The sequence below is a fragment of the Marinagarivorans cellulosilyticus genome (assembly GCF_021655555.1).
GTDB classification, from domain to species: Bacteria; Pseudomonadota; Gammaproteobacteria; order Pseudomonadales; family Cellvibrionaceae; genus Marinagarivorans; species Marinagarivorans cellulosilyticus.
The window spans coordinates 2,759,901-2,817,571 of record NZ_AP023086.1 but is presented as its reverse complement, the minus strand read 5'-3'; the positions used below and the strand labels follow the sequence as shown (position 1 = coordinate 2,817,571).

The window sequence follows — 57,671 nt, the reverse complement described above, 5'->3', positions numbered from 1 at the left end:
TGGCAGGCGGTGTAATGTGAATGTAATCCTCACCCTCTTCGACGGTTGCCCCCACTTTGCGCAACTCTGTTGCCATCGCACTTAAGCGGTCCGTTTCTTTTACACGCCAATTATAAATATTGCGAATACAGGTAGGGCCTTTAGCAAATAGCGCAGTGGTGGCTATTGTCATGGCCGCATCTGGAATATGGTTTAAATCGACATCTACACCATTTAATTCGCCAGTACCTGTGACCTCTATCCAGTAATCGCTATATTCAACTTTCGCGCCCATTTGCTCTAGCACACGAGCGAATGCGGCATCGCCTTGCACGCTGGCATTACCGGTACCGTGAACTTTAACGGGGCCTGCGCCAATGGCGGCGGCAGCTAAAAAGTAAGACGCTGAAGAGGCATCACCTTCAACCATGATTTCACCCGGCGCGGTGTAGGTTTGGTTACCCTTAACGGTAAAGCTTTGATAATTATTGTTAGCCACTTGAATGCCAAACTTGGCCATGGTGTCCAAGGTAATATCAATGTAAGGCTTAGAAACCAATTCGCCGTCTACTTGGATTTCTAAATCGCTGGTAAGTAACGGCGCTATCATCAGCAATGCCGTTAAGTACTGGCTCGAAATATTACCGCGAATAGTCACTTTACCACCCGCTAGAGCCTTGCCTTGTATGCTTAACGGCGGAAAACCTTCGTCTTTTAAATAAGTCACATCGGCGCCAAGCTGCGCCATTGCATCAATTAAGTCGCCTATTGGGCGCTCGTACATGCGGGGCTCGCCGGTAATTTCAAAGCTGCCGCCACTTAAACATAACGCAGCGGTCAGTGGCCTAACGGCTGTGCCGGCATTACCTAAAAATAAGGTGGTTGCGGCATCGACATTAAATACACCAGCCAAACCATTGACCGTACAAGCCGTGCGATCTTCACTCAGCTCGTAACTTACCCCCAGTAACGTTAACGCATTGAGCATATGGCTAACATCATCGCTGTTAAGTAGGTTGGTGATGCGCGTTTGCCCTTTCGCTAAAGCCGCCAATAAGAGTATGCGGTTAGATAAGCTTTTAGAGCCCGGCAGGGTCACTTCGCCACGTACGGTTTTTAAGGGCTTAAGAGTTAACGATTCCATAATTGATAGGCCATAGCTAAATTCGAGGCGCACATTTTAGGGATCTAACCACTAAAAAGCCATAACAAGCCCTGATTACACCACGCCTATTGGCAGTAGTTGATACAGTTTTGCAGCTCGCACGCATCGTGTTAACCGCTAAAATGGCCCTTACACGCTGGTTTGACTCGCTAAATAGCCATTACATTAAGCGCCATTTTGAGACTGTGTGTCTGCTGCTGTAATAGGCCTCTATCCGCGATAAGCCATTGGACTTAAGCCCGTTTTCTGCTTGAACACCTTCGATAGACTTAAACCACTGCTATAACCCAGCTGCGCAGCAATGCTATCTAGGCTCCAGTCGGTTTCGCGCAGCAGTAACTTAGCGCGCTGCATGCGCAAACCAATAATAATTTGCAGCGGCGTTTGCTGGTATACCTGCTGGCAGTAACGGTGCAATGTAGGCTGCGAGCAATGCAAATGCCGCGCAAGCTCGGCTGCAGTCCAAGGGGAATGTAATTGTTGGTCTACAGCAATAAATAACCGAGCTAGCCGCTCTTTTAAAGTATTCACCGGTACTGGCGAGCGCAATGCCGCCAGTATTAGGTGGTAAATTTCCCGCGTGATAGCGCTTTTAGTGACCCGCGAAATGGGTTCAGCTAATAGCAACAACAACGGCTTAATAGCCTCGGCCACCATTGGGTTGGCTGGTAAACACGGCAAATCGTGCAAGAATGCCCACGTTGGGTCGTCCTCTAAAATAAACCACAAAAAATGCCAGCTCTCAGCCGCCAATTGGTAACAAAATGGCCGCAAGCTATGTACCACCGCCAAACTCCCTGAGGACAATCTGTACTCACCTTCGGTAGTGGCTAAGTTGCCTTCACCCGCAGTGGTCATAACCAAGATGTGATAGCACTGATGCTTGCGGGCACAGCGGTAAGCATCGGTAATATCCGTTACGCCAGCAACGCGAATTGCATAGTCAGAAAAAGCCGGCGCATCGCGCTTGGTAATAATGTGCTCTTTAGAGGCCTCGCCTAATAAAAAATCATCCTGCACGCATATTGCCCCTATTTAATTTAAAGAAATGATAGCTTTGGACATAGCATAGACAAACTACACCATAGTGCATACACCGCTAAGCCGTTAAAATACACAACAGATTTTAGTACGCCGCTCGCCCCCTACACTGCTGTAAGCCTTGCCGTAAATTTCTTTGAATAAGTTTAGCGATACCCTCAATGAGCCACCCCAAAACTGTTATTGAACGCAGCCTGTTTAGCCTAACTTGGCCTATTTTTATCGATACACTTTTTGTGTTTTTGATTAATGTTGTCGATGCTTGGTTTTTAAGCCGCATTTCCGATGAAGCTGCCGCCGCTGTTGGTGCAGTTTTGCCAATAGCCGCAATGTGCTTTACCTTTTTTATTGCATTAAATACGGCAGGCTGCGCGGTAGCATCGCACCGCTTAGGCGCCAAAGATGTTGCTGGTTTGGATAAAACCTACGGTGCTTTAATGTGGCTGTGTGCAATCGCCGGCAGCCTTGTGGCTATTGCGCTTTTGGGCTTTTCGGCCACTTTTGCTTCGGCGATGGGGCTAGAAGGCCAAGCCGCCAATTATGGCACCACTTACCTGCACACACTGGGCTTTGGCGTCCTGTTATTAGCACTGCGCTTTGCCGCTAGCGCGGTTTTACAATCACAAGGTAAAACACAGTGGAATATGATCGCCACCGGCGCAATGACCATTGTTAACGTGATTTTTAATACCCTATTAGCGGAAGGTAAAATGGGGTTTCCGGCACTGGGAGTCCAAGGTGTTGCCATTGCAACCTGCCTAGCATGGGCCACCAATTTGGCGGTCTCTATTTGGGCTATTCGCTGGCGCGCCCATATTGCCGTTAGCTACGTTATTTCGCTATCCGAGCTTAAACAGTGGCTGCGCCCGATATTAAAAATTGCTATCCCCTCGGCACTAGAGCCACTGGCTTGGCATGTTAGCCAACTGATTATTATCGCCATGGTCGTCAGCTTGGGGGATATCGCCTTAGCGGCGCGGGTATACGCCTTTAATATCGTGTTTTTGGTTTTATTGTTCAGCTCTGCACTTACCGCAGGCGTGCAACTTAAAGTGACGCATTTATACGGTGCCAAAGATTTTTCCGCTATGCACCGCGAGCTGCACCGCGGCATTTACATCGGCCTTATTCTGGTTACCGTACTCGTTGGCATACTGTATTTACTGGCCAGTGCACTGCTCGGGTTATTTACCACCAACCCCGAAATCATTGCGCTAGGCACAACAGTTATTGGCCTTGCTCTTATTTGTGAAACGGGGCGTTTGCTTAACTTCCTGGTAGGTTTTTCCATCAAAACCACCGGCAACCCACAATTTATTGCTGTGTTTGGCATTAGCACAATGTGGTTAATGTCTGTGCCGCTAACTTGGCTACTGGGTATTCACCTAGGCTACGGCTTGGTGGGCATATGGATCGCCATGGGTATTGATGAAGTCTTCCGCGGCACGGTCGCTTTGTATTACTGGAACCGCCGCCAACGCCTGCATTACCAAGCCGTAAAGACCGGTACGCGCTCGCCCATTAAAGCCGCACAAACCGTTCCGCCGTTGCAAGCCGCCTAAATAGTAACCGCCCGAGGCGTGAAGAAGCGCGCAAAAAATGGCATCTGGAAGCACATCAAAGCGCTTTGCTATAGAATAGCTCGCCCTTTTGTTTAGATACGGTTTTACATGCTTTTTAACCGCGCGCCTTATACCTTGTGCCTTATCACCGCTTTGTTTATTACTGGCTGTAACGTTCCCAACTTGCAGTCGCTAACCGGCGGAGGTAGCACACCCGATTCTGCCGAAATACCCGCCACAAAAAGTGATTTTGCCGATCTAGACCCATGCTTAATATACGACGACGAATTACAAACTTTTGAAGTCCCAGAGCCTGTAGAAATTTGGCCTCGCATTCGCGAGGGTTTTACCTTCCCCGATTACGCCGATGCCCGCATTGCAAAACGCCTAGCTTGGTATAACAAACGCCCAAGGCACATTGGCGCTGTTACCCAGCGCGGCGAGCTCTACCTACACTATATTTTAGAAAAACTGGACGAGCGCGGCCTGCCTTACGAGCTGGCCTTAATCCCGATGATTGAAAGCGGCTTCGACCCGTTTGCATATTCTTACGCTACTGCATCAGGCTTATGGCAATTTATGCCGTACACAGGTAAACACTTAGGTTTAGAGCAAAATTGGTGGTACGACGGCCGCCGTGATGTGACGGCCTCTACAGAAGCTGCTTTGACTTACCTCACCAAATTAAATAAACAATTCGATGGCGATTGGTTATTAACTTTAGCCGCCTATAACGGCGGCCAAGGCAATGTGCGCAAAGCGATACGGCGCAACAAAAAGAAAGGCAAACCGACCGATTTTTGGGCACTAGACCTACCATCGCAAACAGAGCAATACATTCCTAAAATACTGGCCCTTAAAGAAATTATATTGCGCCCAGACATGTACAACATTAGTTTGCCGGCCATTGCCAATGCCCCCTATTTTGCTTTAGCCAATGTCGGTGGTCAGCTAGATTTAGCCCAAGCGGCCAAATTAGCCGATGTGGAAATAGACGAAATTTATCAGCTCAACCCAGGCTTTAACCGCTGGGCCACATCACCTGACGGACCGCATTATTTAGTTGTACCGGCGACTAAGTACGATGGCTTTCTACAAGCACTGCAAGAACTACCCGCCAGCGAGCGAGTCACCTGGGAGCGCTACACCATTAAAAATGGCGATGCTTTAAGTACCATCGCCAAAAAATACAATACCACCACGGCATTACTGCAAGACATTAATCAACTTAAAAGCAATACCATTCGTGCGGGTAAAACCTTGCTAGTACCGCGCGCCAGCGAAGACAACCAGTTTTACGTACTCAGCAGTGCCGAGCGTTTAAAAACTCGGCAAGCACTCGGCAAAGGCACGCGCATGGAATATATTGTGCGCAGCGGCGATTCACTGTGGACCATTGCGCGGCAATACAAAACTTCAACTGGGCAGCTAGCCACATGGAACAATATGGCACCACGCGACACGTTACGCGTGGGCCAAAAAATTGTTATTTGGGATAAAACCGGTAAAAGCAGTAACGAAACACGAAAAATTCGCTACAAAGTGAGATCAGGTGATTCACTGGCCCGTATAGCCGATAAATTTGGCGTCACCATTCGCAAGCTAGAACACTGGAACGGCATTAACCGCAAAGACATTTTACGCCCAGGTAAAACATTGACTGTGCACGTGAATGTGGTTGAGACAAGCTCTTAATATTTTGCACTTTGTCATTTTTCAAGGTAAAAAAATTAACGCTAATAAGAGGCCGCCCAAGCAATACCTTCAGGTAAACGATAAGTCGAAAACTCTAAATGCAGCACCCTTCTGGCGCTAGGCGTTTTCGCTTTACTCGAGGCATGCAACACATGTGGTTTCATCAGTAGAACATCGCCTGCTTTGGCCTCGCAAATAACTGCGCTGCTTTTATCAATTGTTTGAATGTCCGCCTCTTTCATTACCCCCGCTATATGGCTACTAGGTAATATTTTTAAGCAGCCATTATTTGCGTTGGCATCGTCTATATGAATGCGCAGTGCTAATTGATGTTGCAATACAGCCAAAGGTGGCTGCACATGAATAACACTGTTTTTTACGCTCCAAGGCCCCCAACCTGGATGCTCGAACCGCTGGGTAACGCAAACTGTTTTATCTTGGTGCCAAGCGACTAACCAATTTTGCTTTGGCGTTTTATCGAATAAAATTGCTCGCACTAGCGCCGGTTCAGTTTTATACCATTGATTATCCGTCGCCCCCATATACAACTTAAGTAAGCGCCTTACGCTCATACTGTTTAAAACAACTTTCACTGATGCCAAAGCCATTTCTGCGCGCCTTAGGCCGCCACCGGTTATCGGCGCATCAAGGCTTTCGCAATCATTTTTTAAAGCTTGAATCATGGCCGGCGCAACTGCAGAGCGCAACATTGCAAAACCTTGTTGCTCCAACGCTTTAAGTTTTTTGCTGCTCACGTATTACCTGCCACATAATCATAACCTTCACGGTAAGTTGGGTAATTAAACGTAAAGCCTAAATTTATTAAACGCGCATTTAAACAGCGTTTATTCCCGCCGCGACCGGACGGTGACGGTTGCAAATACTCCGCGCTTAGTCCTAATTTTTTTGCAATAAAAGTACGTACTTGGTGTGAAGATGCGGGTTCGTTATCGCAGGCTAATAAACAGTTGGGCAAGTTTTTGTAGGTTAAATATTGGTTTACTAAAAACGCCAAACAACGGCCGGCGTCATCTTGATGAATACGATTCGTAAAATCCGGACCGCCGCCTTTACCGGCCTGAACCTGGCGTATTAAAAAATCGCGCCCTGGGCCGTAAATGCCACCAAAACGTACACTGCAATATGGCAAACCGCTGCTGGCTAATAATTGCTCGGCTTGTAGCATGCACAAGCCGCTATAACCAGTAGGTTCGGTTGGGCTGGTTTCGTCAACTTGCTCGCCTGCCGTTTGATGATACACCCCCGTGCTAGAGGCAAAAATAATCACCGGCGCAATCGCCCATTGTTTTACCTGTTCAATTAACATTTCGAGCGGCTCGATATAACCGTGTTGATACCCTTGGGCGCCTTCACCATTCGGGACTAAAGTCACAACAATCGCTTGAGGCTGTATATCTTTAACTTGCGCCCAAATGGCATCATCGGTTAAATCACCTAGCAACGACTGCGCATTAGTGATGCTTTTTTCACGCCGCGATAAGGCCACGCACGGCACATGGCTTTTGTGCTGAGTAAGGCAAGCAATGGCTCGCGAGGCTAAATCGCCAGCGCCGGCGAATACAATCTTTGATTTTGTCATTTTATTACCTTACTAATATCTATTAAGATGATGTGCGTAATAGCTTTCGTATGGGCGTGTATTGTTCGCGCCAACGGCTAACAACGATAATGACCACTACCGAGTTAACTTATGACTTTAACCGAGCTACGCTACATTGTGACCTTGGCCCAAGAACAACATTTTGGCCGCGCGGCCGACCGCTGCCATGTTGCCCAACCGACATTAAGCGTGGCCGTTAAACGCTTGGAAGAAGAGCTAAACACAGCCATTTTTGAACGCTCCAAATCCCGAGTTTACCCAACCCCGGTTGGCGAAAAAATTGTGCAACAGGCGCAGCGCGTATTAGAGCAAGCTAACGCCATAAAAGATATTGCCAGCAACAGCCAAGATCAACTGAGCGAACCATTGCGCATAGGGGCCATATTCACCATTGGGCCCTACCTTATTCCGCGCATTATTCCAGCCATTCGAAAAATGGCCCCCAAAATGCCGCTATACGTTGACGAGACCTACACCGCAACACTGCGCAAGCGCATTCGCCAAGGCGAGCTCGATGCCATTATTGTTGCCCTTCCCTTTAACGAACCCGATGTTGTTACGCAAAAGCTCTACGAAGAGCCTTTTGTCGTTCAAATGGCCAGTGATCACCCATTAGCACAGCAATCGAGCATCGAACCCAACCATTTAACCGACCAAAACGTTTTGCTGTTAGGCGAAGGTCACTGCTTTCGCGATCAGGTTTTAGAGGCTCTGCCCAACCTGCGCCAACAAGCCAGCGACCCCAGTGGTTTAATTCGCACCGCCGCCGAGGGAAGCTCACTAGAAACCCTGAAACACATGGTGGCCTCGGGCTTTGGTGTGACTATTTTGCCGCAATCGGCCACCGGTGATAGCAACCCTTTGCTCACAACCCGCCCCTTTACCGGCACGCCCCCCAAACGCTGTGTAGCATTGGCTTGGCGCGCCAGCTTTCCTCGCCATAAAGCCATTGATGTAGTGCGCGAGGCCATCTTGCAAAGCTATGCCAAAAACAGCAATGCCTAATACTCACGGCCCTGTGCCGCTCCATAATATTCCCGTTTCGGGGTTAAAGGGCGTTGGCGATAAGCTAGCCGCTACGCTAGCAAAACTTGGCCTCAATAGTGTGCAAGACTTACTCTTTCACCTACCCGCACGCTATGCCGACCGCACCCGCATCGCCGATATTGCCGAATTACAAGCTCTACAACCAGCAGTAATACAAGGCGCCATTACCAGCAGCCGGGTTGTCTTTGGTAAAAAACGCAGCTTAGTGGTTAACCTCGCCGACGATACCGGCCAAGTGGTTTTGCGCTTTTATTTTTTTACCGCCGCACAACAAAAATTACTGAGCGAGGGTAACTGTTTACGTTGCTATGGCGAGCCACGGCCAGGCGCACTGGGGCTGGAAATGTACCACCCTGAATACCAAGCGGTGCAATCGCTCGATGATATTGAAGGCTTAGAGGATACCCTCACACCGGTCTACCCGCTAACCGATGGCTTAAGCCAAAAGCGTCTGCGCACACTGATGCTGCAAGCACTGGATATGCTCGACCAAAGCCCGCCTAACGAGCTGCTTCCAGTGGAAGTTAGCGGCTATTTTGACCACTGCACGTTAAGTGAAGCCCTTCACTTGGCGCATAACCCACCGGCCGATGCCGATATCAACAGCTTGATGTCTGGCACCCACAACTGCCTACAGCGTCTTGCCTTTGAAGAACTTTTGGCACACAACCTTACTGTGCAACAAACGCGTTTACTGCACCAACAAGACCCAGCGCCTTCGCTACCTTCCGATGATGCACTTAAACAAAAGCTATTAGATCAACTGCCTTTCAAGCCCACAGGCGCGCAGCAGCGGGTACTCAAAGAAATCGAAGCGGACCTTAGCCTAAACCTGCCCATGCACAGGCTGGTGCAAGGCGACGTAGGCTCTGGTAAAACCTTGGTTGCTGCGCTTAGTGCTTTAAGTGCACTGGCTAATGGTTATCAAGCAGCATTGGTGGCCCCTACCGAAATATTAGCCGAGCAACACCGTAATAATTTTCAACAATGGCTAAGCGCTTTAGGCTTTGAAGTGGTGTGGCTAGCCGGCAAAGTCACCGCCAGCCAAAAGCGTAAAGCACTCGAAAAGCTAGCCAGCGGCGAAGCGCACATGGCGGTAGGCACGCACGCTTTGTTTGAAGATAATGTGCTGTTTAAAAAGTTGGGCCTAGTCATTATTGATGAACAACATCGCTTTGGTGTTCAGCAGCGTTTGTCGCTACGCAAAAAAGGCGGCGAACATTGCCCTCACCAGCTGGTGATGACAGCCACCCCCATTCCGCGCACACTGGCCATGACGGCCTATGCCGACCTAGAACTTTCGATTATCGACGAGCTACCGCCAGGGCGCACACCGGTAAATACCGTCATGATCAACCAAAACAAACGCCCTGATGTTATCGCTCGCGTTCGTGCCGCCTGCGCCGAAGGCCAGCAAGCTTACTGGGTTTGTACCCTGGTTGAAGACTCCGAAACCCTCGCCGCAGCCGCTGCGGAAAAAACCTGCGAGCTATTGCGCGAAGCTGCGCCAGAGCTTGCCATTGGGCTGGTTCACGGGCGCCTTAAAAGCAAAGAAAAAGACGAAGTTATGGCGGCGTTTAAAGCAGCCGACCTACACTTACTGGTGGCCACAACGGTAATTGAAGTTGGCGTAGATGTACCCAATGCCAGCTTAATGATTATCGAAAACCCCGAACGCCTTGGCTTAGCGCAACTGCATCAAATTCGTGGCCGGGTCGGCCGAGGCCAGCGCGCCAGCCACTGTGTGCTGCTTTACGGCCATCCGCTATCAAAGCAAGGCCGCTCGCGTCTAGAAGTGCTGCGCCAATCGAATGATGGCTTTGTGATTGCCGAAAAAGACTTGGAACTACGCGGCCCAGGCGAGCTACTCGGCACGCAACAAACCGGCGATATGCACTTTAGGCTAGCCAACCTGCAGCGCGATGCCGCTATGATCGAACGCATTCACGGTGTTGCCAAAACGCTACTGCAGCATCACCCCGATATTGTGAAAGCGCTTGTTAGCCGCTGGTTCAATAATCAACAGGAATACGTTAAGGCTTAAAACCTCTAGTACCCGCCAATACTGCTTAAATTGTTATAAGACGACCATTTATCTATAGCGTTTCCCGACCAATGGCCCGCCACCTGCGCTTTAAACAACTATATTTTAGGTACAGTTTGAAAGTCGTTAAGCGAGGAGTCCGTTGTGACATTAAACGCCAGTATTTTGCAAATGTTAGAAACCAACAATATTCACTATCAATTGCGAGATCACTTACCCAAACAACCTGCCAGTTCCGCTAGCACAGCGGGCTGCTTAGTGAAGTCTATTTTACTAAAAGACAGCCAAGGCAGTGTGCAGGTACTGTTGCCGTGGAATTTCATCCTAGATCTGGATGCCGTTACGACCGAGTTCAGCCGTAACCTAAAAGCAGTTGCCACTGAAGACTTGCGCGCAGCGCTCAATCACGCAGGCTTAAGCGCCGTGCCGGCGATTCCTCAGTGGCAAGACTGTACGACCCTTGTCGATAGTGCGCTGCTGGAATACAGCACACTATGGCTAGAGACCGGTGACCATGAACAAATGCTAGAAGTCACCCACGACGACTTTTGCGCGATGATAAAAGCCGCCAATATTGCCCGCATTGGCAACCAAGCGCCCGAGCTACCGCAATCTAGCGAGCGCGATAGCGCACAAATTTCTGCTTCAGTGCAACGCTTTACCCAATTGCGCATTAAACAGCGCCTTGAAGATACCCTGGAGCTACCACCACTGCCGGCCACTGCCCGCAAAATTATTCAATTGCGCGCCAACCCCGATGCCGATATTAGTGATTTAACCGATATTGTTGAATTAGACCCATCACTAGCGGCCCAAGTCGTTAGCTGGGCAGCATCACCTTATTATTCTGCGCCCGGCAAAATTAAATCGGTACACGATGCCATCGTCCGCGTATTGGGTTTTGATATGGTGCTAAACCTTGCGCTGGGCTTAGCGCTAGGCAAAACCATGACCGGCAGCGTAATGAACGAAAAACAAGTCGCCGCCTATTGGCGTCACGCCGTATGTATTGCAGCAGCTGTAGAAGGTTTAGTTACCAGTATTCCAAGAGAACACCGCCCTGCCTTTGGCATGTCTTATTTGTCCGGCTTATTGTGTAATTTTGGCCACTTGGTATTAGCGGATGTATTCCCGCCCTATTACGCCAACATTAGCCGGCACTTAGATGCTAACCCGCACATCCAAAGCAGTGCGGTAGAACAAAACATTGTTGGTGTTAGCAGCTGCCAAATAGCCAGTTGGCTGCTAGAAACATGGAGCATGCCCAACGAGGTCGTTACCGCACTGCGACAGCAGCACAATCCCAACTTTCAAGGGGAACATGCTGAGTACGCGCATTTAATTTACATTGCCGAGCAATTGCTAGCGCGCAAAGGCGTGACCAACCGCTTGCCAGCACCTATTCCTAAGAAGCTGTACGAAAGCCTGCACCTAGATCCAGAAACAGCCGAAACTACCATCGATAACGTGTTGGAAGCCAGCTCCGAATTAAACGGCATTGCCGAAAAGATGATGGGCTAACGCGATCGATAAACCGGTTCCACTAACTGGTTGCGGGTTAGCTACCTTGAAATAATAAAAACACGTATACCGAAAGGCTTGGTTTAACACCAAGCCTTTTTTATATACGGTACTTCTTTATTTACGCACTGATCATAAACATTTAAATGGCGTATTTTGGGCAAGCGCTTTTGTCTACGAAAATAAACCGCAGTGAACCATCAAAGTCTACGCCCCCGCGTTGCACGCATTTGACGCGCGATGAAAATGATTTAACAGCAATAACGTGGCTACACATTTTTACTACACGCGATACACATCAAGGGGGTACGTATCCCTTTAACTCTTTGCTGCAGTTTTTAGGGTTATTCGCAAAAAATATTTAGTGCTTAGTAATTACTAACAGAACCTCGCCGACGCGAAAGCCGAACTTAATCATTGTTGATTCATTAATTAGCGTATGTTCGTTCACTAAATACATACGATCTTCTACGGTTACATCTATCACTTTAGCGTTATAAGGCACCTGCAACACGTAATTTAAAAATACGCTATTACCGGCGACTTGTAGCTCGCCTACGCCTGTTACATCGCCAGCTGTAGCCGTGTATTTACCATCAGCTTGCGGGGTAAGGGTCCATACGCGGCGCTGCTTTTCGCCGTCGTCAAAGATAAACGCCTCGTCTAAGGTGCCCACTCCGTCTTTCCAGCTTGCTTCTATGTCTGCATTGAACATTCGAATCACTTTACCGGAACGATTTTTAACCACCCCATGTGCTTTTAAATGCCCATCAAAGAAGCTTTCTAGCTTAAGAACCGGTGTATATTGCTGATAGTCTGTTACCTTTACTTGGGAACAAGCTGTTAACATCAGCAACAAACATAATACCCAGCAACGTTTGATAAAACTGCGTGAAAACATAATCACCTCGCATGTATTTTTAGCTTTTACGTGTTAATGCAGAAACCGTATGACTGAAACGAATAAAAAAAACACTCAACAATGTACCGCTTCGCTCTCAAGCAGCATTTCACGCCGATATGCTAGGTACTTGCGCAGCGGTTTATCTCACTTACACTCAAGCGGTATTCAAAGCGGTGCCGCATTGGCCGAACGCTGGCTGGCAACTATTGGAGGCTGTTTAGCTATTTTGTGTATCGCGGCTTTTAGCATCCGCATTACCGGTACGCTAGGCGCCGCTGCGGTAGTACCCTCTATGGGCGCCTCAGCCGTTTTACTCTTTGCCGTGCCCCATGGGCCGCTATCACAGCCGTGGGCTTTGTTTATCGGTCATGCCGTATCAGCCGTTGTCGGGGTGACCTGCGCACTGCTTGTTCCGCACATGCTTCTCGCAGCTTCTCTTGCCGTTGGGCTGGCTATTGGCGCCATGCATGTTACCCGCTCTATTCACCCACCCGGCGGCGCCACAGCTCTTGCCGCTGTAATTGGGGGCTCCACTATTCACGAGCTAGGTTATTGGTATGTCGTCATGCCAACGCTAATTAACTGCGTTATTATTTTTGCTTTTGCGATGGTCTTTAATAATTTATTTCCTTGGCGGCGCTACCCAGTATCGCGCATCAAGTACCACCCTGCCGCTCCCGCCCTCTCGCCACAACTGGACAGCCAAATATTGGAAGATACGCTGCGCGAATACAATATTCACATTCCTAGTCAGCAGTTATTACCTGCAATTAATGCCGCGCTCCAAAAAGCCAAACAGCAAGCTGGGCATTTACATATTGAGCTTGGCGGCGTTTATTCCAATGATAAGCCTGGCGCAGATTGGGCCGTACGTAAAATCGTCGATGAATCCCCGCACCCCGACCCCGAAAAGCACATCGTCATTTATACCGTGCTAGAAGGCAATGGTATCAAGCGGCGCTCGGGTAGTTGTCGTCGTTACGAATTCGCCGCTTGGGCCCAAAAAAGGCTGCAAGCTGCGCCACAAAAAATAAAGCCCTAATAACTATCAAGCTAGGCTCTATACAATGAATTACAAAAAACAATGGCTCAAAAAAATAGCGCATGGTGCGCTCGCTAGCTTTTTATGTGCCGCAACGCTAAACGCGGCCTGGGCGCAAGAAGGCCCTGCCAGCAAAACGGCTGTTACTTTTGGCGCTTGTGAGCAGGCCCAGCACGGCACCACTTTTTACGGGGCCCAATGCGCAAAAGTGACCTTGCCTGCAAACGCCGGCTCGCCGAAAGCGACATTAAATTTACTCAAAGCCCGCGCCCGCAGCACCCCAACACAAGACCCTCTGATTGTTATTACCGGCGGCCCAGGGACTTCGGCCGTATCTTTAGCTTGGCAATATTTGCGCTTTTTTTACGCGGTACAAAAAAACCGAGACATCTTATTTATTGATCAACGCGGTACAGGAAAAAGCGCCCCCTTCAGTTGCGAGAGCGTAAACGACATAGATCAAACACTGCCAAGCGAGCAACTGGTAGCCGCCATGAATGCTGCGTTAGTGCAATGCGCTAGCGATTATGATTCCCCAGAGCAACGTTTAACCGCCATAACCACTCGGCAGGCGGCACTCGATATTGAAGCGCTAAGAAAGCAGCTTGGTTATGCGCAACTTAACCTTTGGGGTAGCTCTTATGGCACCCGCGTGGCCATGGAGTACCAGTATCTTTTTCCACAAACAAGCCGCACAGTCATTATTGACGGCGTTGCGCCCGGCGCCATTGCACTGCCACGCCATGCAGAATACGATGCCGCACTGGCGTTGCAACAGCTATTTAGCGCCTGCGAAATGCAGCCTGAATGCTTAAAAAGCTTTGGCGATTTACATCAAAAGTGGCAGCATATTATTGCTAATTTAACCAAGGCGCCGAGCAAAGCAAAGCTGTTTCACCCGCGCACCCAAGAGGCTTTATCCACCACAATAACAGCGCCGCTGGTAGCCAATTGGGTGCGCTTTGCGCTGTATAACCGCGAATTATCAGCACTGCTACCAATGGCCATTAACGCAGCCTTTGAAGGTAATTACAGGCCACTTTCAAACCTTGCACAAATAGCCAGTGATAGCGTGCATGAGGGTATGAGCTACGGCATGCACGCCGCCATTTTATGTGCTGAAGATAGCCAAGCCCCCTATTTGCCACGCGCCCAACAAGCACTGCCCGCCATGCCTTTTAGCGCTTTAAACGATTTAAGCCCTGCTTGCCAAGCATTACCAAAAGGCGAAGCCGCCAGTATTGAATCGCTATTTAGCCCAATGAATAGCGCAACCCCGACGCTCATTACTTCAGGCCAGTTCGATCCGGTTACGCCTCCTTTTTGGGGCGATTGGGCCAGCCAGAATATGACAAACGCCAAACACATTGTTGTGCCTGGCGGGCACCACGGGGTAACTGGTGTTGGCTGCATACCTAAGCTAATGGCGCAATTTATTGAATCAGCTCAACTCGATGCACTCGACACCTCTTGCGTCAAACATATTAAACCTGTTGATTTTTTTATTGATAATGCCGGGCCGGCTTTAAAAAGCACAGATTTGCCGTTACAAACAGATACGGCACGCAGCCCTAACGCGAAGGAATTACCCCGTGATTAACGTCGAGCACATTCAAAAAAGCTTTGGCAATACCCTAGCCGTTCGCGATGTAAGTTTTAGCGTACAGCCAGGTCAAACCCTTGGTCTGCTCGGGCCAAACGGCGCCGGCAAAACCAGCAGCTTACGCATTTTGTGTGGCTTGCTTACCCCCGATAGCGGGCGGGTACATATCGACGGTATTGACGTTATCAAACACCCGGTAGAAGCCCAAAAAAAACTCGGTGTCTTACCGGATAATTGTGGTTTATATACTCGTTTAACCGCAGCAGAGAATTTACGCTACTTTGCACAGCTGTATGGTTTATCCAAATCCCACACGCAATACCGCATTCAGGTACTAGCACAACAACTAGACATGCAAAATATTTTACACCGCAAAACATTGGGCTTTTCCCAAGGCGAGCGCATGAAAGTGGCCTTAGCTCGAGCCCTTATGCACGAGCCGCCCTACCTGATTTTAGACGAACCCACCAATGGTTTAGATGTGCTCACCACCCGCGCCGTGCGAGCGCTATTATTACAACTCAAAAACGACGGCACCTGCTTAATATTTTCCAGCCATTTAATGCATGAAGTCACACATTTATGCGACGAACTCAGCGTGATTACACAAGGCCAAGTTTCAGCTAGCGGCACCCCAGATGCCATTATTGAGCAAACCGGCTGCAGCGATTTAGAATCGGCTTTTGCGCAGCTATGTTTAAGTAATGCAACACATGCAACAGCCGATGGAAGCATAATCAATGAATAAAGTATGGGTTGTTTTTAAAAAAGAATGGCTAGACACCCGCCGAGATATTAAAGGTGTGCTCCCTATTTTGGTGATGCCTTTACTATTTGCCCTAACCAGTTACGGGGTGCTGAGCTTTGTCGTTATCATGCAAAAAGATAAACCCGAGTTTGTATTATCGGTAATTAACCCAGAACACGCCGCACCACTTATTGCCAAATTACAAGCAGAAGGAATCAACACAAAGCCATTTACTGACAATGCACAAGACGAGGTTCGCAACGGAACGGTGGCGATGGTGATGCGCATCCCCGATACCTTCATTGACAATTTTCGCGACCAACGCATGGCTAATATTGAGCTAATTTGGGATCTATCACGCAACGAACACCACGCCACAGCTAACCGAGTTAAGTCCATCACCAGCCAATGGTTTCAAACCTTAGGCGCACAACGCTTAATTTTACGTGGTGTTAGCCCGCAGGCGGCACATGTAGGCCAAATATTCGATGTCAATACAGCCCGCGAACAACAAATGGCTATGCGGATTTTGGGTTCGGTACCGTTATTTTTAGTATTAGTAGCTTTTATTGCTTGCGCAGGTGTCGCCACAGAAATGACCGCCGGCGAGCGCGAAGGACGCACACTCGAAACTTTGTTGATGGTTCCAGTCGCTAAACACTGGTTATTTTTAGGTAAGTGGCTAATGGCCTGTAGCCTATCGCTTATCGTAATGACAATGGCGCTGCTGGGGCAATTTTTAGCAATCCGCTACGCACCTACAGCGGACCTGGGCTTACGCGTAGACCTTTCGTTTACCGACTACGCTCGCGTTTTTATTTTACTGGTGCCATTAGTCGCACTGGCTAATTCATTACTATTATTTATTTCGCTGCGCGCGCGTTCCTTGAAAGACTCCCAAACATACACTCAGTTAGTCACACTATTACCGACAGCCACTGGGCTCTATGTTTTGTTGTCTGGCAAGGCAACAACCTTGAGCGTGGCAGCAATTCCACTGCTTGGAAGCCAAGCGCTAATTACCGACGCACTAAGTGGCCTAAGCTTAAATGTAGGTTTTATTGTGCTAAACGCCGCTGTGTGCTTTTTACTAGCCGCCGCCTTTGCCGCTATGGCTATTACATCATTCAAGCTGCGGTAAACAGGAATTTGCCGCCATCAATCAGCCAATCAGACCGCTTAAGTAAAACGTCTAGAAGCGGCCAAATCCAGCTTAAAACAGTCTAGGCAAACAGTAGCATCCTTAGTCTATATTCATTAGCATAGCCACTCAAAGCGTGGCGGCATGGCAATATTTACGGGCCTTCAGTCGGTACCAAGCGTGACTGGAGACCTTAATGGCGACGCACACTCTACCTATGAATTCAGATGCTCATCAGCCCAAGCCTGACAGTGACACTGATAGCGAAATTATTCCTTCGCTAAAGATTCCTCGTGGCTTTAAGTTTGATGAAAAAAGCAATAAAGTAGTCCGTAAAAACAGTGTTATTAAACCGCTCTTAATCCTTGTTTTAAGCGTTGCTTTAGTGGCAATTGCGGCTTTTATTTTTAGCTACATGAAGTCTTCCGTCAATGGCGCCGCAGTACTGGCCTTTAACGCTTCGCGCGATTATTCACAAACCCCTTTCGATATCTTAGATGCGCAACAAATTTGCCAATTTCAAACCCAAGAAGTACACGGTAAATATCTGCTTATGAGCTACCTCGATACCCACTCTAGTCGGTTCGAGCCAAAGATGGGAATTTACAAAATATTTTTAGTTGCTCACTTAGGTACTCGTGATAATTACGAAGAAGCTAACATTCATTGCTATATCAACCCGCAAAAACATCTTATCAGCCACTACAAAACCGTCTTCCCCGAAAAAAGCTCCATCATGAGCCGCGCGCTTAAATTTTTTACAGGCTAACCTTGCGATAGCAAAGCCCAGCAAGCCGCCACGCCCATACATCTCCCTGCTCCAGTCTAGGCTCGACTCCCCTTCCCCGGTTTATTCAAGGGTTAAACCTAGAAACCGCAGTTGAGAGTCAAAAAGATGCGTATTCCGTTGGTGTGCATGGCGTGTAGTAAAAATATGTAGTAACCCCCATGGATGGGGGAAATGCAGATCACGCAGGAGCGGTTATCTGTCACCTTATTGGTGATGAATCATTTTTATCACGCGTCAGGTGCACCAAAGGGATGCGTAGACTTTGATGGTTCAACTGCGGTTTTTAGGTTAAACATAGCCCTAACTCGACCACTTTTATTACACAGCCTCTTATGCCATCACTAGAGCGCGCTTAGGATAGTCAATTTCTCACAAACGCTCGCTAGAATGTCAGCTGGGAAAGAAGTACTCCCTTATCTAATATGATAACTATGTTCACTACGAGACATTACGAAAGGAAGAGTTATGCTTGTTTACGACGGCAACCAACAATTCGAAGCAAACCCTAATTCACTGCATGCAAAAGTAGATGCCCTAGACGGCCAATGGGAGCGCACACTGCCGCGCGCTAATATCCCTACCAGAAAGTTAGTTTACAACCGCCTTTGTGCGTTAGGCCTACTGGTTGGAATCAATGGCTTAACCTACTTTACAATTAATGCCATTTTATCTTCATAACTGGCACCAAGGTTCCAGTTACATCTCCATTACGTTAGGTATTAGTGCAGGGTCTCGCTCCAAGCGAATCGTAACGCGCCTGTTTTTGGCCCGCCCTGCAACAGTTGTATTGTGAACAGTTGGATAACGTTCACCATGCCAACGCACTTTAATGCGCTCTTCAGGTAGACCTTTACTCACTAGATACTTGGTAACTTCTTTCGCGCGATTCTCTGATAGCGCATAGTTATCAGCCCGCGTACCTACACTGTCGGTGTGACCATCAATGTAAAACTCCGTCACCGATGGGTCTGCTTCACAGTAACGCACGATGTTATCGAGTTTACGGCGCTGATCCGGTGGCAACGGCTCAAATAACGCCGATCCAAAGTAAATCGCGGTACGTCGAATTTGATCAAAATTGGCCGGCAGCAAATCACCTAAACACCCCAAATAGCGCCTATAGGCATCGCGAAACCCAATTGGGCTAACGTGCACACGGCTGCTTTGCTCGGCGCCGTACCACGGCATCCGCGTTAACTCCATTTCATAACCAGTATTCAGCTCTGCTAGCAAACGCTCGGCTAGATCATCACCAAGAACGACAGGCTCCTCCCCGCGCTTAACGGGTACGTAGCCTAAATCGATAGGGCGTAAATTGTGCCGCCATGCCGGGGGCTGAAGGATAAGCGATGCTTGGCCTGTTTTCAGGCGCTCCGCAAGAGGGACAAGCGTAAACTTGGCCGCTTCTCCCGCTCGGGTTTTGAACACCGCTTCGCCATAAAAAGGCACATTATGCGTTAGGCTGCACTCAAAGACCGAACCATCAAAACGCCAGCTGCTTTCCTCTATGCCATTGGTATAGCTGAAGGCATAAGCTCCTTGCGATGCCAAAGTACACGCAGACAAAAGCGTTAACACCACCACGGCCCACCGATATCGAACCTTTTCACTGACCCACTGCATAAAATCGCCTACAAGTATCTTCATGTCAGGTTATCGGCGAGTATCGCCTGTGCTTTAAAGTAGATTTGCGGTAGCATGCGCCTCTTTCCATTAATTTAAGCCCTTTATCGAGCGATACTTTAGTGTAGAGCCTCTATAACCGGCGCATCGCCTTACTTGCATTGGCGATTTGAGTAAAACGAGTTTCTCCTTTTTATGCAATCAATCACCATTACCGCACCTGATGACTGGCACATTCACTTGCGCGATGCCGAGGCGCTAGAGCGCACCGTCGGCGACGCCGCTCAGCAGTTCGCCCGCGCGATTATCATGCCCAACTTAGTGCCTCCTGTTATGAATGCACAACAGGCAATGGCTTACAAAGCACGCATACAGGCGCACGTGCCTGAAGGCAAAGCATTTGAGCCTTTAATGGTTTTATACCTAACAGATAACACCACAACCGACGATATTAAAGCCGCTAAGGCTGCCGGCGTTGTGGCCTGTAAGCTATACCCTGCCGGGGCAACGACTAACTCAGACTCCGGCGTAACCGATGTTCAAAAGCTGTACCCTGTATTAGCCGCCATGGCCGAGCAGGACGTTAAGCTGCTAGTGCACGGTGAAGTTACCGACAACCACATTGATATTTTTGATCGAGAAGCCGTTTTTATAGAACGTACCCTAGCGCCACTTCTAAAAAGCGTTAGTGGTTTGAAGGTAGTGCTAGAGCATATTACTACCGCAAATGCTGTGGACTTTGTAAAGGCGCAAGATAGCAATATTGCAGCAACGATTACCGCGCACCACCTTTTATTTAACCGTAATCATATGTTGGCCGGCGGCATTCGCCCGCATTATTACTGCCTGCCCATACTCAAGCGCGGCGACCATCAACAAGCGCTTATTCAGGCTGCAACCAGTGGCAATGCAAAGTTCTTCCTCGGCACCGATTCAGCGCCACATGCAACACACAAAAAAGAGGCCGCCTGCGGCTGCGCTGGCGCCTATACCGCCAATGCCGCTCTATCGCTATATGCGCAAGCCTTCGAAGACGCCAACGCGCTAGATAAACTAGAGGGCTTTGCTAGCTACTACGGGCCCGACTTTTACGGTTTGCCGCGCAATAGCCATACTGTAACGCTAATCAAACAGCCCTGGCAGCAACCGGAGCAGCTAAGCTTAGGCGATAGCACACTTACCCCCTTGCTTGCAGGGCAAACTCTAAACTGGGCGCTGCAAGCCTAAATTTATTGACTCATTTAAAGCTAAGGATTATCGGTGAGCGACACTGAAGCAAACGAAACTACGGTATTTGCCTCCCGCTTTCGCGGATATCTACCTGTTATTATCGATGTAGAAACTGGCGGGTTTAACGCCAAAACCGATGCGCTTCTGGAAATTGCGGCTGTAATGCTAGACATGGACGACGATGGCATTATTACCCCAGGCGCAACTATCGAGTTCAACGTAGAGCCCTTCGAAGGCGCTAACATTGAACAATCCGCCTTGGACTTTACCGGCATTAAAGTGGATTGCGAGCTGCGTGGCGCCGTACCAGAAGACCAAGCCATGAATGATGTTTTTTCGGCGATTCGCAAAAAAATCAAACAGTACGATTGCAAGCGCGCCATTATGGTGGGCCACAACGCACACTTTGACCTGGGTTTCGTACACGCTGCCGCCGAGCGCTGCGCTGTAAAGCGCAACCCATTCCATCCGTTTTCGTGCTTTGATACTGCCACCCTATCAGGCTTAGCCTTTGGCCATACCGTTTTGGCCAAAACCTGCCAAATCGCCGGCATTGATTTTTCAAACCGCGAAGCACACAGCGCCGCTTACGATGCGCAAAAAACAGCTGAGCTATTCTGCATGATTGTTAATAAATGGCAGGAGCTTGGTGGCTGGCCCATTATTCGCGAAGATTTTAACCCCTTCACGCTCGAATGATCTAAACCCAGCGCCACCTTTTTAGGCAACCTCGCTTCCCCAGCAACGGTTAATTCAGTTGCCAAGGGAAGCCTTTGATCGCGACCTACCAATGACCGAAATTACCGACTACTCTGCCACCGCATACGCCCAGCAATTAGCCGAAAAACAACAGCAAACTCAAACACAGTTTGCCGAGTTTTCACCACCAACCCTTAGCGTATATCCTTCGCCGGCAACGCATTATCGGATGCGCGCAGAATTTAAAATATGGCATTCTGACGGGCGTTGCGACTATGCGATGTTCAAGCCCGGCACGCCAAAACAAACTTACATCATTAATGATTTCCCCGCCGCCAGTGAAACCATTAATCAGCTGATGCCTAAATTATTGGATGCACTCAATAAAAGTGAGCTGCTTCGTCGCAAATTATTCCAGTGCGAATTTTTATCAACCACCACTGGCGACTGCTTGATCACGTTGATTTATCACAAAAGCCTATGCGACAACTGGCAACAGCAAGCTGAACAGCTAGCGGCTACATTAGGCTGCCAGTTAATGGGGCGTGCGCGCAAACAAAAGCGTATTCTTTCTAGAAACTGGGTAACCGAAACGCTAGATGTGGACGGCCGTGCTTTTACATATGAACATATAGAAGCCAGCTTCACCCAACCCAATGCCAGCATTTGCGCAGATATGCTCAGCTGGGCATATAAAAACACCCAAAGCAATGGCGGCGACTTACTCGAGCTTTATTGTGGCAATGGCAACTTCACCTTACCTTTGTCACAAAACTTCGAACGGGTATTAGCAACCGAGATAGCCAAAAGTAGTGTCGATTCAGCCAAAAGAAATATGGCACACAATGGCATTAACAATATTGAGTTTGCCCGCCTGTCTAGCGAAGAGTTTACCCAAGCGCTTGAAGGCGTTCGCGCATTTAGACGCTTAGAACACCTAGATTTAGGCAGTTATAACTTCTCCACGGTACTGGTCGACCCACCTCGTGCGGGCTTAGATGACGGCACACTTGCACTCATCAAACGCTTTGAGCGCATCGTGTATATCTCTTGCAACCCAGATACCCTTTACGACAATTTAAAAGAGCTATCAAAAACACATACTATTTCTGATTTTGCTTTATTTGATCAATTCCCATTCACCCATCATCGTGAATGTGGCGTAATACTAGAAAAGCTTTAATCACCTAGACAGAAACCTAAACAAACGGAAATAATCATCATGCGACACATTCCTTTAGGGGTAACTTTCAGCCTTATTTTAGTTTTAAACGCACTATCGCTTAAAACCTATGCTGGCGAGCTAAACCAAGATAGCACTGCTGTTTTTGGCGACTACACCGTCCATTACAGCGCATTTAACAGTACATTTTTATTACCTGATATTGCCGCAGCATACGATCTAGTGCGCGCAAAAGATCAAACACTGTTAAATATTACCGTCCAAGACAAAAACGGAAAGTCTATCGATGCCAAGCTCGATGGCTACGCACAAAACCTAATGCAACAAAAAAAAGTAATCGCCTTTAAAACCATTAAAGAGCCACATGCGGTGTACAGTATTGGGGCATTGCGTATTACTAACGAAGAAGTATTTAACTTTGTTATTACAATTACTCCCGAAAATACCACCCCCTTTACATTAAAATTCACTCGCAAGCTTTATGTGGAGTAACTGAAATGCAAACACTGGTATTAGCCAGCGGTAATGCGGGCAAATTGCGTGAGTTTAACGATCTACTAGGTACCTTAGGGTTTGATGTTAAAGCTCAAAGTGCATACAACGTCCCCGAAGCCATAGAAGATGGCTTGAGCTTTGTCGAAAACGCCATCATCAAAGCCCGCAACGCCTGTGAGGTTAGCGGGCTGCCGGCGCTAGCCGATGATTCCGGCATTGAGGTTGATGCGCTAAATGGCGCCCCAGGCATTTACTCTGCACGCTATGCCGGCCCCGATGCCAATGACAGCAATAATAACGCCGCACTGTTAAAAGCGCTTGAAAACACCCCAAAAGGCAAGCGCAGCGCACGCTACCAATGTGTATTAGTGTTTATGCGCCACGCGCAAGACCCCACGCCACTCATATGCCAAGGCAGCTGGGAAGGCGAAATATTGGTGGAACCAGAAGGTAATGGCGGTTTCGGATACGACCCAATATTTTGGGTCCCAAGCCACAATATGGCGGCGGCTCAACTAGATAAAAACGAAAAGAATAAAATCAGTCACCGCGGCAAAGCCCTTAAATTGCTCATAGAAGCCCTGCAAAATCCGGCGGCTTAAGCCATAGGTTTCAGCTTAAACACAAAAAAGCCCAAGTTTTTATACTTGGGCTTTTTTATTTAAAACTATTTTATTTACTGTAAGGCACTTCTAAAAATAGTAATTTTTTTGTGAGAGCAAGGACAGAAGTTGCTCCTGACAACTTTCTGCATTTCCTCCATCCAGTAAGCCGCTATCACGGAAAAAGTACATTTTTAGAGATGTCCTGTAATGGAATTAGTACACGTCTCGCTGGTAACGGTGCTCTGCAACGAGTTTATCCATGTAGGCTTGTGTGCCCACATCGTCTAAGCCGCCGTGTTCAGCAATAACTTCGCGTAACGCTTTATCAACATCTGATGCCATACGCGATGCATCACCACAAATATAGATGTAACCACCCTCTTCCAACCAAGCAAAAAATTCAGCGCCTTGTTTTTTAATTAAGGTTTGCACATAAATTTTTTCAGCGGTATCACGTGACCATGCCAAACTCAGGTTATTTAAAAGCCCTGACGCTTGCCAAGCGCTGATTTGATCGCGGTATAAAAAGTCTTCGGCTTCGTGTTGATCACCAAAGAATAACCAGTTTTTACCCGCAGCAGAACGGGCTTCACGCTCTTCTAAAAACGCGCGAAATGGCGCAATACCGGTACCTGGCCCAATCATAATCAAAGGGGCATCGTCATTAGCCGGAATGTGGAAATGCGCAGAACGCTGCAAATAAACACCCACCGTACCGCCGGCATTTAAACGGCCACCCAAAAAGGTGGACGCAACACCTTTACGGGCGCTGCCGTGCAATTCATAGTGAACTTCGCCAACAGTTAAGTGAACCTCACCAGGGTGCGCTTTAGGGCTTGAGGCAATAGAATATAAACGAGGCTGCAACGGCCGCAGGCCATCAACCAAAGTTTGCGCATCAATGGCTTTATCAGAAGACTTGAGTAAATCGATAACTTGTTGGTCGTCAGCACCGGCTTCAAGCCCCCAGGTTTCCAAAGTTTTAGCGTTAACCGTCGCAATATCCAACTTAGTTAACAGCGCCGCCCGTAAAGAAGCAGGCCCTGCTTTAAGCTGAACGCTTTCACGGCCATTCAGCCCAGTTACCGCTAACAGCTCTTGCACTTCGGTTGCACAGTTGGTGGGCCACACGCCCAAAGCGTCACCCACGGCATAATCAAGCTCCTGCGTACCACCGGCTAATGATATTTCTATGTGGTTAACGCGCTTAGCCGACTTATCACCGCTCAAGTTCTCAGCAACCATTAGCGTTGCCAGAAATGGACTATTTTTATCGAATTTAGGGCCCGGTTCTTCAGGTTCTACAGCACCAGAAACAGCGCCAGCAGCGCTTACAAATGCTTCACTTTCAAAGGCCGCTTTTTTCCAATCGGCATAGTCATCTTCAAAGGCCACATCGCAAGAAACAAAATCATGAACGCGCGTTGCACCCAGCTCTGCCAATTTGGCATCAAGATCTTGTGCACACTTATTGAAGTAAGCGTAACTTGAATCACCTAAGCCACACACACTGAAATTAAGTGATGACGGCAACTCGCCTATAGCGCCAGTCATAAGAGCATCGTAAAAAGAGCGCGCATTATCAGGTGGCTCCCCCTCGCCAAAAGTTGAGCAAACAATAAGTACATGACTCATAGCAGCCAAATCAGCAGGGTCTACACCATCTAATTCACTAACATTAGCTTCAAAGCCCTGCGATTTAGCAAATTTTCGTAAATCTTTACTCAAGGCTTCAGCATTGCCCGACTGCGAGCCATACAAAATATTCATTGGCGTGCCTGGGGCTTCTTCAGCATCACCTTGCGATGCAGCGGCTATCGCGTTTAGCCCGGTCAATAAACCATTTAGCCAGTTGCGCTGTTCTGCCTCAAAGGGGGCGCTTTCATCAAGAAAAGCCGCCGGCGCTTTGGTGTGTGTGGTGCCTATGGCAGCCGCTAATTGATCGATGACGCTCTTAGTATCTTCACTCATTTTATTAACCTGTCATTCAAACTTTTTACGGGCATGATTAGCGCCGCGAATAAATTACAATACGTACAATTTTACTGGCAAAGCCTGCCGTTTATTGCACCAACAATACTGTCTTCAACTCTTCAATATCGTGTCGGCGAGTAAAACTTAAAAAGGATTCAGAGCCCTGCCTTAGTTCTAAATATTTTGCGATGACGTTTTCAACAAGCGCATTAATGTCTTCGGCAGCAATAGGACCACAAAACTCTTTTGCCAAACCAATATCAGTATCGCTACCGCCACCAAGCACAATATTGTAACCCTCGCGACCATCCGCTGTAGCGGCGCCAATCATGCCGATGTCGCCAATATAATGCTGAGCACAAGTGTGGTGACACCCCGTTAAGTGGATATTAATCGGTTGGTCCAATGTGAACTTGGTCTCTAAGTGCTTAACAAGATTTGTTGCGTCTTTCTTAGTGTAAGCGCCGCCAAATTTACAAGCCCACTTACCCGTGCAAGCAATAGCGCCAGCAGCAAAAGAGGAAGCATTAACACTCAGCCCCATGGCTTCAATTTCGGCGACAACTGCATCTACATCAGCATCGGCAATATGTGGAATTAATAAATTCTGCCAAACGGTTAAGCGAATATCATTTTGGCCATATCTTTGAGCGATTTTACCAAGTGCACGCATTTGATCAGGCATCATTTTGCCCACTTCCAATGCAATACCTACGTAATTAAAGCCTTGTTGTTTTTGTGGGTGCACACCAATGTGGGCTTGTCGCTTAATTTCTGCACGAGGTGCATCGTACTCTTGGCTTAAGCGCATCATTTGCACGCCATTGCCAAATGCATCTAACTTTTCTTGCGTTTTTGCAATAAACCAATCAAAACCATGCTCATCCAAAACATACTTCAAACGGGCTTTTTTACGATTAGTACGATCAGCATGTTCAATATAAACACGCAGCATCGCCTCAGCAATTTCGGGAGAATCTTCGGGCTTACACACAATGCCAGTATCACGAGCGAAATCGTAATGACCGGTAATACCACCAAGTAATATTCGACAATAAATTCCTGGCTCTACCGCAACCGGGTTTTCTTTAACCTTGACGGCGACAAAACCGATATCGTTAGTATCACTAACACAAGAAATACTACCCGCATTATCGAATGAAATATTAAATTTTCGCGGCAAACCATTTAAATCGCGGTTATTTAAAATGATATGGCTCAACTTAATGCCGTATTGATGCAGATCCGTCACTTCAGACACATCAAAACCTGCCGTTGGCGACGCCGTAATATTTCGTGCGCTGTCGGCCCCAGAACCCTTACAGCTCAAACCCATGTCGTACAAACCGGCAAATAGATCCAACACGCGATTAGGCGCAATTTCACGCAGCTGGAAATTTCCTCGCGTGGTGACATGCGCGTAACCACCAGCAACATCTTCCGATAAATCGCCGAGCATCATTAATTGATCGCCGCGCATTTTGCACGACGGAATACGTAAGCGACACATGTAACCTGGGCTATTAGGTTCAACATTAAAAATTCCAAAATGGCGAAACATAAATTGATCTATGCCTTCCGCTATTTGGTTGCGATCGTTAAACTGTACAATCTTGTCCCATAAATCAAGAGGGTGCGTTTCGTACTTTGCAATCTCCTCTTTACAGAGATCTTCTAAGGGCGTACCAAATAAAGTCTCTGGGACATCTTTTTGGCTTCCACCTTGGAAAGCGCGATGAAGGTTAAGCTTTGTCAGCACGTCAGTAAGGTACTTTTGCTGCTCGGGCGTAAAACCCTTAGATTGAGGCTTGTCGGTTGCGATCATGATTACCACTATCGAGTTGATATGCTTTTTAGGAGTGCTCCTACGAAGCTTTTAACCCCACCATTCGTCCAATGGCGGCATTATGTGTTTGCACGTAGTTAACGGTGCGATACCCCATCCTAGCAAGATGAAGGCCAACACAAAAAGAAGAGCTTTTTTGCCTCGACAAGAAAAACATAAACGCTACTGAAAGCCTGATATTCAGGCTTGATTACGTCAAAAGCCGCATGCGCTCAATAGCTTTTTAGAGTACTCAACAAACGACTATATCTCTCGCGAAACACCAGCTACGCACCACAGACAAACAAATTTATGCGCCAAGCACAGAAATGTCACACTTTGCCCCAAAAGCTTAACCAAGCTTCGCTTAAGTACCCATTCAGCATTATTAACTAAGCGTGAAGCGTAAGAAAAACATCAAAACGCACCATTTAAAGTCAACAAAAAGAGCCTGCAGCGGATAAATTAAGAACAAAAAACATGCAACTGCAATATCGAAGAACCAATTTGGAGCACCGCCAGCAACACACCCTAATTTTTATTCTCAAGAGAACACATAGAATGATGCATCTTCCCGTCCGTATTACTGCGACCTTTCTACTCGCCAGCCTCTATAGCGGCTGCAACTTATTTATACCGAAAGCAACAACCCCTATATCAACACAAACCTACCCCGCAATAAGCGCCACAACACCCAAAAGCAAAGCACTAATGATCATGCTGCCTGGAATTGGCAACCGCGCCAGTGCATTTGCCGATAAAGGCTTTATTGCAGAGCTTCAAGCACAGCATCCCAATATGGAGATCATTACTGCCGAAGCGCACTTCGGATACTACAAAGAACGCACAGTAACGACGCGCCTGAAGGAAGACATCATCAAACCCGCCCAACAACAGGGCTATAACAGTATTTGGCTAACAGGCACCAGCCTTGGCGGATTCGGCAGCCTACTTTATACAATGGAACACCCCCAAGACATCGCAGGTATCATCGCTATTGCCCCCTACCTTGGGGATAAAAAGCTGATTGCAGATATATCTCAAGCACCCTCACTGCAACAATGGGCGCGAAATTATCAAGGCAATGATGAGATTGCACTCTCTTTATGGATTCCATTAATTCAAAAAAGCTGTGAAGCCAAAAATCTTAATCTTATTTTGGCAACAGGCTCGGAAGATAAATTCATAAAAGCGCATAAGCTACTCGCCCAATGCTTACCCGCAAGCAACGTACACATCACACATGGGAAACACCGTTGGGGCACTTGGAACACTCTATGGCAGAACATATTGAATGAAAAACCCTCATTCACAAAAAGGGCTCACTAAACTGCGCAGCCGAATGGCACTGAATTCGCATTCAGAACAAAGCCTATCAAAGAGAAGGAATCATCATGACGCCATCCTCCGCTAACGATTTTTTACTCACCTTATTCGAAGCCGCTGTAGCCGCCAGCCACCCAAGCCAAACCCTCCCCCAATATCTACCAGCTGATCGCACCGGCAAAGCAGTGGTTATTGGCGCCGGCAAAGGGGCAGCCGCCATGGCTCAAGTTTTTGAAGAGCAATGGCAAGGCCCCGTTCGAGGCCTTGTCGTTACGCGTTACCAGCACGGCGCGACATGCAAAGACATTAAAGTGATTGAAGCTGCACACCCCGTTCCCGACGAGCAAGGCACATTAGCGGCAGAGCAAACCTTGGCGCTTATTGATTCCGCAGCCGACGACGAACAAATATTCTGCTTATTATCTGGAGGAGGCTCGTCATTATTAAGCTTACCCGCCCTGGGTATTAGCCTGCAGCAAAAGCAAGCAATTAATAAAGCTTTGCTCCGCAGCGGTGCAAGCATTGACGAAATTAACTGCGTGAGAAAGCACCTGTCTGCAATAAAGGGGGGCAGGTTAGCGGCGCGCTGCGGTAACAAAAAAGTCATTACCTACGCGATTTCTGATGTCCCCGATGATAGCCCCGACGTTATAGCCTCTGGCCCTACCGTAGCTGACCCTAGCACTCGCATTCAAGCCAGCGCTATTCTCAAGCAATACAACATAGAAACTCCCCCAAATATTCAACAATGGCTAGATACTGCCGACAGCGAAACACCCAGCCAAGAAATGCTTGGAGAAAACCTTCACTATCAACTTATAGCCACCCCCGTTGATGCCCTTAACGCAGCAGCAACGCTTGCGCGTGAACATGGCATCGAACCCTTGGTTTTAGGCGATACGATAGAAGGCGAAGCAAGCGAAGTCGCCAAAGTGTTTGCGGGTATCGCACGCTTCACCGCAAAGCATAACCAACCCATCCCCAAGCCGTGTGTGATTTTATCGGGCGGTGAAACCACCGTAACCGTCAAAGGCAACGGCAGAGGCGGCCGAAATGCCGAGTTTTTATTATCACTCTTTAACGACCTCAAAGGGCACCCCAACATCTACGCACTAGCGTGCGATACCGATGGCATAGACGGCACCGAAGATAACGCCGGCGCTAGCTTCAGCCCAGAGACCTACCGCGAAGCTAAAGAGCAAGGCCTAGATAGCAAAGATTATTTAGCCAACAATGATGGTTACACGTTTTTTAAACACCTTAACCGGCTAATCATCACAACCCCTACGCGCACCAATGTTAACGATTTTCGCGCAATACTCGTTTTACCTTAGGCTCTACTCCCAAGCCGGCGTATGCCGGCCCTCCTCCATAAAAGCCAGACATAAACTCTTGCTACCGATACGCGGTCTATACTCAAGTAAGTTCGTACACACCTACAGAATTTACGTGAGGAAAAAAGCCATGCAAACCTCGATAGCCGAAGTCACCCACTTACTAGAAGAGTTTTTAACTACTTTAGATAACGCCTACTGGGAAAGCTCCGACACCGAGCGAAAAGATACGCTATACGACATCATTAGTATTTTTCACTTAGAACTACGAGAACTAGCAAAACTCAGCGTAGAAGACCATTACCTCACCTACGAAGCGATATCCACCGGGGCGCGCAATATTCAAGCAAAGCTTCGCAGCATGCACTCACAACTAGACCAATGGGCTTTGCGCACAAGCACTGCAGATCAACTACGAAACCAACTCCCTTTAGTATCGAACTTATTGACTCGCGAGACCTAACCAATAGTTATAAAAATAGAGCCGTCAAACGTCGATATAACAGATGCCATGGATAGATAATACTTTAAACACAAATAGATTTAATAAACGCCAAAAACAGACTGGAACTTTTCCCCCTGTGAACAATACTAAGTAATACCGGCGTTACGCATTCCCCCAAGTGTGTTGTACGCTGGCAGAGCAATTAACAATGTGCGTAGTTTGTTGAGCGCTCGATTGAGGATTTTTCCTTAATGTTTCACTCCTAATGGTCCTGGCCCGGCGTTCCCCCCGATCGCCGGGTCTTTTTTTATACGCATTTACCAAGCTGCTCACAGCCACACAAACAACTGCTACAAGATAAAAATCTTTCGAGCTCCCGAGTACATGTTATAATTGAGTTCTGAGGGTAGCTGGGAGTAATTCCCTGAGCCGATAAACGTAGACAAGGAGCTCGCTAGCTTACATTGTGTGCACGTCCGCTTGACGGAAAGCCTAATGTGTATCAGTGTTCTCCCACTTGAACCATCGGGTTCAAGGCAAGAACTTTCAGTTGCTCTCAGATTTTCTCAACAGCCCTACCTTAAATGCCTAACACCACCATTCGACACACTGTCAAAAAAGCTCGCAATGCTTTGAGCAAGGCTCAGCAACAACGGGCAGCTATGCAGCTAGCGTTAAGAGTTGGCCGTCATCCCGCGTTCCGCAAAAGCCACACGCTAAGCCTTTACCTTGCCAGCAAGGGCGAGATCAATCTTCAGCCACTCATTAGACTTGCCATCAAACAAGGAAAACGTTGCTACCTTCCGGTATTGCATGGACCAAAGCTGAAGTTTCTGGAATATAAAAAAACAACAAAATTAATCAAAAACCGATTCGGCCTCCAAGAACCTTCCCTCTCTGAAGAAATCCGTGCATCACAACTCGACTTAATTCTCTGCCCTCTTGTCGCCTTCGACAATAAAGGCAATAGGCTTGGCATGGGCGGCGGCTATTACGACCGAACACTTGGGCAATTAAAAAAACGGAGAAAGAAAGTAATTTGGGGAGTCGCGCACGAATTACAAAGACAGGCAGGAATAGTGACGTACTGGTGGGATATTAAACTCGACGGTATTTTTACAGATAAGCGCGTAACAACACCGCATTAGTCTGATTCTATAGCGAAGCCTTGCTGATGTGGAGCTGGTGCTTCAGGCTGCTGACTGCCAAAAACATCTGACAAACTAAGGCTACTTAACAGTAAGCCCAATACAAATATCGCAACAGCAACAGTCAATGTATCAAGACGCATATAAAGCCCTACCAACCCACTTCTAAATGATGGCTGTCGTTATACCCACTTATTGTTTTATTAACAATAAGAAATTACAAATAGCTGTATGACACCGCAACTTTTTCACAGATTAACCCTAATACTTAAGTTTAATAATATGAGCCGTCCCATTCTTTAGAGCAATAAGCAGTCGCCATAGCACCCCAGATATAGCTAATTCGACTAAGTGTCAATTTTGTGACTCTATTAAAATGACAGTTTTATGTCTGCACAAACTACAGAGCACCAAAGCAGTGCTTTTTTATGCACATAAAAAAAGCACAAAAGCAAGACCAAGGCTTCTGTCAATAGAATTACTTAAATTTCTTTGAAATTCCATTCGTAAAAACGTAAGACATTGATATTAAATAACTTTTTAAAAGAGGTTACTTTTTAACCAATGTGCTGCTTAGGCAGAGAATACGGGGGTTTCACGCTTATAAATAGACACTATCCACTATGTTATCCACAGCTTTTGTGGAAAGCAGCCACATTAATGTCATCAAATTGTCATCAAGGGCGTTTTGCTAAGTCCTTCTGGGTGACAAAAAACTGCCTTATCGTAATTCAGACTATTGACTTAATCTCTGTCAATAGTCTTCACCTTAGGTTTCAGCCGTTTTTTATTCAATAAACTCTGATTCAATCAAATTGAACACCCCCGTTAAACGCATACTCCGTGAAACAATCTTCATTTGTGAGCAAACCATGTTTACTGTAGAGTTTCGCTTCGCGCAGAATTCACAACTCCCGCTTACATCGCCCACAACAATAAGAGGATCATAATGCGATCTATCCAAACCTCACTTTTTAGCTTGTGCCTTTGCCTTTTTTCAAGCTTTAACCCAAGCGCATTTGCTGACACCAACAAAACAGCGCTTTTTAAAGAAGCCTCTCAGGCCCTGAATGCCGCCAATGCTGCACAAGCGAATATTCTAGCCCCCAAAGGTTACGCTTTAGGCTCCGAACATTACCAAAAGGCCGAAGTGCTGTACGCGAAACAAAAACAAAAAGAGAGGATCACCAAAGAGTTAACCCGCGCAACCGACGCCCTTAAGCTTGCGGCTAAAAATGCAGAGTTGGCCAGACTAACCTTTGCTGCCACATTAAAAGCACGCAACGATGCCAAAGGTGTCGACTCTCAGCGCTTAGCGGGCGATTTATGGCAGGATGGCGAAGAGTCTTTACTGTATGCCGCAACAAAGCTTGAAGACGGCAATTTAAAGCGCGCCAAAAGCAAAGCCACTGACGCCGAGAAGCAATATCGTGCAGCCGAACTTTCCGCCATTCAAAGCAGCTACCTTGATGAAGCAAGAAAGCTCATCAAACAAGCACGCAAAGAGAAAGTAGATCGCCACGCCCCCAAAACCCTATTAAATGCGGAAACACTACTGGCCGATGCAGAGAAAGAACTTGCCGAAAACCGCTATGACGTTGACTACCCGCGCTCGCTCGCCAAACAAGCTCGATACGAGGCAAAGCATTCGCTTTACTTAGCCGAAATGGTTAAGCAACTAGACCGCGGAAAGCTCACAACCGAAGAGTTTTTACTGGATATTGAAAAACCTCTTATTAATATCGCCACAGCGCTCGATATGGTTGCAAGCTTTGACCAAGGCTTTGATGTTGTTGCGACATCGCTAGTGCAAAACATTGAAAGCCTACGCGCCGATGCATACGAACTAGGCGAGCGCAAAAAAGAGCTGTCGCAACTTGAAAGCGATATTTCTACGCTAGAAAAGCGCATGGGCATTCAGTCTCAGCGAATTGCAGAGCAAGAAGCTCAAAAAGAAAGCTTGCGCCAAGTGAGCGAGCTATTTAAGCGCAACGAAGCTGTAGTGATGACAGAAGGACGCAATATCTTAATCAGAGCTGTTGGCCTCACCTTTAATCCAGGTAGCTCACACATTAACTCCAACAACTTCGCCTTACTTCAAAAGCTTAAACAAGCTGCGGCGCTTTACCCTGGCTACAGCTTGCTTATTGAAGGGCATACCGACGCCTTTGGTGGCGACAGTGCAAACCTGAATTTATCATTTGCCCGTGCCGAATCAGTAAAGGAGTATTTACGAACCAATATCGACTCCAGCACACAAATAGATGCTATAGGCTATGGTGAAACCCGCCCTATCGCCAACAACGAAACAAAAGAAGGCCGTGCCCGCAACCGGCGAATAGACTTGGTCTTGCGCCCGCCTCTTTAAGGCTTACCTACTCGCTACCCAAGCGCATGCCCCGCAAAGGGTTAAGTACATGCTCTTGGCCATGCGTTTTTACCTCTAACACTAGGGCAAGCAATTGCCCTAGCTGGCCTTCGGGAAACCCCTTGCCCGCCATCCACAACAGATAATCCTCTGGAATATCAATGAGAACTCGACCTGCATACTTACCATAAGGCATGGTCTGATTTGCCATTGCTATCAAGTGCTTATTTTCTAGCATCTACACAAAACCTATTCAAAAAAATACCCACCCCAAACAACAGAACCGCCCCTATCGCCTGAGCTGCATAAAAGGGCGCTCGATAAAGAGATACAAACATAAAGCGACCACAAGAGTTATCCCGCCACTCAGTAATGCCAGCCACACAAACCTAAAACCTGAAAAATCTTCATAGTCAATATACCCATAGCTCTGAACGGGTAGCGTCAGCTTATAAACAGCAAAGATAACCATAATATGTATCAGGTAAATACTGTACGACAAGCGCGCTAGCGGCACCCACAAACGACATGCCAAAAATACCTGCAGCACACGGGCAATGCCCCCTGCTTGCAGGCTATACAGCATTAACACTGCAATAGCTGCGCTATAAACGTAGCGATGGCCAATCAAATAGATCAGTTGCCATTGGCCGCCAAAAGCTGCATTCGTATCATCACCTGTCACGCGATAAACCACGCCAGGCAAGACAGTGAGCATCAATACAAGCATCAACGCCACCAACACGCATAACACGCCATACCAGCGAGCCCAAAATAAACGCGAAGCTTCATTGTGAAAAGCAAGCACATAGGCAGCCATAAACCCGATTAACAAACTGCCAAAACGCGTTTCGAAGTTATCGTAAAAAACAGTGAAAAAGTGCTTAAACGTGGGCTTATCCAGCAAGAACTGCCAAGGCTCTGCAGAAACCAAACGCTCATCCGCATACAATATATGCGCCCTAAAAGCGACCGCCAGCAACAACACAATAGACATCAGCAACCAGCGCGTAGATGGCCGAAGCCGAAAGAAGCCAGCGGCGAGCAATAATGGCAGCAAAAGATAAAACTGCATCTCTATTGCTAAAGACCAAGACCACAGCATAGCGCCTTGCTCGTAGCTAAGATAATTATTGATGTATAAAAAATTAGCCCAAATGTTGTCAGCATTAGGGCCGCTAGCAAGCCAGTACAGTAACAGTATTAAGTAGTACACAGGCGCCAATCGCAATATTCGTCGATACCAAAAAGACCGAACCGCAACCTCACCGGTCAACCGCCACTGTTTAAGTAAGCTAGCCCCAATCAAAAACCCGCTCAGAACAAAAAAAATGTCCACACCACGATCGCCAGCCCAAACCCACAGCAACGCCCAATGCGTAGCGTGGTAAAAAAACTGAAACCCCTCAGGCGTTACAAATTCTTGCACCGTAAAGAAGAGATGGAAAATAAAAACCAGCAACATAGAAAGGCCGCGCCAACCATCCAAAACAGCGGTATCCGGGTAGACGACAAACAAGCTGCGCCAGTGGCTAGCGATATCCCACCATTGCGCATTATATCTAAAGTGTTTATGCATTTAATTGATTACCCGCTATCCTGCTTGGGCCGCTATATTTAGAGGGATTCTTCGCACATATCAACCCAGCTTGTATGTCGAATTCTTAAACACCAAATAGTCACACATACCACCATGCTCTTAACTCTAGCGCACGAAGCACTGAAGCAATCGCGCTACCCCCACCAAAACAGCGGCGCCTAGGCTAGGCTCCGCACGAAAAGCAACCTGCGGTATAGTTTTTGCTTTATGATACTTTGGACGACAAAAGATACCCTGCGCCCCAGCTGAATTGAGCATTCGCAACCGCCAGAGCACAGCGACAGTCATTTTTGATAGTCTAATTTACAAAGGTGTACGAAAATAGCACCCTTTTTTACAAAATGTACCTTGCCAACTTAGCTTTGCGACCCACCTCGCGATACTATAGGCAGCAACTGGTTTTACCTTGTACGGAATTGCTATGCAATCAACCCCTAGCGCAGTAAAAACACACCATCCAGCATGGCCTTCGCTTTCGAAGATAGCCTGTGACGATGTGGAGCGCCTGCTCGAGCACTTTTTTTCGTCGACAGATAACTTACTGTACGACCTATCCAAGCGCGCAAGCAGCAATTCCGAAGCAGCTTTCTATTTTGACGCCATGCGTGAATTGCGCATGGTCAGAGAAAAAGCCATCGAGCATTTTTTGCACAACATTAAAGAGCAAGCCTTACAGTTAAGCCAAGGCAAACTTAGTACAGCGCAAGAGCAGGAAAACCTAGACCTACTATCTAGCGACGAGCTCGATCGCGCACTCGCCTGCGAAACAGTTATTAATAATGTCAGTAATCTATACCATGACGATCTCGTATTACTGTCACGTCGCCTAACTCAGCTTTCGCCACTTGAATTACTGCCTGTCAGCCAAATTCCATTTTCGCCAGAGTGGCTTGCTCACAATTTCGCAAGCGTTATCCCAAAACTAAACGGCAAGACCGTTGTTATTTTATTTAAGCAACTAGAGAAGCACCTCCTCAGGCAGCTCTCCCCGCTACTGTCTCAATGTAATGACTTTTTGGTATCCGAAGGCCTATTTCGTGATGCGCCAACAGCAAGGCACCGCAATACACTACCAAAATTGACAGATATACGAACATCGCTCGATGACCCAGCACCAGCAGTCATCGCGCCGAGTCAGTTTGCCTTGCCGCTTCACTCGCTACGACAGATTTTAGCGAATGCGCGCTACCAAGCAGCCAACGATGCCACCCTGAGCTACCGATTCTCTTTTAATCCTGGCCCAGTAGTACCACTACCGATTCTAGGAGCAGCGCTAACAAAGCAACAATTAAATGTTGCCGAGCAACAGCAGTTTCCGCTGAAAAATCAGGTAGGTGACTATGTAAGCCGCGCACTCGAGAGCGATAACAGCCAAGAGCCTAACGCCCTCAACCCCTATCATGAAGACATTATTCAGCTGGTAGGCGCATTTTTTGATGAACTACTTGAAGATGAAGAGCTAACCACAATCACGCAGTCACTAATTTGTCGATTGCAAATCCCCACGCTTAAAGTGGCCCTGCGCAACGAAAGCTTCTTCCTCGAGTCAGACCATATCGTTCGTCGGTTTTTAAATTTGTTAACCGAGATGGCCCAAACACTCGACAACCTTGAACATCCCGACGATGACCCGCTCTATATTAAAATGCTTAACAGCGTAAAGCGCATCAACAAGCTTTACGAACTCAATGAAGATATTTTCACATCAGAACTTGAAGCACTCGAGCGACTAAACGATCAAGAAAACAAACGTGCCGATATCATTGAACAACGCACCCGCCAGGCCGAAGAAGGTCGCGCACGCTTCGAAAGCGCAAAAAACGCCGCTATTGAGTGCATGCAACACTACACCTGCAACCTACGCTTAAATCGACACACTCAAAAATTTATAAGCGAATACTGGCAGCAGGTATTAGTACTCACCTTCCTCAAGGAGGGGCAAGGCCCTGAATGGCTTACACATGGCCAAACATTGAACGACCTTTTATGGCTAGATCAGCAGCACACCGATGAACGCTCCATTGCAAGAGCACAAAATATTCTCGCCACAATCAAGCCGCGCCTGCTTGTTGGGCTTTCATCGTTACACATGAATGAAGAGCAGTGCCACGCATTGTGCGATAAAGTTATTCAAGCCACGCAAGAGGAAACAGCCGAAAGAACCCCTGTCGAAAACACACCACAAACCGCCATCCAGCGACAACAACAAAGCATTACAGCATTGGAACAGCAATACTTTGATGAAGCCAAAAACCTAGAAGTAGGCACTTGGATCCAATACAAAGAAGATGGAAACATGCTTACCTGCAAACTCGCTAGCAATGCCTCTGCCGATGCCTTTTTGTTTGTAAACCGCCTTGGTATGAAGAAGCTTACGAAGTCCCGCAAAAATATCGCACTTGACTTACAAAGTGGGCGTGTGAAAATTATGCACCGCGGGCCACTATTTGACCGCCTAATGAATCGCGCACTAAGCCAACTTAAGCGCAAATAACACAACCCAAAAGTTGCTTTAGGTACCGCTAACATTTCGGTCATATTGCTGATATTACTTAGCGAGGCAATATCAGCAATCAGAGCAAGCCCACAACATGACATATGACAGCGCTACGTTCATTGCCTATTTAGGCGCAACCGTCTTTTCGCTATCCCTTATTTTTGCGTTTTACACCCAGCTTCGCACCCCTGCACTGCGCCCAGTATTTGCTGTTGCCGCGGCCATGCAGTCGATTTGGCTAATTTGCGCTTGCTACACTCTAGCCTACACGACTGATCACGGGCTCCACACAACACAACTTGCCGATAGCGCCCAGCAGCTTTTTTGGCTCTGGACACTTATCCAGTCCATGCAGAAGCACTGCAACAAAACCCTACCCAAAATCTTTACACGCTATTTTTTACCGCTAAGCGCTGTATTTATACTGGGGCAGTACTGGTTAGGGCATCAAAGTGATCACAACCACTTAATATTCAACCTACCCACACTCGCCACCTCAATGCTGGGCTTGCTTTTTATTAACCGTCTTTACTGCAGCTCCAGTAACATCCGCCTACTCAAGTTAATCTGCGTGGCCTTAGCGGCTCTATTTGCCTACAACGCTTATCACGTGATTACCCTTATGACAGGGCTAGCCGCGCAAAATACACTCAGCGGAACCCGGGCGACCATCACACTAATAACTAGCCTTGCCCTACTCATCGGCACCCTAACGTTAAGAAAAGAGTCGGAAGAGCCGCACGCAAGACTCTCACTTTCACGCCCCGCAATCCTCTACATTTGCTTATTTAGCTTAAGCGCTGCCATTATCACGGTTTTTGCCTTTGCTAGCCTTTACATTCGACGCTTTGGCGGCGGCATCGCTGAAGCCATGTATTTATTTATTGTCGCAGCGGCAATCATTGCGGTTGTTGTATTACTTACATCAACGACCTTTCGCAACATTCTAAATGTCCTCATTAACAAGCACCTCTTTAGCCATAAATATGACTACCGCACCGAATGGCTAAAACTCATCGACGGACTCTCGAAGCCCGCAAATAGCCAAGAAGCTTTTGGCATTGCACTAAACACTGTGATGTCAATTTTCAAAAGCCCCGGCGGCGCGCTCTACCTCCCAAAAGGTGATGCTTTCGCCTTAGCATTCAGCCAAGAATGCGACGTCCAACACAATCAAGTCGAACCACTCAACTCTCCCTTTGCGCGGGTCTTTCGAGATTCCGAATGGGTTTTCTTCCCACGCCTACCACCTACAAATACACAGCTCGATAAATTTAACGAAACACTACCGGACTGGATTCGCCTGATTGATAACGTCTGGCTAGTGATGCCACTTATCTACGAAACCAAGCTCACCGGCTTTATCATTTTGAACGAGCCCAAAATACACACCAGCTTAAACTGGGAAGATTTAGACTTATTGAAAATTACAGGCCGTCAAATTGCTAGCTACATTGAAGGCCACCGAAAATCTGAAGCACTTAGCGAAGCCAAGCAATTCGAAACTTTTAACAAGTTATCGGCATTTGTGATGCACGACCTTAAAAATCTGATAGCCCAGCAATCACTACTGATAGAAAACGCTGCCAAGCATAAAGATAACCCCGCTTTTATTGAGGATGCTTTTACCACCATCAGCGGCTCAGTTGATAGGCTAAATGTACTTTTACAGAAGCTTCAACGCTCGGAACCTGAAGCCTCACGCAGCATAGATCTAAAACCGGTTATTATAGAGGCCGTAAGTCGCTGCAGCAGAACACTGCCCATTCCAAGTCTACGTCTCGACGCAGACAACCTTAAATTACTCGCCGCCCCTGATACACTGTGCATGATATTGATCCATTTAATACAAAACGCACAAGAAGCCACCAAAGCGAGTGGTTTTGTTGATATTCATGTTGAAAGAACCGAATCACATGCATGCATCAAAATCGACGATAACGGCAAAGGAATGGACGAATACTTTATTAGGCATAGCCTATTCAAACCTTTTGAAACCACCAAAACCGGAAAAGGAATGGGTATAGGGGTATACCAAGCGAAAGACTACGTTGAACACCTTGGCGGCAGCGTTGTGGTCAGCAGCCAAGTTAATGTAGGCACAACCTTCACCATTACCCTCCCACTACTAGAACAAAAATAACCTTTCATACAAAAAACCATCGGGCGCGCATCATGACGACGGAAAAACCCAAACTGCTTATTATCGAAGATGACAAAGGCCTTCAAAGCCAACTGCGCTGGCACTTTGACCAATACGAAGTCTTTGTGGCCGGCAATCGCGACGAAGCCATAACCGCTGTACGCCTAAACGAGCCGGCAGTCATCCTGCAAGACCTCGGCCTCCCACCCGACCACGAAGGCGTAGAAGAAGGCTTTCACTGCATTCGAGAAATTAGCAGCCTACACCCAGATGCCAAAATAATTGTTATGACCGGCAATGCCGATTACGAAAATGCCGTTCGCGCGGTTGCAATGGGTGCGTACGATTTTTATCAAAAGCCAGTCAACGCTGAAACGTTAGATTTAATCCTTCAGCGCGCCTTTCACATTTATCAACTTGAAGAACGCCACCGCGCCGAAGAAGAGACTCGCCAAGGGCCGCTGCAAGACGTTATTGCCGGCGACCCTGCAATGCTAAAAGTCTGTCGTATGATCGAGAAATTAGCACCCTCTAATGTTACTTGCACCCTCACAGGCGAAAGCGGTACCGGTAAAGAAGTTCTAACAAAAGCACTCCACAGACTTAGCCCGCGCAATAAAAAGCGCCTTGTTGCCATTAACTGTGCAGCTGTACCCGAAAACCTCATGGAAGCGGAGCTTTTTGGATACGAAAAAGGTGCTTTTACCGGCGCCGCCAAGCGCACGCAAGGCAAAGTAGAAATGGCGCAAGAAGGGACGCTCTTTTTAGATGAAATCGGCGATATGCCGCTGGTACTTCAGGCAAAATTATTGCGCTTTTTACAAGAGCGCGTTATTGAGCGCGTCGGCGGCCGAGAAGAAATCCCAATCGACGTTCGCGTTGTATGTGCTACCAATAAGAACTTACTTGAAATGACCAAAGAAGGTACTTTTCGCGAAGATTTGTATTACCGCATTTGCGAAATGGAGATCCACATCCCCCCCCTTCGCGAACGCCACGGCGACAAGCTTCTTCTGGCACGGCACTTCCTGAAAATGTACAACAAACAAAATGGCAGCAACATTTCTGGCTTTACGCCAGAGGCTGTCGATACAATTGACAGCTATGCATGGCCTGGCAACATTCGCGAAATGGAAAACCGCATTAAGCGCTCTCTCGTGATGTGCGACGACAAACTAGTAACCTCTGATGACCTAGGACTGCATAGCAATGAGAGCACTTTCTTGAACCTAAGGCAGGTTCGCCATCAAGCCGAAAAATCAGCCATTATTCGCGCTCTAGGCATGACCGAAAGCAATATTTCTGCGGCATCAAAACTATTGGGGGTAACTCGCCCAACTTTGTACGACCTTATGAAAAAGTACAATATTATTGTGAACTGAGCCTACGCCCAGCGCCTTATAGCGATGTCGGTAAATTATACAAGAGTGTAACAACTACATAATCTACAAGTAACACCTTGAAACACAGAAAACAACAAAACCCTTTAAAGTCAACAGCTTGAATAAAAAACGATGTAACCGCAGGTAACAAAACAATATTGGCACAAGTAGTGCATTAAGGAAGATGTCAATTAGCGAACCCGCTAAATTAAGGTAAACAGAGACCCAAAAGGTCATAAAGCAGTTAGGAGTTTTCCCATGAAAGGCCGTATATTATTATTGAGCAAAATCGTCGTTGTCGCAGCCATGTTTGCACAAACCACAATCGCCGATACCATGCTTCCCATGATTGGAACCAACGGATTGAACGAACCTTTATATTTAACACTTTGTGGTATTGGACTTCTCGTTTTGGGTGCTCGCGGCAAGCGTAGCGTTTAAAACAAGCAGACATCGCAAACTGTTGTTGCGCTACCCGCGGTTTACCAACAGTTAAAAAAACGCTCCTTGGAGCGTTTTTTTTTGCACAGCTTTTCACCGAAGCACAAGTGCATCCCTTATAACCGACTGGTATACTCAACCAACTCATTTTCTAGGCCGTGCCTAACACTATGAATTCTGCGTCACCCAAATCGCTTCACACCAAACGCTCAAAACGCTTACTACAAAACCACGATACACTTGCGCAATGGATTCAGCACAGCCTAAATTTGCTGATTGTTAGCTGTACGTTAGTAGGTCTGGCCTTATGGCGGGACGGCGCGGTCGGCGAGCACTACCGTGTAATGCTGGTATTTGCACTGCTGCTAATGACTATTATTTACAATATGCTAGGCGTATTTCGCCGCTTTGACAGCCTAACGGGCGGCATGCAGCACTTAGCCCGCGCCTGGGGCAGCGTTATTATTATCCTGGCTTGGCTGGCATTTCTGACAAAAACTTCCGAAGTATACTCACGCCAAGTGGTTGTCTATTGGGCCCTTATTGCCTATGTCGCACAAGTCATCACCCTCTACGCCACACATAAGCTCCATGTTTTATACCGCGCAAAGTACCGTGCTCGCATTCCCGCACTAATTATTGGCACCGGTGAAATGGCCTCTCATTTGGCCAACTCCATCAGTAATAACATTTGGCTGAACGATAAAGTTGTCGGTGTTATTGGCAATACAGAGCAAGACAGCCAATCGTGGGGCGACAATAACATCCCAATGTTAGGCACCGAAGACGCTCTAGATGCGATCATTTCACAGCATGGCATTCGCCGCATTTACATGGCCTTACCACTAGCTGATAGCCATAGAATATCAGCACTTCAAGACAAGCTGTTCGAGCACAACATCGATTTAATTTGGGCGCCAGATATCTTTGCATTACACCTTTTAAACCACAGTGTTCGCGAAGCCGGCGGTGTACCACTCATAAACCTTAACGAAACACCGCTTCGCGCCGGCGGGCCGGCCTTTATTAAACTTTTAATGGACAAAAGCATCTCGCTTGCGGCCATCATCGCACTCTCCCCAATACTTATCTCACTAGCTATTGCTGTGCGCCTTAGCTCACCAGGCCCCATTATTTTCAAACAAGTACGCGACGGCTGGGACGGTTCTAAATTTCACGTTTTCAAGTTTCGCAGCATGTACCAGCACGAGGCCAAAACTGTTGTCGAGCAAGCTAAACGTAACGACAGTCGCGTGACGCCAGTTGGGGCTTTTATCCGGCGAACCAGCCTTGATGAACTACCGCAGCTATTTAATGTACTCAATGGCAGCATGTCGTTAGTGGGGCCAAGGCCGCACGCAGAATCACACAACGTATATTATTCCGACAAAGTGAATGCCTACCTAGCTCGCCACCGCATTAAACCCGGGATTACCGGCCTTGCGCAAATTAACGGCTGCAGAGGTGAAACCGAAAACATCGAAGACATGGAAAAGCGCGTTGAATACGACCTTGCGTACATTTCTAATTGGTCGCCGCTGCTCGACCTCAAAATTTTAATCGCAACCCCTATGCGCTTAATTTCTAAAGCAGGCAACGCCTACTAAGCGTATAAACTCTGCAGGCTAAAGGGCTAACGCAGGCAATTGCAATGCGTTAGCCACTTTAAGCACAGCATCCTCCTCCAAAACCCCAACCTCCAAATGCGGTACTACCCCCAAACAAGGTGCCGCAATACTTCGCTTCAGTGTTTCGATATTTTCTTCTAAGTGAGGCATGTTGGCATCCACACAATTTGCCACCCAACCAACCAGCGGCAAGCTGTCCCGTAAAATAGCCTCCGCTGTTAACAATGCGTGATTTAAGCACCCCAAGCGCATACCCACGACCAGCACAACCGGTGTATTTAAGGCCTTAGCCAGATCACTTATCAGTTCGCGCTCGCTTAAAGGAACTCGCCAACCACCAGCACCCTCAATAACACACACCTTTGCGCTTTGCATAAGCACGCCGCGGCAAAAACCTTCTAAGCGCGCCACCTGTAATCTCCGCCCCTCAAGGTTGGCAGCAATATGCGGCGAACAAGGTTCAGCTAAAGCGACAGGGTTAACCTGACTATACGGTAACTGCACGCTTGCCGTTTTTTGTAACAACAATGCATCGCTATTGCGCAGCTGTCCCGGGTCGCCAGAACAGCCCGCCGCTACAGGCTTTAGCGCGCAAGTTGTCACACCTTGCAACGCAAATGCCTTTAACAGCCCCGCAGCAATTAATGTTTTACCAATATCGGTATCGGTACCCGCAATAAAAAGTGGCTTTGCCATAAATATAAATACTCAGAATGTCTTGCAAACGCATCGACTACTTAGTCAACTCGAGGTAAAAAATATCGTAACTCGCCACAACTTCGCCGCCCCTCCCGCCATCAGGCGAGGGGTATGCATTTTTGAGCGTTTGGAATTTCGATCGCGTCATTAATCCCGCTGGCGCCAGCGCATGACTATTGTGAGCACCTATCCCCTTCAATGCCTGCAATAATGGCATGAGTGACGGGTACTTTAGCTGCTCAAGTTGCTGCTCTATCACAACATCAAAACCAGCACCGCCTGCCGCGCTTTCTACCTGCGAGCGGCTGGCAAACGCATTAATATGCACCGCTTCATCTACCGCCTGCCAAGCAAGCTTTAGCTCACGCAAGGTTGCAGGCCCCAGAGTTGCAATCACCGCCCGCCCTCCGGGCTTTAGTACCCGGTAGATCTCGGCGAACAGTAACGGTAAATTAGTACACCACTGAATAGCCAGGCTCGACACAACACCATCGATGCTAGCATCACGCAGCGGTAGGTACTCAGCATCGGCCGCAAGATAATTTACCGGTGGCGAATCCGCCGCGCGGGATCTCGCAACATGCAACATGCCTTCGGCAATGTCTAAAGCGATCATGCTAGCTCCCTGCTCGGCTAACGCGTTCGTCAATACGCCGGTACCGGCCCCTAAATCCAATACCTTGCCTGTATTAATTGCTGATTTTAGAGCTCGCCGTGCGACACTTTGCGCAGCCGTTTTTTGGACTTGCGCAAACGTATCGTAGTCAGCAGCCGCCTCACTGAATGATCGGGCCACCCTATTTTTATCCATAGCAGACGCGCAATGGGTTTTAATGAAAACACTCACCGCCCGAGCTACAGCCTTACTTCTTTCTAGGAGCAAGCAATGGCTAGCGCCAGCGATAACTTGTACCTCACCATATTGCCCTAAGGGCACATTAGCAGGAACCAGTGCGTCGTTTCCTGCCAGCAGGTGCAGCTGCGGCTTGGCATAGGCCGCATAAGCTGGCCGCGCATCGAACGCCAACCAAGCCAAAGTCGCTTGCCAAGCGGGTATTTGGGCTGAATCTAACACCGGCAAATACTGTTGCATGGTTTTTCTTAGCGCCCGAGGCTCGCCTGCGCCATGAGCCTGCAAAGCGTGAAAGCGCTGAACGACTTTGGCAGCGCCAGCGGAAAAATTTTCGCTAAAAGCGTCATAAGTGCTTGCCGGCATGGCCCTAGGCCAAGTTGGCTGCTCGACAAAACAGGGGTTGGATGCCACGGTAATTAAGCCCGCTATCACATCGGGTATACGCGCTGCGACTTCAGCAGCGACTTGCCCCCCCAAGGACCACCCCATTAGGTAAAAATCGCGAGCATTACAAGCAGGCCATTGCTGCTTGGCCAGACTAACGGCATTGCTAACAGCACTGATAAAATTGTTGTAATTGAATAAACGGTTATCGCACGGGGTAATACCAAAACCGGGCAACTCAAGCGTTAACACGCCGTATTCAGGCAACTGTTTAGCCAGTTCGCGCCACACCTGCGCATTAGAAGCCCAACCGTGAATTGCAATAATAACCGGTGAGTTTGATGGCCCCTCCTGCGCCCAGCTAAGAGGGCTAGCTGGCTCAGCGATCATATTCAGTTACCTTAAGCGCCTCTGCCAGCGCCAGCCACAAACCGTCAATGTGTTGCTGGGTATGCTTAGCCGATAACGTAATGCGCAACCTCGCCGTGCCCACAGGAACTGTAGGTGGCCGAATAGACCCCACCCAGTAGCCAGCTTGCAACAAATGCCCCGCCACTTGCATTACGCGCTTTTCGGCACCCAATATTAATGGCTGTATCGCTGTATCACTTGGCAACAACTTAACGCCTTCAAGCGAGGCAAGGTGGTGTTTGGCCTGCGCCTTAAAGAGAGTAATATTTTCCTGCAAGCGCACCCGGTAAGAGGGTTCATCACGTAATAGCGCCACGCTCGCCACATTTCCAGCTGCAACAGCTGGGGGCAATGCGGTAGTGTAGATATAAGGGCGAGCAAACTGAATCAATGTTTCAATCAAAGCTTCGCTACCAGCAACAAAAGCACCAAAGCCACCTACAGCCTTACCCAGCGTACCCATATACACAGGAACATCACCAACACTTAAGCCTGCGGCCAAAACCGAGCCCGCGCCGTTAGGCCCCAAACAACCAAAACCGTGGGCATCATCCACAGCTAGGTAGGACTTATACTTACGGCAAAGTGCAGCAAGCGCAGGCAGTGGAGCAATATCGCCATCCATACTAAAAACCCCGTCGGTCAGCACCAATGTACCAGCAGACGTTTTTTTTAGCTGGCGCTCTAAATCGGCCATATCGGAATGTTTATAACGCAAAAAAGAAGACTTACTTTTGTTCGCGCAAGCCAGTTGAGCGGCATCAACCAACGAGGCGTGATTGAGCTTATCACCAACGACCGACTGGCCATTTTCAAGCAGCCCAGTAACCAGCGCCATATTAGCCATATAGCCTGTCGAAAACAGTAATGCGCGGGGCCGCTGGGTAAGCCTGGCCAACACTAGCTCTAACTTATGGTGCCATAGGCTATGCCCGCTCACTAAGTGAGAAGCGCCGCTACCAAAGCCGGCCTCATCCACCGCCGCCTTAATGGCCGCTTTTACTTGAGGGTGATTTGCCAAACCCAAATAGTCATTACTGCAAAAGTTAACGAATGGGTTACCCGCAGCAACTTGATCCACTTGGTTCGAAGATTCAACGGTTACTCGTTGGCGATAAAGCAGCGCAGCCTCTCTTGCCGCCAAGCGCGCCTGTAAATGGCCGTCCAGCGTCACAAATCAGCTAACTTCGAAAAACTGCGCGCTATTACTTTGACTTTGGGCGCTCGGCTCAAAAGTTTGCACAGCGGGTGCTGGCTCAGCTTCCGGCGCTACGTAAGCTTCCGGCTCGATACCTAAGCGATCAAAAAGCCGGCGATCGGCATGAGCCTCTGGATTAGCCGTGGTTAGAAGTTTTTCACCATAAAATATTGAGTTGGCCCCAGCCATAAAGGCCAGTGCTTGCATTTGATCATTCATGGTTTCGCGCCCGGCGGACAAGCGAACATGCGAGGCCGGCATCAATATGCGCGCCACCGCGATAGTGCGAATAAACTCAAAAGGGTCGAGATCTTCTTCGTTTTCCAGCGGAGTACCGGCTACTTTCACCAGCATATTAATCGGTACAGACTCAGGGTGATCCTCAAGGTTAGCCAGCTCTACTAGCAAGCCCGCACGGTCTTTTTGCTCCTCCCCCATGCCTACAATACCACCGCAACACACCTTCATACCCGCTTCGCGCACGTTAGCTAAGGTATTCAAACGATCCTGATAGCTGCGCGTTGTAATGATGCAACCATAGTATTCCGGTGAAGTGTCGAGATTATGGTTGTAATAGTCCAATCCTGCGTCAGCAAGCTCTTTGGCTTGCGCCTTATCTAACATGCCAAGCGTCATGCAGGTTTCTAGCCCTAGGGACTTAACCTCTTTAACCATATCCGTCACGATTTCCATATCGCGGCCATTTGGCGTGCGCCAAGCGGCGCCCATACAAAAGCGCGTGGCGCCTTTTTCTTTGGCTGTTTTCGCTTCTTCAATCACCTTTTGCACCGCAATGAGCTTTTCGCGCTCTAGCCCCGTGTTATAGCGCGACGCCTGCGGACAGTAGGCGCAATCTTCAGGACAAGCGCCCGTTTTAATAGAGCACAGAGTACTAACCTGAACCTTATTGGGATCAAAAAAGCGGCGATGAATTGTTTGCGCTTGAAACAGCAGATCGTTAAACGGCAGATTAAACAATTCAGTTACTTCATCGCGCGTCCAATTGTGACGAAGTAATTGCGAGACATCAGACATAGTTTTGCACTCACCGAGCATTAAAAAGTACTGCAAACCAGAGCTCACTGAAGATTTCTGGTGCAATCAAAGCGCGCTATGTTAAATCGATGGTTCGCACTGTCAACTTTTATAAAGGATTTTAGTTTACAGCGATGCATATTCCACACACCAGTAAGGCTTTATACCCGCAAAATATACAACGAGGATTCATACGCCAAGTGATTCACTGCGCTACAGCACTGCTAGACCCTAAGTGCCAGCTGTGCTCGGAAGCCTGCACTTATCGCAGCGCATTGTGCAGCGCCTGCCTAATGCAACTACCGCATATGCCGCAATGCTGCCCCGTTTGCGCCCTGCCCACCCCTCACGGGAATCATTGCGGCGATTGCTTGCGAAAACCAAAGCCTTACCAACGCACTCGCTGCGCCCTACTTTACGAAAATCCAGTTAGCTATTTGATGCGTAGCTTTAAAAACCATTCACAGTGGGATATTGGGCGCATGTTTTGCGAACAGTGGCTAAACCAGCACCAGCACCAGCACCAGCACCAGCACCAGCACCAGCAAAATATTAATGGCGACCTAGTCACAAAGCCAGTAACTCCAGTAACTCCAGTAACTCCAGTAACTCCAGTAACTCAGGCAATCATTGTGCCTGTACCTAGCCACCCAAAGCACAGCGCAAAGCGTGGCTACACCCCAAGCGTCGTGCTGGCGCAGCATTTAAGTCGCTCACTAAACATTCCCCTGCAATACGCTCTGAAGGCAAATCGCGAGCCCAAGCAACAAAAGGCCCTATGCCGTAAGCAACGCTTGCAAAACCTGCACAACGTTTTTGAAGCTCCATATCCAATCCCTCAAACCATAATACTGGTGGACGATGTTGTAACCAGCTGTGCTACCGCCATTGCGGCAAGCCATGCACTTCAAAAAGCTGGAGCCAAAAACATAGAGGTATGGGCCATTGCACGAACGCCGCTTACTTAAGAACACAATAAACCTAACGGCAACTTAAGCAGATAAAATGAGCTGCGTTATCTAAAGCGGCATGTTAGCCTTGCGGTTTACTTTAGTCTTCGTTTTACGCAAAATTGTAGCCCTACGGATTCCATGAATCAGCAAGCTTATAACGTTTTTGCAAAAGGCAATCGCTAAGTGGGAAGCAAGAATACATGCGCTTTGCACCCGCACAAACACAGTGCATCGCAACTGGTGATAAAAGCCGCAATCCACGAGCAGATCTTATTTTAACAAAGTATTTAATAGAGCCTGCAGAGCCTCTCGGGTGGTTTGAAGAGATGCACAACTGCTCAGCAATGTGACTATCGGAAGACGCAACGACTCGTGACGGACGAATTTAACGGCAAAAGTGCCAAATCACTGAATGCCACAGTGGCCACCTTGTTGGTACTGGTGCTAAGTGGCGCCAATCTTTTGAGTATCGCTTTCGGCCAGCAAAACGCTCTATCCCCATTTCCATTTAGCCCACCAATGAGCCTGCTGGCCGCCATTAATTTATTCCTAATTGGCTGCGCCCTCGGTTGTCAGCTACTACAAAAACTTACACTAAGTCGAGCCTTTAGCATTCTTGGGCTAGCGTCTATACCAGCATGTCTAATCGCTGACCAGCTTTCAACAAGCGCTAGCTATAGCAACGTACTGCCAAGTTCGATCTTACTCACCCCAATTACGCTCGCTATGATTGGCGTGCTAGTGCTAACCGGGCGCACATTGCCGCAAACGCACATTATTTTGTACGACGGCCTATTAACCGTATTTACACTAATCCCGCTGCTGAGCATCTTTTCTTATATCTTTGATCCTGTTGCGATGTATTCCAGCTATGACCAATGGGTGCTACCCGTGCCCACTGCCGCAGCGCTATTACTGACCTTCTTTGCACTATTAAGCCAAACCACCAGCAAAGGCGCCGCCGGCTTACTCACCCGCAATAGCCATTACGCGCGCAATTTCCAATGGCTGTTTATGCTGGTTCTTATCGTGCCACTCAGTATTGGCTCAAGCCTCGCACTGGCGGTTGACCTAGGCTATTTGCGGGCAGGGTTTGCCGCAGCCATTTTTTGTTTATTTACCACATTATTAATTGCCACAGTGCTTGCCAACAACGCTATCGTGCAAGAAAGCTGGCTCAAGAAATTTGTTCGCGAACAGCGTAAAAACTCGCAATTACAAAACCACATCAGCGAAGTGCTCGAACTATCGCCCGATGCTATTTTATTGCTCGACCAGCAATTACAAGTACTGCACGCAAATCATGGCGCGGCACTACTATTTGGTTGGAACAAAGAGGACCTACAAAATATTGGCTTTGGCACATTAATACCCGGCGAACAATTCTCTCGGTTTGAGCGCTTAATTCACCAATTTTTTCGCTCGCCGCGCTTATCGCTACGCCGCAGCCGCCCCATAAACATTTTGATCCAAAACCGCTTAGGGCAAAAAATACCTGCCTCGCTCAACCTCAGCAAGCGCCAAGCCACAGGTGCCACGCACATTGTGGCCGTACTGCGCAACAACAGTGATATTGCCAATAAGATTTTCGACCTAGAACAACAACTCAAACTAGACACCCTAACCGGCGCAGGCAGCCGAGTAGAATTTGAAAATCATTGCGCGAAACTCAGTCGAAGCCAGCGCAAAGACGAAAAGCGCATTGCCGTCTTTATTTTGGACATTGATAACTTTAAAGCCATTAACGACACCTACGGCCACCCCACCGGCGATCGCGTTTTGCAAACGTTTAGCCAAACAACACAAAACTGCCTGCGCAATGGCGACAAGCTATTTCGCATTGGGGGGGAAGAGTTCGCCGTGGTTGCCGCCGATATCGATGCCGCAGGCGCCCTTCTGCTAGCTGATCGAATAAGAACCATCATCAAGGCCAAACCCATGGTGGTCGGCCCAACCAACCTGTACGCCACCTGCAGTATTGGCGTGTGCTTAACCCAACCCAAAGATATCAGCTTTGCGCTCAACGAAGCCGACAAAGCACTTTACCGCGCCAAGCGCAACGGTAAAGACCAAGTGGTTGCTGTTGAGTAACCGCTTTTACACGCAGGTAAATTGATTATGCCGGCATGGTATTTATACATTGCCCGTTGTAGCGATAACAGCCTCTACACCGGCGTTACGATTGATGTCGAGCGACGCATAAACGAGCACAATAATTGCAATAAAAAAAGCGCCAAATACACCCGCGTGCGGCGCCCTATTACGCTCGAGTATCAAGAAAGCTTTATCAGTAAACAGCTAGCCTACCAACGCGAATACCGTATCAAGCAACTTAGCAAGATACAAAAAGAGCAACTCATTCAACTTTCAACAACATAAATCAACTTCAAGGGGAACCCAATGGGTCGTATACATTTTGTCGGTGGCGAAAAAGGGGGTGTCGGTAAATCGCTAACCTCGCGACTATTAGCTCAATACACCATTGATCACAAGCGGCACCTAATCGGCTTTGATACAGACCGCTCACACCGAACTTTTTCTCGCTTTTACAATGCTTTCACATCACCGGTTTTGGTTGAAGATTTTTCTAGCCTCGACCAGATTGTCGAAGCCGCCGAAAAACACCCAGACGCCGAAATCATTGTAGACCTTGCCGCGCAAACCACACGCCACCTGCACAAGTGGTTTGAGGACAGTGATATTTTCTGCATTTTTGATAGCTTAGGCTTCGAGGTATTTCTGTGGCACGTGATGGATGACGGGGCAGACTCGGCCCGCCTACTAGACGTAATGCTCGATAATGTGACACAAACGAATCTTAAGCTTGTTGTGGTTAAAAATATGGGGCGCGGCGATAACTTCGACCTTTTTGAAGATACCCCTATTTACCAAAAAGCTTTATCTCGTGGCGCTCATATGTTTGAGCTACCCGCACTACACGCGAGGTTGACGCAAAAAGTCGACTTTAATAACAGCAGCTTTTGGGCTGCTGCCAACAACATCAACATCATGACGCTAACCGAAAGGCACCGCGTTAAAGTGTGGATAAACAACACCTATGCAGGCTTCGACAGCCTATTTGAAACCGCTGCCAGTGCGCCTGACCCGCTACTTGAAGGCTTATACGAGCTGTAACCCTAGTAAACAAAACGCTGGCGAGCCCGCAAGGCTCGCCATTATTTATTCAGATCTAACCCTAATTGATACAGAACATTTTTTTTAAGCCCTGTAATTTTAGCCGTAAGCGCAGCTGCCTTTTTTAAGGGTAATTCCTCACACAAAATGGCCAGCATATTTTCCACCTCACGACTCACTTCACGCTCGGCCTGGGCCTCAAACCCTTTTATCATCAAAACCATCTCGCCACGCTTTTGATTAGCATCTTGCTCTAACACCGCAATAACCTCCGCGACAGTACCGCCAATAAAGGTTTCGAACGTTTTTGTTAGCTCGCGCGCAAGCACCATCTCGCGTTCAGCCCCCATCACCAAAGCGATGGACTCTAGGCTAGCGCTAATCCGGTGAGGCGATTCGTAAAAAATCAGCGTACGAGAGTCTTCACATACCGCGCTTAATACCTGCTCGCGGTTAGTGGATTTAGCGGGTAAAAACCCCTCAAAACTAAAACGGTCACTCGGTAAGCCACTAGCACACAATGCAGCGACAAATGCACAAGCACCGGGAATAGGCTCTACCCTTAAACCCTGCTTGCGCGCTTCGTGAACAAGGCGGTAACCAGGGTCAGAAATTAATGGCGTTCCTGCATCGCTAATCAAAGCAATGCTCTCGCCGCTCCCTAACTGCTCAATCAATGACTGCGTTTTAGCCTCGTCACTGTGATCGTGATAGGCCGTTGTGGCTGTTGATATACCAAAATGCTGCAGCAATTTGGCACTATGGCGCGTATCTTCGGCAGCAATCACGTCCACCTTGTGGAGAATATCAATGGCACGCTGTACCATATCGCCCAAATTACCGATAGGTGTGGCCACAATATATAACGTGCCACCTGCGGTGCTATTCGACACAAATACCTCCTAAGGTTTTAGCTAAATGAAAAAACGTTTGGCATACAGCTTGTTACTTTCAAGCTTTATATTCTCTGGCTGCCAAAGCACCGGAACAAAAGACGCGAGCTCAGACGAGGTGAGCGTAACCTTTGCTGATGCGGAGCAGTTATTAGCCAACGCCAGCTTGCTGCAAGGCGCCGCCCAACAAAAGCAAATATTGGCCGCGGCAGAGCTATTCCTTAGCTTGGAAGACGCCAACCGCGCCCTCGATATTACCCGTACACTCAACCCCAGCCAGCTAGGCGACGCACTCTACGCCAAACAGGTTGAGATTCAAAGCCAAGCGTACCTTCAGCTTGATAATCTTTACGCCGCTAAAGGGTTACTCGAAAATGAGCGCTTAGCTGCCTTGCTGGTAGCGCCCACAGCCATAGATGCCGAACCCGCGCTTGCGATCACACACCGCCAAGCTAGCCAACTGCACGAATTAAGAGCTCAAATTTATAACAGCCTTGGCGAACCCGACCAAGTGATTAACGAGCGCATCGCGTTGAGCCGCCACCTTCAGGCACAAGAGACCACCGGCGAAAGCAGTGCATCCGACGCCCAAATAAACCAAGAGCTTATTTGGATGACACTTATGGATCTCGACATTCAGCAACTCAACGCGCTAAGCCAAGCCAGCACACACCATCAAGCGCTGGGCTGGTACGAGCTTGCCATTGTGAGCAAAAATAACCAGCGCAATATCAATCAGCAATATAGCGCGCTTACACAATGGCAGCAGCAATGGCCAGAGCACCCAGCCAACAACCCACTGCCCGCAGATTTAGCGCTGATAGCTGAAGTGGTAAACAATCAACCACAAAACATTGCGCTGCTACTGCCCCTTAGCAATAAACTGGCCCCCATTGCCGAAGCGATTCGCGACGGTTTTATGGCCGCCTATTTCACCAATAAAAACGCTGGTGGCCAGACACCGCAAATTAATATTTATGATGTCAGCCAAGGCAACATAAATGAGCACTACGATTTTGCGGTGTCTCAAGGCGCCGAAGTAGTCATTGGCCCGCTAAGCAAAGAAAAAATTAGCGAGCTAGCATTGCGCCCCGAACTGGCAGTACCCACGCTAGTGCTCAACCAAATTGAGCCCTCGAACGCTTACCCTAAGCAGCTATTTCAATTAGGGTTAGGCATTGAAGACGAGGCTGCACAAACCGCTTTGCGAGCATTCACAGACGGCAAGCGCACAGCTTTAATTTTAGCGCCCACCAACAACCTCGGTGATCGCGCCAGCCAAGTATTCAACGAAAGATGGCAAGCACTAGGTGGCACCGTAGTGGATAGCGTGCGTTATTCCGACGAGCGAAAGCTGTCCCAAGTTATAGAGCACGCTATGCACTTAGACATCAGCAAAACACGTGCTCGCGAGCTACGGCAATTAGTAGGACGTTTTGAATTTGAACCGCGCCGCCGGCAAGATATTGATATGGTATTCCTTGTCGCGCAGCCGCGACAAGGCCGACAAATTAAGCCTTTACTGGCATTTCATTACGCCGGCGACATTCCCATTTACAGCACCAGTAGTATTTATGAAGGCGGCAATAATAAAAAAGAACCCGACCTCAACGGTATTACCTTTAGCAACTTACCGTGGTTTTTCCAAGAAACACCAGAAAGATCAGCCATTTTGCAGGGCAAGTCGTTAAATGCTCGCAGCCAGCGCTTATATGCACTCGGCGTCGACGCTTATTATTTGTACCCAAGGCTTGAACAATTAAGCGCTTCCAAACGCGCCAACTTTTGGGGGCAAACCGGTATTTTATCGCTGACAGAACAACGCCTATTTGAACGCACACAACAGTGGGCGCAGTTTAGTCATGGCAGAATCAAAGCACTTACCGCACACTATGACAATTAATTAGCCATACAATGACAAGCCGCGACACCGGCGCAGCTGCCGAGCAATTAGCCAAACATTTTCTTGAGCAACAAGGCTTTAGCTTTGTTGCCGAGAACTATCATTGCCCGCAAGGCGAAATTGACTTAGTTTTTAAACGGCAGCAGCAATGGTTATTTGTTGAAGTGAAAAACCGTAAAAACACACACTTTGGCACCCCTGCCGAGTGGGTAACAAAAACAAAACAGCGCAAGATCATATTATCCACTCAGCACTTTATTGCCGAGCGCGCAGTGCCCAGCAGCGCACAAATTCGTTTTGATGTGATCGGAATTATTAATCTTGAAGCCAGCTCTATCGAGTGGATTCAAAATGCCTTTTTAGCGAACTAATAAGCAGTGAATTAACATGTCATCACAACGCGTATACGAAATGTTTCAGGCTAGTATTGAAGCCAAAATGAATGTTGGTGAAACACTGGCGCCCTTAATCGCGCAAGCAGCTGATTCACTGGTGCAAACACTACTGCACGAGGGCAAAGTTCTAGTTTGCGGCAACGGCCCATCCTCGGCGCTAGCCCAAATGTTTAGCGCAGCACTTATCGACCGCTACGAAAAAGAGCGCCCTAGCCTGCCATCTATTTGGTTGGGCGCCAATATGGCGAGCTATACAGCTATGGTGACACCTGCGCACTACAACGAAGTTTACGCAAAGCCTATACGCGCACTGGGCGAAGAAGGCGACACGCTAGTGGTGATCACAACCAGCGGCAATGCCTCTAACTTAATTCAGGCCGTAACCACTGCGCACGACCGCGGCCTAAATGTTATCGCCCTCACAGGGCGTGACGGCGGCGACATTGCAAGCCTACTAGACACCCACGATATTGAGCTAAGAGCCGATATTGACTCACGCAGCCGAATTCACGAAATTCACTTGCTCAGTTTATATTGCCTATGCGACCTTATTGATCGAAACCTTTTTGGTATCGAGTAATCGACATAACCAACCAAGCTAAAAAAAGCTCCTCCCAACAAAAGACACCGCGAACTCCGACTACTACCTATGAAAAAACGCTGTATCCCTGCAATGCTTGAACGTCTACCTCACACAATATCGGTATGCCTTATCAGCGCAAGCCTTGGCGGCTGCTCTAGCTTTTTGGCTGCCACCCATCAAGGACCAATAGAACAAGACCCAGGGCAGCGTACCATGGGAGAAGTTTTTGATGACCGACAAATTACCACCCACCTTAAAGTTAACCTTGTCAAAGCGGACCCATCCTTAGACGAAGCAAACATTACAGTGCTGAGTTATAACGGCGTGGTGTTACTCACTGGGGAAGTTCCCTCTGCGAAGCTACGCGAACTGGCCGGTGAAACCGCACGTAATATCAACTCGGTACGCCAAGTTCACAATCAGCTTAGCGTCGCCAGCAAAGCCTCGATATATTCGCGCGCAAACGATAATTGGATAGGCACCAAAATACGCACCAAATTAATTGGTAGTACAGAAATAGAATCTAACCGCGTAAAAATTGTGGTGGAGAATCGCGTGGTTTACATTATGGGCTTGCTCACCGAAAGTGAAACCCAGCATGTCACCGAGCTAGCAAGGACAACGGAAGGGGTAACCAAGGTCGTACGCGCCGTAGAGCTCGTCCCCGAACACGAAAGAGCCCCTCACTAAAACTTATTTAATGCTTTTACCCTTAAGGCGTGCCGCTGCGTTGTTGAGCATTTCAACAACGCGGTCTTTATCGTAATTGCGGATTTTCTCTAAATCCATATGCATCGAGAAGCCTGTCATATTTTCTTCAAACCAAGTCTGTCCTTTGCCTAAGTCTTTTCGGAAATCGACAACCTGATAAATTCTTACCGGGTGAGTCAAGCCTTTAACGTTAATCTCGCCTTGGTCACGACACATCACCACATCTTTAACTAAAGACCAAGTTTCGTGAGAAATAAGAATCTCCCCAGGCTCTGCAGCAGACTCTAAGCGCGAAGCAATGTTAGCGTGTGTACCCAGTACGGTGTAATCCATGTAATGGCTGGTACCAAAAGATCCGACCGTACAATAGCCCGTATTAATTCCCATGCGAATTAACATCGGCTTTTTGATACCTTGGTTATACCAGCGCGCCTGCAATTCTTGCATTTTTTTACGCATCTCAATTGCCATAGATACGCAGCGCAGGCAATCCATTTTCATGCCCTCACTTTGCGCGTCACCAAAAATAACCATCACGGCATCACCCATAAACTTATCGATGGTGCCCTTGTGCTTGGCCGCAATACGCGCCATTTCGGTAAGGTAAGAATTGAGCAGTTCTGTCAGCGTTTCTGCTTCCAGCTCTTCGGCTAACGTGCTGAAACCTTG

51 protein-coding genes and 1 other RNA gene (2 of these 52 cut by a window edge) are annotated in these 57,671 nt (G+C 48.0%); 35 read left to right on the top strand and 17 right to left on the bottom strand.

Going from position 1 to position 57,671, the window contains the following annotated elements:
- Together aroA and MARGE09_RS11335 are read right to left on the bottom strand one after the other, a co-directional pair.
- Window positions 1–1,123 carry the 5' portion of a 3-phosphoshikimate 1-carboxyvinyltransferase gene (gene aroA / locus MARGE09_RS11340; RefSeq protein WP_236981999.1) on the bottom strand. Its footprint begins 164 nt before the window's first position, so only the first 1,123 of its 1,287 coding nucleotides appear in the window; its start codon is at window positions 1,121–1,123; its stop codon lies beyond the left edge, outside the window.
- A 231-nt stretch (window positions 1,124–1,354) separates the two neighbouring features.
- Window positions 1,355–2,164: a helix-turn-helix transcriptional regulator gene (locus MARGE09_RS11335; RefSeq protein ID WP_236981998.1), complete on the bottom strand. Its 810-nt coding sequence runs from the start codon at window positions 2,162–2,164 to the stop codon at window positions 1,355–1,357.
- A 182-nt stretch (window positions 2,165–2,346) separates the two neighbouring features.
- Between MARGE09_RS11335 and MARGE09_RS11330 the strand changes: the two genes are divergently transcribed.
- Window positions 2,347–3,747, top strand: a complete 1,401-nt coding sequence (locus MARGE09_RS11330) for an MATE family efflux transporter (RefSeq protein ID WP_236981997.1) — start codon at window positions 2,347–2,349, stop codon at window positions 3,745–3,747.
- A 108-nt stretch (window positions 3,748–3,855) separates the two neighbouring features.
- Complete coding sequence (locus MARGE09_RS11325; protein WP_236981996.1) at window positions 3,856–5,442, top strand: LysM peptidoglycan-binding domain-containing protein; 1,587 nt, start codon at window positions 3,856–3,858, stop codon at window positions 5,440–5,442.
- 41 nt (window positions 5,443–5,483) lie between these two features.
- On the opposite strand, the gene MARGE09_RS11320 is transcribed toward MARGE09_RS11325, so the two are convergent.
- Both MARGE09_RS11320 and MARGE09_RS11315 read right to left on the bottom strand, forming a co-directional pair.
- On the bottom strand, window positions 5,484–6,197 hold the full coding sequence (locus tag MARGE09_RS11320; RefSeq protein ID WP_236981995.1) for a phytanoyl-CoA dioxygenase family protein: 714 nt from the start codon (window positions 6,195–6,197) through the stop codon (window positions 5,484–5,486).
- Window positions 6,194–7,042, bottom strand: a complete 849-nt coding sequence (locus tag MARGE09_RS11315; protein ID WP_236981994.1) for an NAD(P)H-binding protein — start codon at window positions 7,040–7,042, stop codon at window positions 6,194–6,196. Before MARGE09_RS11315 ends, MARGE09_RS11320 begins: the two co-directional genes overlap by 4 nt.
- 111 nt (window positions 7,043–7,153) lie before the next feature.
- On the opposite strand from MARGE09_RS11315, the gene MARGE09_RS11310 reads away from it, so the two are divergent.
- The 3 genes from MARGE09_RS11310 (at window position 7,154) to MARGE09_RS11300 (ending at window position 11,675) form a co-directional block, all read left to right on the top strand.
- Window positions 7,154–8,068, top strand: coding sequence for a hydrogen peroxide-inducible genes activator (locus MARGE09_RS11310; protein ID WP_236981993.1), 915 nt, complete (start codon window positions 7,154–7,156; stop codon window positions 8,066–8,068).
- Complete coding sequence (gene recG / locus MARGE09_RS11305) at window positions 8,061–10,154, top strand: ATP-dependent DNA helicase RecG (RefSeq protein ID WP_236987359.1); 2,094 nt, start codon at window positions 8,061–8,063, stop codon at window positions 10,152–10,154. The genes MARGE09_RS11310 and recG overlap by 8 nt, the downstream gene beginning before the upstream one ends.
- Window positions 10,155–10,298: 144 nt before the next feature.
- On the top strand, window positions 10,299–11,675 hold the full coding sequence (locus tag MARGE09_RS11300) for an aminoacyl-tRNA deacylase and HDOD domain-containing protein (RefSeq protein ID WP_236981992.1): 1,377 nt from the start codon (window positions 10,299–10,301) through the stop codon (window positions 11,673–11,675).
- A gap of 361 nt (window positions 11,676–12,036) precedes the next feature.
- Here the strand turns inward: MARGE09_RS11300 and MARGE09_RS11295 are convergent, their stop codons facing one another.
- Window positions 12,037–12,576 (bottom strand): DUF3833 domain-containing protein, encoded by a 540-nt coding sequence (locus tag MARGE09_RS11295; RefSeq protein ID WP_236981991.1) that lies wholly within the window; start codon window positions 12,574–12,576, stop codon window positions 12,037–12,039.
- A 49-nt stretch (window positions 12,577–12,625) separates the two neighbouring features.
- On the opposite strand from MARGE09_RS11295, the gene MARGE09_RS11290 reads away from it, so the two are divergent.
- The 6 genes from MARGE09_RS11290 (at window position 12,626) to MARGE09_RS11265 (ending at window position 18,581) form a co-directional block, all read left to right on the top strand.
- On the top strand, window positions 12,626–13,621 hold the full coding sequence (locus MARGE09_RS11290) for an HPP family protein (protein WP_236981990.1): 996 nt from the start codon (window positions 12,626–12,628) through the stop codon (window positions 13,619–13,621).
- A gap of 25 nt (window positions 13,622–13,646) precedes the next feature.
- The gene (locus MARGE09_RS11285; RefSeq protein ID WP_236981989.1) at window positions 13,647–15,221 is read left to right on the top strand and encodes an alpha/beta hydrolase; all 1,575 of its coding nucleotides are present in this window, start codon (window positions 13,647–13,649) and stop codon (window positions 15,219–15,221) included.
- Complete coding sequence (locus tag MARGE09_RS11280; protein WP_236981987.1) at window positions 15,214–15,972, top strand: ABC transporter ATP-binding protein; 759 nt, start codon at window positions 15,214–15,216, stop codon at window positions 15,970–15,972. The genes MARGE09_RS11285 and MARGE09_RS11280 overlap by 8 nt, the downstream gene beginning before the upstream one ends.
- On the top strand, window positions 15,965–17,113 hold the full coding sequence (locus MARGE09_RS11275; RefSeq protein ID WP_236981985.1) for an ABC transporter permease: 1,149 nt from the start codon (window positions 15,965–15,967) through the stop codon (window positions 17,111–17,113). Before MARGE09_RS11280 ends, MARGE09_RS11275 begins: the two co-directional genes overlap by 8 nt.
- A 196-nt stretch (window positions 17,114–17,309) precedes the next feature.
- Entirely contained in the window at window positions 17,310–17,882 is a 573-nt protein-coding gene (locus tag MARGE09_RS11270; RefSeq protein WP_236981983.1) for a hypothetical protein, read from the top strand.
- 486 nt (window positions 17,883–18,368) lie between these two features.
- Complete coding sequence (locus MARGE09_RS11265; RefSeq protein ID WP_236981981.1) at window positions 18,369–18,581, top strand: hypothetical protein; 213 nt, start codon at window positions 18,369–18,371, stop codon at window positions 18,579–18,581.
- A gap of 18 nt (window positions 18,582–18,599) precedes the next feature.
- On the opposite strand, the gene MARGE09_RS11260 is transcribed toward MARGE09_RS11265, so the two are convergent.
- On the bottom strand, window positions 18,600–19,550 hold the full coding sequence (locus MARGE09_RS11260; protein WP_236981979.1) for a flagellar protein MotY: 951 nt from the start codon (window positions 19,548–19,550) through the stop codon (window positions 18,600–18,602).
- 171 nt (window positions 19,551–19,721) lie between these two features.
- Between MARGE09_RS11260 and pyrC the strand changes: the two genes are divergently transcribed.
- From pyrC to rdgB, 5 genes are all read left to right on the top strand, one after another.
- A complete protein-coding gene (gene pyrC, locus MARGE09_RS11255; RefSeq protein WP_236981977.1) occupies window positions 19,722–20,753 on the top strand; it encodes a dihydroorotase in 1,032 nt (343 codons plus the stop codon).
- 33 nt (window positions 20,754–20,786) lie between these two features.
- The gene (gene rnt, locus MARGE09_RS11250; RefSeq protein ID WP_236981975.1) at window positions 20,787–21,455 is read left to right on the top strand and encodes a ribonuclease T; all 669 of its coding nucleotides are present in this window, start codon (window positions 20,787–20,789) and stop codon (window positions 21,453–21,455) included.
- Window positions 21,456–21,546: 91 nt separating this feature from the next.
- Window positions 21,547–22,638 carry a tRNA (uridine(54)-C5)-methyltransferase TrmA gene (trmA, locus tag MARGE09_RS11245; RefSeq protein ID WP_236981973.1) on the top strand — a complete coding sequence of 364 codons (1,092 nt, stop codon included), beginning with the start codon at window positions 21,547–21,549 and terminating at the stop codon, window positions 22,636–22,638.
- Between the two features lie 39 nt (window positions 22,639–22,677).
- Window positions 22,678–23,130 carry a DUF4426 domain-containing protein gene (locus MARGE09_RS11240; protein ID WP_236981971.1) on the top strand — a complete coding sequence of 151 codons (453 nt, stop codon included), beginning with the start codon at window positions 22,678–22,680 and terminating at the stop codon, window positions 23,128–23,130.
- Window positions 23,131–23,135: 5 nt separating this feature from the next.
- Window positions 23,136–23,735: an RdgB/HAM1 family non-canonical purine NTP pyrophosphatase gene (gene rdgB, locus MARGE09_RS11235; RefSeq protein ID WP_236981969.1), complete on the top strand. Its 600-nt coding sequence runs from the start codon at window positions 23,136–23,138 to the stop codon at window positions 23,733–23,735.
- Between the two features lie 216 nt (window positions 23,736–23,951).
- Here the strand turns inward: rdgB and MARGE09_RS11230 are convergent, their stop codons facing one another.
- Window positions 23,952–25,709, bottom strand: coding sequence for a diflavin oxidoreductase (locus tag MARGE09_RS11230; RefSeq protein WP_236981967.1), 1,758 nt, complete (start codon window positions 25,707–25,709; stop codon window positions 23,952–23,954).
- Window positions 25,710–25,800: 91 nt separating this feature from the next.
- Complete coding sequence (locus MARGE09_RS11225; protein WP_236981965.1) at window positions 25,801–27,537, bottom strand: NirA family protein; 1,737 nt, start codon at window positions 27,535–27,537, stop codon at window positions 25,801–25,803.
- 561 nt (window positions 27,538–28,098) lie between these two features.
- On the opposite strand from MARGE09_RS11225, the gene MARGE09_RS11220 reads away from it, so the two are divergent.
- The 5 genes from MARGE09_RS11220 to MARGE09_RS11200 all read left to right on the top strand — a co-directional run bounded on the left by MARGE09_RS11220 (window position 28,099) and on the right by MARGE09_RS11200 (window position 31,790).
- Window positions 28,099–28,866 carry a serine aminopeptidase domain-containing protein gene (locus MARGE09_RS11220; RefSeq protein WP_236981962.1) on the top strand — a complete coding sequence of 256 codons (768 nt, stop codon included), beginning with the start codon at window positions 28,099–28,101 and terminating at the stop codon, window positions 28,864–28,866.
- Between the two features lie 65 nt (window positions 28,867–28,931).
- Complete coding sequence (locus MARGE09_RS11215; protein ID WP_236981960.1) at window positions 28,932–30,197, top strand: glycerate kinase type-2 family protein; 1,266 nt, start codon at window positions 28,932–28,934, stop codon at window positions 30,195–30,197.
- A 130-nt stretch (window positions 30,198–30,327) separates the two neighbouring features.
- Window positions 30,328–30,660, top strand: coding sequence for a hypothetical protein (locus MARGE09_RS11210; protein WP_236981958.1), 333 nt, complete (start codon window positions 30,328–30,330; stop codon window positions 30,658–30,660).
- A 376-nt stretch (window positions 30,661–31,036) separates the two neighbouring features.
- Window positions 31,037–31,209, top strand: a non-coding RNA gene (gene ssrS, locus MARGE09_RS11205) — 6S RNA.
- A gap of 17 nt (window positions 31,210–31,226) precedes the next feature.
- Complete coding sequence (locus MARGE09_RS11200; RefSeq protein ID WP_236981956.1) at window positions 31,227–31,790, top strand: 5-formyltetrahydrofolate cyclo-ligase; 564 nt, start codon at window positions 31,227–31,229, stop codon at window positions 31,788–31,790.
- On the opposite strand, the gene MARGE09_RS11195 is transcribed toward MARGE09_RS11200, so the two are convergent.
- The gene (locus tag MARGE09_RS11195; protein ID WP_236981954.1) at window positions 31,787–31,933 is read right to left on the bottom strand and encodes a hypothetical protein; all 147 of its coding nucleotides are present in this window, start codon (window positions 31,931–31,933) and stop codon (window positions 31,787–31,789) included. The genes MARGE09_RS11200 and MARGE09_RS11195 overlap by 4 nt on opposite strands.
- A gap of 806 nt (window positions 31,934–32,739) precedes the next feature.
- Here MARGE09_RS11195 and MARGE09_RS11190 point away from each other — a divergent pair.
- A complete protein-coding gene (locus tag MARGE09_RS11190) occupies window positions 32,740–34,158 on the top strand; it encodes an OmpA family protein (RefSeq protein ID WP_236981952.1) in 1,419 nt (472 codons plus the stop codon).
- Between the two features lie 7 nt (window positions 34,159–34,165).
- Here the strand turns inward: MARGE09_RS11190 and MARGE09_RS11185 are convergent, their stop codons facing one another.
- Together MARGE09_RS11185 and MARGE09_RS11180 are read right to left on the bottom strand one after the other, a co-directional pair.
- Window positions 34,166–34,396, bottom strand: coding sequence for a DUF3820 family protein (locus MARGE09_RS11185; RefSeq protein WP_236981950.1), 231 nt, complete (start codon window positions 34,394–34,396; stop codon window positions 34,166–34,168).
- A gap of 51 nt (window positions 34,397–34,447) precedes the next feature.
- Window positions 34,448–35,737, bottom strand: a complete 1,290-nt coding sequence (locus tag MARGE09_RS11180) for an acyltransferase family protein (protein WP_236981948.1) — start codon at window positions 35,735–35,737, stop codon at window positions 34,448–34,450.
- Window positions 35,738–36,179: 442 nt separating this feature from the next.
- Here MARGE09_RS11180 and MARGE09_RS11175 point away from each other — a divergent pair, with 442 nt between their 5' ends.
- From MARGE09_RS11175 to MARGE09_RS11155, 5 genes are all read left to right on the top strand, one after another.
- Window positions 36,180–38,252 (top strand): DUF1631 family protein, encoded by a 2,073-nt coding sequence (locus MARGE09_RS11175; RefSeq protein ID WP_236981945.1) that lies wholly within the window; start codon window positions 36,180–36,182, stop codon window positions 38,250–38,252.
- Between the two features lie 97 nt (window positions 38,253–38,349).
- Complete coding sequence (prsK, locus tag MARGE09_RS11170) at window positions 38,350–40,398, top strand: XrtA/PEP-CTERM system histidine kinase PrsK (protein ID WP_236981943.1); 2,049 nt, start codon at window positions 38,350–38,352, stop codon at window positions 40,396–40,398.
- A gap of 32 nt (window positions 40,399–40,430) precedes the next feature.
- Window positions 40,431–41,780, top strand: coding sequence for a PEP-CTERM-box response regulator transcription factor (gene prsR, locus MARGE09_RS11165; RefSeq protein ID WP_236981941.1), 1,350 nt, complete (start codon window positions 40,431–40,433; stop codon window positions 41,778–41,780).
- A 258-nt stretch (window positions 41,781–42,038) separates the two neighbouring features.
- The gene (locus MARGE09_RS11160; RefSeq protein WP_236981939.1) at window positions 42,039–42,221 is read left to right on the top strand and encodes a hypothetical protein; all 183 of its coding nucleotides are present in this window, start codon (window positions 42,039–42,041) and stop codon (window positions 42,219–42,221) included.
- 170 nt (window positions 42,222–42,391) lie between these two features.
- Window positions 42,392–43,828: an undecaprenyl-phosphate glucose phosphotransferase gene (locus tag MARGE09_RS11155; protein ID WP_236981937.1), complete on the top strand. Its 1,437-nt coding sequence runs from the start codon at window positions 42,392–42,394 to the stop codon at window positions 43,826–43,828.
- Window positions 43,829–43,846: 18 nt separating this feature from the next.
- Here the strand turns inward: MARGE09_RS11155 and bioD are convergent, their stop codons facing one another.
- From bioD to bioB, 4 genes are read right to left on the bottom strand one after another with little or no spacing between them, the layout of a single operon-like run.
- A complete protein-coding gene (gene bioD / locus MARGE09_RS11150) occupies window positions 43,847–44,545 on the bottom strand; it encodes a dethiobiotin synthase (RefSeq protein WP_236981935.1) in 699 nt (232 codons plus the stop codon).
- Between the two features lie 37 nt (window positions 44,546–44,582).
- Window positions 44,583–46,175, bottom strand: a complete 1,593-nt coding sequence (gene bioC, locus MARGE09_RS11145) for a malonyl-ACP O-methyltransferase BioC (RefSeq protein ID WP_236981933.1) — start codon at window positions 46,173–46,175, stop codon at window positions 44,583–44,585.
- Complete coding sequence (bioF, locus tag MARGE09_RS11140) at window positions 46,165–47,370, bottom strand: 8-amino-7-oxononanoate synthase (RefSeq protein WP_420828066.1); 1,206 nt, start codon at window positions 47,368–47,370, stop codon at window positions 46,165–46,167. The genes bioC and bioF overlap by 11 nt, the downstream gene beginning before the upstream one ends.
- Window positions 47,371–47,373: 3 nt before the next feature.
- Window positions 47,374–48,429 (bottom strand): biotin synthase BioB, encoded by a 1,056-nt coding sequence (gene bioB / locus MARGE09_RS11135; RefSeq protein ID WP_236981931.1) that lies wholly within the window; start codon window positions 48,427–48,429, stop codon window positions 47,374–47,376.
- 134 nt (window positions 48,430–48,563) lie between these two features.
- On the opposite strand from bioB, the gene MARGE09_RS11130 reads away from it, so the two are divergent.
- The 4 genes from MARGE09_RS11130 to MARGE09_RS11115 all read left to right on the top strand — a co-directional run bounded on the left by MARGE09_RS11130 (window position 48,564) and on the right by MARGE09_RS11115 (window position 52,517).
- A complete protein-coding gene (locus MARGE09_RS11130) occupies window positions 48,564–49,397 on the top strand; it encodes a ComF family protein (RefSeq protein WP_236981929.1) in 834 nt (277 codons plus the stop codon).
- Window positions 49,398–49,754: 357 nt separating this feature from the next.
- A complete protein-coding gene (locus tag MARGE09_RS11125) occupies window positions 49,755–51,473 on the top strand; it encodes a GGDEF domain-containing protein (protein ID WP_236981927.1) in 1,719 nt (572 codons plus the stop codon).
- A 27-nt stretch (window positions 51,474–51,500) separates the two neighbouring features.
- Window positions 51,501–51,761 carry a GIY-YIG nuclease family protein gene (locus MARGE09_RS11120; protein ID WP_236981925.1) on the top strand — a complete coding sequence of 87 codons (261 nt, stop codon included), beginning with the start codon at window positions 51,501–51,503 and terminating at the stop codon, window positions 51,759–51,761.
- Window positions 51,762–51,782: 21 nt separating this feature from the next.
- Window positions 51,783–52,517: a P-loop NTPase family protein gene (locus tag MARGE09_RS11115; protein ID WP_236981922.1), complete on the top strand. Its 735-nt coding sequence runs from the start codon at window positions 51,783–51,785 to the stop codon at window positions 52,515–52,517.
- Between the two features lie 41 nt (window positions 52,518–52,558).
- Here the strand turns inward: MARGE09_RS11115 and rsmI are convergent, their stop codons facing one another.
- Window positions 52,559–53,410 (bottom strand): 16S rRNA (cytidine(1402)-2'-O)-methyltransferase, encoded by an 852-nt coding sequence (rsmI, locus tag MARGE09_RS11110; protein WP_255711636.1) that lies wholly within the window; start codon window positions 53,408–53,410, stop codon window positions 52,559–52,561.
- A gap of 25 nt (window positions 53,411–53,435) precedes the next feature.
- Here rsmI and MARGE09_RS11105 point away from each other — a divergent pair, with 25 nt between their 5' ends.
- From MARGE09_RS11105 to MARGE09_RS11090, 4 genes are all read left to right on the top strand, one after another.
- Window positions 53,436–55,313 (top strand): penicillin-binding protein activator, encoded by a 1,878-nt coding sequence (locus tag MARGE09_RS11105; protein ID WP_236981920.1) that lies wholly within the window; start codon window positions 53,436–53,438, stop codon window positions 55,311–55,313.
- Between the two features lie 11 nt (window positions 55,314–55,324).
- Window positions 55,325–55,684 carry a YraN family protein gene (locus tag MARGE09_RS11100; RefSeq protein WP_236981918.1) on the top strand — a complete coding sequence of 120 codons (360 nt, stop codon included), beginning with the start codon at window positions 55,325–55,327 and terminating at the stop codon, window positions 55,682–55,684.
- 16 nt (window positions 55,685–55,700) lie between these two features.
- Window positions 55,701–56,288, top strand: a complete 588-nt coding sequence (locus tag MARGE09_RS11095; protein ID WP_236981916.1) for an SIS domain-containing protein — start codon at window positions 55,701–55,703, stop codon at window positions 56,286–56,288.
- A 69-nt stretch (window positions 56,289–56,357) separates the two neighbouring features.
- Window positions 56,358–56,981 (top strand): BON domain-containing protein, encoded by a 624-nt coding sequence (locus MARGE09_RS11090; RefSeq protein WP_236981914.1) that lies wholly within the window; start codon window positions 56,358–56,360, stop codon window positions 56,979–56,981.
- Window positions 56,982–56,984: 3 nt separating this feature from the next.
- Here MARGE09_RS11090 and MARGE09_RS11085 read toward each other — a convergent pair whose 3' ends face one another.
- Window positions 56,985–57,671 carry the 3' end of an adenylate/guanylate cyclase domain-containing protein gene (locus MARGE09_RS11085; RefSeq protein ID WP_236981912.1) on the bottom strand. The gene runs 699 nt beyond the window's last position, so only the last 687 of its 1,386 coding nucleotides appear in the window; its start codon lies beyond the right edge, outside the window; its stop codon occupies window positions 56,985–56,987.

What these genes read in the sequence shown, in the direction of transcription:
- MARGE09_RS11330 (WP_236981997.1), top strand. Translation starts at nt 2,347, where the DNA reads ATGAGCCACCCCAAAACTGTTATTGAACGCAGCCTGTTTAGCCTAACT.
- MARGE09_RS11325 (WP_236981996.1), top strand. Translation starts at nt 3,856, where the DNA reads ATGCTTTTTAACCGCGCGCCTTATACCTTGTGCCTTATCACCGCTTTG.
- MARGE09_RS11315 (WP_236981994.1), bottom strand. Translation starts at nt 7,042, where the DNA reads ATGACAAAATCAAAGATTGTATTCGCCGGCGCTGGCGATTTAGCCTCG.
- MARGE09_RS11310 (WP_236981993.1), top strand. Translation starts at nt 7,154, where the DNA reads ATGACTTTAACCGAGCTACGCTACATTGTGACCTTGGCCCAAGAACAA.
- recG (WP_236987359.1), top strand. Translation starts at nt 8,061, where the DNA reads ATGCCTAATACTCACGGCCCTGTGCCGCTCCATAATATTCCCGTTTCG.
- MARGE09_RS11295 (WP_236981991.1), bottom strand. Translation starts at nt 12,576, where the DNA reads ATGTTTTCACGCAGTTTTATCAAACGTTGCTGGGTATTATGTTTGTTG.
- MARGE09_RS11290 (WP_236981990.1), top strand. Translation starts at nt 12,626, where the DNA reads ATGACTGAAACGAATAAAAAAAACACTCAACAATGTACCGCTTCGCTC.
- MARGE09_RS11285 (WP_236981989.1), top strand. Translation starts at nt 13,647, where the DNA reads ATGAATTACAAAAAACAATGGCTCAAAAAAATAGCGCATGGTGCGCTC.
- MARGE09_RS11275 (WP_236981985.1), top strand. Translation starts at nt 15,965, where the DNA reads ATGAATAAAGTATGGGTTGTTTTTAAAAAAGAATGGCTAGACACCCGC.
- MARGE09_RS11270 (WP_236981983.1), top strand. Translation starts at nt 17,310, where the DNA reads ATGGCGACGCACACTCTACCTATGAATTCAGATGCTCATCAGCCCAAG.
- MARGE09_RS11265 (WP_236981981.1), top strand. Translation starts at nt 18,369, where the DNA reads ATGCTTGTTTACGACGGCAACCAACAATTCGAAGCAAACCCTAATTCA.
- MARGE09_RS11260 (WP_236981979.1), bottom strand. Translation starts at nt 19,550, where the DNA reads ATGAAGATACTTGTAGGCGATTTTATGCAGTGGGTCAGTGAAAAGGTT.
- pyrC (WP_236981977.1), top strand. Translation starts at nt 19,722, where the DNA reads ATGCAATCAATCACCATTACCGCACCTGATGACTGGCACATTCACTTG.
- trmA (WP_236981973.1), top strand. Translation starts at nt 21,547, where the DNA reads ATGACCGAAATTACCGACTACTCTGCCACCGCATACGCCCAGCAATTA.
- MARGE09_RS11240 (WP_236981971.1), top strand. Translation starts at nt 22,678, where the DNA reads ATGCGACACATTCCTTTAGGGGTAACTTTCAGCCTTATTTTAGTTTTA.
- rdgB (WP_236981969.1), top strand. Translation starts at nt 23,136, where the DNA reads ATGCAAACACTGGTATTAGCCAGCGGTAATGCGGGCAAATTGCGTGAG.
- MARGE09_RS11230 (WP_236981967.1), bottom strand. Translation starts at nt 25,709, where the DNA reads ATGAGTGAAGATACTAAGAGCGTCATCGATCAATTAGCGGCTGCCATA.
- MARGE09_RS11225 (WP_236981965.1), bottom strand. Translation starts at nt 27,537, where the DNA reads ATGATCGCAACCGACAAGCCTCAATCTAAGGGTTTTACGCCCGAGCAG.
- MARGE09_RS11220 (WP_236981962.1), top strand. Translation starts at nt 28,099, where the DNA reads ATGATGCATCTTCCCGTCCGTATTACTGCGACCTTTCTACTCGCCAGC.
- MARGE09_RS11215 (WP_236981960.1), top strand. Translation starts at nt 28,932, where the DNA reads ATGACGCCATCCTCCGCTAACGATTTTTTACTCACCTTATTCGAAGCC.
- MARGE09_RS11210 (WP_236981958.1), top strand. Translation starts at nt 30,328, where the DNA reads ATGCAAACCTCGATAGCCGAAGTCACCCACTTACTAGAAGAGTTTTTA.
- MARGE09_RS11200 (WP_236981956.1), top strand. Translation starts at nt 31,227, where the DNA reads ATGCCTAACACCACCATTCGACACACTGTCAAAAAAGCTCGCAATGCT.
- MARGE09_RS11195 (WP_236981954.1), bottom strand. Translation starts at nt 31,933, where the DNA reads ATGCGTCTTGATACATTGACTGTTGCTGTTGCGATATTTGTATTGGGC.
- MARGE09_RS11190 (WP_236981952.1), top strand. Translation starts at nt 32,740, where the DNA reads ATGCGATCTATCCAAACCTCACTTTTTAGCTTGTGCCTTTGCCTTTTT.
- MARGE09_RS11185 (WP_236981950.1), bottom strand. Translation starts at nt 34,396, where the DNA reads ATGCTAGAAAATAAGCACTTGATAGCAATGGCAAATCAGACCATGCCT.
- MARGE09_RS11180 (WP_236981948.1), bottom strand. Translation starts at nt 35,737, where the DNA reads ATGCATAAACACTTTAGATATAATGCGCAATGGTGGGATATCGCTAGC.
- MARGE09_RS11175 (WP_236981945.1), top strand. Translation starts at nt 36,180, where the DNA reads ATGCAATCAACCCCTAGCGCAGTAAAAACACACCATCCAGCATGGCCT.
- prsK (WP_236981943.1), top strand. Translation starts at nt 38,350, where the DNA reads ATGACATATGACAGCGCTACGTTCATTGCCTATTTAGGCGCAACCGTC.
- prsR (WP_236981941.1), top strand. Translation starts at nt 40,431, where the DNA reads ATGACGACGGAAAAACCCAAACTGCTTATTATCGAAGATGACAAAGGC.
- MARGE09_RS11160 (WP_236981939.1), top strand. Translation starts at nt 42,039, where the DNA reads ATGAAAGGCCGTATATTATTATTGAGCAAAATCGTCGTTGTCGCAGCC.
- MARGE09_RS11155 (WP_236981937.1), top strand. Translation starts at nt 42,392, where the DNA reads ATGAATTCTGCGTCACCCAAATCGCTTCACACCAAACGCTCAAAACGC.
- bioD (WP_236981935.1), bottom strand. Translation starts at nt 44,545, where the DNA reads ATGGCAAAGCCACTTTTTATTGCGGGTACCGATACCGATATTGGTAAA.
- bioC (WP_236981933.1), bottom strand. Translation starts at nt 46,175, where the DNA reads ATGATCGCTGAGCCAGCTAGCCCTCTTAGCTGGGCGCAGGAGGGGCCA.
- bioB (WP_236981931.1), bottom strand. Translation starts at nt 48,429, where the DNA reads ATGTCTGATGTCTCGCAATTACTTCGTCACAATTGGACGCGCGATGAA.
- MARGE09_RS11130 (WP_236981929.1), top strand. Translation starts at nt 48,564, where the DNA reads ATGCATATTCCACACACCAGTAAGGCTTTATACCCGCAAAATATACAA.
- MARGE09_RS11120 (WP_236981925.1), top strand. Translation starts at nt 51,501, where the DNA reads ATGCCGGCATGGTATTTATACATTGCCCGTTGTAGCGATAACAGCCTC.
- MARGE09_RS11115 (WP_236981922.1), top strand. Translation starts at nt 51,783, where the DNA reads ATGGGTCGTATACATTTTGTCGGTGGCGAAAAAGGGGGTGTCGGTAAA.
- MARGE09_RS11105 (WP_236981920.1), top strand. Translation starts at nt 53,436, where the DNA reads ATGAAAAAACGTTTGGCATACAGCTTGTTACTTTCAAGCTTTATATTC.
- MARGE09_RS11100 (WP_236981918.1), top strand. Translation starts at nt 55,325, where the DNA reads ATGACAAGCCGCGACACCGGCGCAGCTGCCGAGCAATTAGCCAAACAT.
- MARGE09_RS11095 (WP_236981916.1), top strand. Translation starts at nt 55,701, where the DNA reads ATGTCATCACAACGCGTATACGAAATGTTTCAGGCTAGTATTGAAGCC.
- MARGE09_RS11090 (WP_236981914.1), top strand. Translation starts at nt 56,358, where the DNA reads ATGAAAAAACGCTGTATCCCTGCAATGCTTGAACGTCTACCTCACACA.